Genomic DNA, 57671 nt, shown 5'->3' on the forward strand with positions numbered 1-57671 from the left:
CGTCGCCTCCTTCACCCACAGGACCACGCATCGCTTGAGGACATCACGCTCCATCCTCAATTCAGCGACCTCGGCACGCAGCCGCTTGAGCTCGGCGACATCATCGCCGCTCAACTCACCGTCGCCGTCGCGCTTGGCGCGGGCCTGGGCGACCCAGTTACCCAGCGTCCCCTCGTTGACACCCAGGTCGCGCGCGACCTGAGCGATCGGTTTCCCCGTCTCCTCGACGATCCGGACAGCCCCCTCACGGAACTCCCGGTCGTACTTCATCCGCTTCTCTGGCATCGTGCTCCTCATTGTCGATGCCTCTACGGTTTGGGGGGAACCTCATCGCGCTCGCCGACTGGCTGGCCGGTTTCGGCATTCCAGGCAGCTACGCCGGAGTCATCGCCTGCCACTATGCGCCGCCCGTCGCGGCTGAACGCGACGGCGGTGACGCCATTGGGTGGCTGGAAGGATGTCTCGATGATCTTCAAGGCCCGGTAGTTGTCTTCCAGCACGCTGCGTAACGGACCGTCATCGGGGGTTGGCGCAAGTCGCTGCGCCGTGACCAGTCCTTGAAAGGCGGTGATGTCCGTCCCTGGACGGCTACGGGCCAGGATCGACTGAGCTTCGCCGACCAGGCGAAGGCTGGTCGCCTGGCGAGAATTGCGATTCGCCTCTCGCTTTGCCTGGAACGCCATGACGAAGCCGACCACCGCGGCGACCAGAACGATGACGACGGTCACCGCGAGTCCGGCAATGAGCGCCCGCGGACGCTTAGGCTCAGCGACCGCACTCGGGTGTTCAGCGGCGTGCTGCTCTTCACCGGCGACCTGGCGTTCGGTCGTGTCTTCCACCGAGATCTCCTTTGCAGCAACACCTTTGCAGTGTCGAAGACATCATCCCGGGCCGGCTCCTGCCCTGTGATCCTCCGACGCTATCGGCCGGGATCGGAAGCCGATGCCAACGTTCCGATCCCGACTACTCAGTGTCAGCGGTCGAAGAGTTCTCCAAACAGAGCCTTTTGATTCTCCAAACAGAGCCTTTTGACCTCTTATCGGCCCAATTCGGATGCCGGCTGCGTCGCCACGCGAGCTGTTCGTCACGGCGGCCAGAGTCCCCAATGCACCGCGGTTCAGACGGGCAATACCGAACTGGACCACCATTGCCACAGTCCGTCGACGCCGGGCCCTGGCAGGTTATTGGTCTCGGATCCCCCTTGGGCCAAGGCGAACAGCGGACCGGAGTCATTCGTCCACATCACGGCGGCGATGTCGCCTTCAACTTCGCCGCAAGCGATCGAGCCACCGGGCTTGCCGTCCGGTCGAGTCCAAGAAGCCGGCGTGGAGCCCGATCCAGGGCAGGCGGCGGCCTTGAAGTGGTGTGAGTGGATAGCCTTGAAGAGGTTTTCCAGCGTGCCGGTATCGCGGAACAGGGTGTAGCGCGCGCCTGTTGGGCCGCCCGGCAGCGAATTTGCCAAACATTCCACCATGGCAATCGCTCCCGGGTCGGCCAACGGCCCGTCGAGCGAATGGCACGAACTCTCGCTGTACCCCGGCGGCAGCCGGCCCATCAGATCGACAACTGGGTCGGCCCCGGCTGCGGGAGGCGCGGCGATGGCGGCCGCTGCGCTGGCGGCCACGACGAGCACTGCGCGAATCCCAGGAGTTATTGTTCGACGCCCAGACGGGACCCATACAGGGTATTTTGGCCCCGATTGACGCAGCTTCGCTTGCTGAGCTTCCTCATTGAGAAAGTGTGCGGCCGCCACCGTTCGTTGCGCGCCACCCGGCTGGCGCTGAATGCAAGTCTTTATCCTGCAAGGAGTTTCGCTGAGCGCTCGCCAACGCATCCGACGTTTCGTTGGTAGATCCGTTCGCGCTCAGTCGATGTGGTCAGCAAGGCAACGTCACGCGCCACGGCTGGCGGCAGCCGCACGCAAACCAGCGGTGTTCAAAAGGCGCTGATCAATGTTCGAATCCGCGCGGCTGTCAGATCACCACGCGCTGCAGGAGTTCGACGCGATCGACACATCGCGGCGGGGGCACGGTTACGGCGAGCAGCTGCTGCTCGACGCGCTGGGCAAAGCCGTCGCCGCATCGGAAATCGGCGGCGCCCGGCTCATCGTCGTTGATGCCATCGACCGCGAAGCGCAATCCTTCTACGAGCACTACCACTTCGCGCCCGTCAGGAATCGCGAACGTCGACCGGTAATGAAGGTGTCCACAGCGGCGAAAGCGCTCAGCGAGCGCTGGCAGGAGTGAGTGCGGCGGAAGTACGCCCGCCGACATTACAAGCATTGACAATTCCTCGTCATCTCGGCGGACATCTGAAGGACTGAGCGCCACGCTGATGGCCGCTACCCGAACAGTGACCAGTCACTCAGCGGTTGTGAACGGGTTAACTATCCGTACCCCGGCGTAGTCCTCGTCGGCGCTCAAGTCCTCGGAGAGGACGACATCGCAGCCAAGACAGCGAGCGGCTTCCAGGATTGCGGCGTCCCAATACGAGAGGCGGAATCGCCTGCACGTCGCAAAAGCTGCGAGTATGAGCTCAGCTGTGATCGGGGCGACGGGAAACCGCATAAACGAATCCACCAGCCCGACGGCCTGCTCGTGGGTAATTGGATCCGCCCTGCTGCTGCGCGTTGCCTGAACGTAGAACTCCTGAAGAACCTGAACAGAAACCGCGAGGTCGCGGCCAGCCAGGATTTCGTTCGCGCGCCTGCCCTTCTCCCGCTCTTGGCGATCGCGCGAGATCGCATACAGCAGGACATTGGTGTCAATGAACCGCACGAGAGTGGACTTCGTCGCGGCTCAGACGATCAGCGGCGCGAAACCGGCGGATCTCATTCTGGATCTTTCGCTGCTGTTCCTCGAGCCGCGAGAACGCAGCGTCGCGTTCAGCAAGTGCAGTGAGGTATCCGGCCACCAGGGTGCTTACCGACTGGCCAAGTTCTGCCGCCCGAATCCGTGCCGCCCGGTAGACCTCGTCGGGAACAGCGACGGTAATATTCTTCACAGTTCCACATTATCACAGTAACTGTGGGACATACCGATGGCTTTCGGCAATGCGTCGTCGCTACCGGGTCAGGGTGCACGTCCCCGGCGTCGCGCGTGACGCCGGTGCGCGAGGTACCAGACGCAGGTACGGGCGCTCGCTGATGCCGCCCGCCCGAGAGTTGCCGCCGAGTCAGACCCGGCATCATGTCGATATGTCACTATCTGAGACCGCGCTGCTCACTGCGGCCGGCGATCGCGTCTACGGCCGGGGCGAGGACTATGTCCGCTATGTCCGAGGCCTCCGGATCACCGCCGACAAGGCCTACGCCTCGGTCCAGGCCAAGCAGGTCTACTCCGTGGAACTCGACTGGTCCGGTCCGCAACCTGATGGTTTCTGCACGTGCCCGCACGCCGCCGACGGTCACTTCTGCAAGCACCTGGTCGCGGTCGGACTCGCCGTGATCGACGGCGGAGCCGTCGGCGACGCCACTCAGGTGGCATCGGCACTGGAAGCGACCGTGCAAGCGATGAAGGTCGACGAGCTTCGCGAACTCGTCATGACCCTGGCCCGCCGCGACGGAGAAGTGCGCCGAATGCTGGAGGTTCGTGCCTCGGCCGCATCCGGTGACCACACGATCGCGAAAGCCGATTTCGAAGCGTATGTGCGAAACGCCCTGGAATTCCGCGGGTTTGTCGATTACCGGGAATCCTTCGGAGTCGCGGAGGCGGCCAGTCGAATGCTCGACGAGCTTGAGAACCATCTGAAGGCAGGGGCTGCCGAAATCGTGCGCCCGGCCCTGCTGTGCGCGGTGACCCTGCTGCGCACGATCACCGAGCATGCTGACGACTCGTCGGGGGCGATCAGCGGTGAATGCGAGCGGGCCGCCGACCTGTACGCGCAGGCATGTCGCCTGGGTAATCCAGACCCGGCCGAACTCGCACGGTGGCTGGCGACTTTCCGTGCCACCTCTCCGGGATGGCCGACGCTGCTGCTCGCGGATTTCGTCGACGCGTTCGACGAAAATGCGCTCGCGATCTACCGCGCGACGGTCGCGGATTTGGACCGTCAATGCGCAGGTCGCGACCACTGGAGCCGGTTTGAAGTCGACGCCATGTTGCTGGAGCTCGCCGATCACGACAGCGATGTCGATCGAGCTGTCGACCTGCTGACCCAACGGGAGCACCCGCAGTATGGGGCGATCGTCGCTCGCTTGCGGGAAGCCGGCCGTGACGATGAGGTAGTGAACTGGATCGATCGGGCGGTTGCCGAAGGGCGAAGCAGCAGTCGAGGCAGCGGTAATGGCTATTGGCTGAGCCCGTGCGACGTCGCCGACACGTACCGGGAAATCGGCCGCATTGACGATGCGATCGCCGTTCTGCGTGCCGATTTCGTCCGGCAACCTTCCGTCCACGCCTATCGGTCGCTGCTGGACTTTGCCGCCACGATCGATCGCGCCGACACCGAACGCGCCTGGGCAATCGACCACGCGCGAGAACTGGCTGGTGGCCCCGGCGCGGGAGCGGTCCTGGTCCAGCTCTCGCTGAGTGAGGGAGACGTTGACGCCGCCTGGCAGGCCGCCGACCGCTACGGTCCCGGATGGGCATGGCAGGAACTCGCTACCCAAGGCGCCGAGGCTCGGCCGGTAGCCGCCGCAGATCTATACCGGCCGCAGCTCGAGAACGACCTGCGGCATCCCAACGCCAAGCTCTACCCGGGCATTGCTGCGACGCTGGCAACGATGGCCAAGCTGTATGAAAGAGGCGGCCGCAGTGCTGATTTCGCGTTGTACATCGCCAAGGTCCGGCAAGAGTACGCCAGGCGCCCCTCGCTGATGAAGGCGCTCCAGGCGAAGGGGCTCTGAGCGACCTCACTGGCTGGACCAGCGTGTGAGAAGTACTGGCTGCGTCGACCCCGCCTGGGTAGGGGCGCGTTTCGATCCAGCGAAGTTGCGCCCGGGTGCGCGCGAGTTGCGGAGTGGCAACAGGAGGCGCTCCGCATCGTAATGGGTGCCATCCAGGAGGGACCGGTTCTGGTAGAGGCGTGTCCAGGTGCCGGTAAGACGCGCTTTGCCCTGGAAGTCGCGTACCAGCTGGTTTGTGCCTTCAGGGAAAAGGACCGCAACTTCGTAGACGCCCTCATCGCCCAACGGCCTGGTTGACCCGGAGGTGATTGCCGCCCGCGTCGCCACCGTTCCAGGGCGCTATGCCTCAAGCATCGAGGGCGAGCGTGCGACCTCATGGCTCGCGCACCGGACGCAGTCCTATCAACGACGGTCACGTCGGCAGCGGAGACGGCTGAAGAAACGGTCGGGATGACAACAGTAATGACGGAGCACAAAGACGATCTCGCCTGCGTGGTGGGATGCCTGGCCAGCCATGAGCGGCGTCGGCATTGGGGTTTCGCTTCCGAATACCATGTGAGGAGGGCCGGCCAATAGCGCCACCGAACAATGTCCTGGTGAACTAGATACGTTGCGCGCGGACAACGTGCGGTTGCGGCGTTTGTTGAGATTGAGCGAGGAGCAGGCGCGCGCAGCTGCCCGTGATCAGGCGACGCTGACCGGTGCGCCACAATCTCCGGTGAGCATGGCCTCGAGTCCCGCCGATAAGGTGCGGTTCTTCTTGGGTCTGTTTCGTTGTCGCAGTGATGTTTACGCGCTGCGCCGGGAGAATCGGCGGGATGGCCGATCGGGATGGATGCCCGCGATCAAAGGCTACTGGCGTAAGGGCATGAACCGGGCTGACGCGCCGCACCTGCCGCTGACCCCAGATACCGTCGACGCCCACCTACGAGGCGAAGTCCACATCGGTTTGTATCCACTCGCCGATGACGATGCATGTTGGTGGGTGGCGGCCAACTTCGACAAAGAAGCGGCGATGCTCGACGCGCGCGGCTTTCCGCCAAAGACGTGACGGCGCTGGCCCGCCAGCAGCCCGATCCGCAGTTCGGCCACAACGTGCGCCGATTGCAGCTGCCGACCTCATCGAAAATTGTTCCTCGCCCGGCGGCGATCGTCCGCGCGACGTTTGCGTCTCGCATCACCCTGACTGCCAATGACCTTGGCCGAGCCATGATCTCAGCCGTCAAGCATGGCGCGTCCATTCGCAACCCGGAATTCGATGCGCGCCAACGCGTTCGACGAAGCACCTGGGACACCCCGCGTCCCAGTGCGGCGCTCTGCGTCGACTCCCGGGAATCAGCTTTAGCTGATATCAGCTAAGGCTGATCGTATCTCGTTGTGCGGAAATGGGAGGTCGATCTGACCCTCATTGAAGCGTGGATCGACAGCCTCGATGACGAGCAATACGACAACGTGATTGCGGCTCTTGAGCAATTGGAGGAACACGGACCGGTCACGCGCCGACCGTTCGTGGACACCCTCGAAGGATCAGAGCACCCGAACATGAAGGAGCTTCGGCCTCGCGCCACGAAAGGCGGAGCTCACATACGAGTGCTCTTCGCCTTCGACATCCAGTAGCGAGCGATCTTGCTGGCCGCTGGAGACAAGGCAGGAAATTGGACGAAGTGGCATGCGACGAACATCCCCATCGCCGATCGCCTGTTCACCGAACACCAAGAGAGGCTACTGAAGGAGGCTGAAGCGGCCAACGCCGCCAAGCTTAAGACAAGAAAGGGGAAGAAACGATGACCACGCTCGATGATCTTCGACGTCGCCGTCCAGGCAACCGCGCCCGCATTGACGCAATCAAGGACGAGATGGATCGCGAGGTTGCGCAGTACCGTCTCCGTGAGCTGCGCGAAGACGCTGGTTACACCCAAACCTCCCTCGCAGCAGCCATCGGTGTGGGACAGAACCGCGTTTCCCAGATGGAGCACGGCAATCTGGGCACCAGCCGCATCGATACCCTCCGCAAGTACGTCGAGGCCACAGGCGGCGAGTTGGAGGTCGCGGTGAAGCGTCCCGACGGGTCTCGCGTCTTGCTGAGCCTCTAGCATCCGCCAACGCGGACACAGAGCGACGACGGGGCCACGCCGCGGTAGACGGCCTCTCATCGCGGTGCGGCCTATGAACATGTACGAAACGGCGGCTAACGCTGGCCGGTTGGGGTACGGGTACCGGCCCTCTTTGTGTACCGACAGAGAGGTAATAACCACCTCTGACCTGCGTCGGGCTGACAGGATTTGAACCTGCGACCACTTGACCCCCAGTAAATAGCGGGAAGGCATTTTCGCAGGTCAACGCCTGCGGTCGGTCGCTGCGGCCGCGTGCATCACGTGCACAGACGCGCAGGTCGTTGAGCATCGCGCATGTCGTGTGGTCCCAGAATGGTCCCCGGTGAAGGCGCGGTCCTGCCGCCTCTGGGGGTGCCGGGAGCTCAGTGCCGGCGACGATGCACCCCCTTTTGCGGTATTATTCGAACGTTCCGAATGTTCTTTCGGATAGTGCAGATAGGAGCGGACGTGAGCGCCGAAGCCGCAGAGGCAGCCACCTTCATCCCGGAGGACCCCGACGAGTTGGCGTCGGTTGTCGGGTTTCTCGCTACCCATGAACGCCTCCGCGGAACGGCGGCATCGCCCAGTTACGCCCTCGTGGGGATCGGTGAACATGACCGCATCGAGTTGCCTCGTTCAGTGCACCAAGCATTGACCAAGGTTGTCGCGGCGTTACATGCCGGCAAGGCCGTCACCATTGCGCCGCAGACGATGAAGTTGACCACCCAGCAAGCTGCAGACCTGTTGGGCGTCAGCCGCCCGACGGTGGTCCGCCTGATCAGCGACGGTACGTTACCGGCTGAGCGGATCGGCAATCGCCACCGACTGTTGCTCGACGACGTTCTGGCTTATCGCGAACAGCGCCGCAATCGCCAGTACGAGGCGCTGACGGCCACAGTGGTCGACATCGACGCTGAGGACGACCCGGAAGTCGTTCGCCAGCGGCTTCGCGAAGCGCGCCGAGCCGTCGCCGAACGGCGCCGGGCCAAGGCCGCCACGCGCTGACAACGTTCGAGAATGTTTGCCGCGCTGTTGGATACCTCAGTGCTGTGGCCCAGCCTGCAGCGCGACTTCCTGCTCTCGTTGGCGGTCGAGAGGTTGTATCGGCCGTTGTGGTCAACGGCGATTCTCGATGAATTGTGTTACCAAGAAGCGCGAAAGCTCATCGATCGCGGTCATGACCCCGCTCTAGCGTCGCAGCGGGCGCAACGCCTGGTCGATCGAATGAGAACCGCATTCGATGACGCCATCGTGGTGAGCTGGGAAAGCCTGGAAGGCACGTTTGGCCTGCCCGACATCGACGACGAACACGTTGTTGCGGCGGCCCTGGTTGGAGGAGCGGACGTGCTCGTCACCAGCAACTTGAAAGACTTTCCACCGCAACAGATCCCCAAGCCACTTACGGTGATCTCACCTGCGCAGTTCGCTACTGACACCGTCGCGGCGTCCCCCGACATCGCCTATCGCGCAGTGATTGGCCTGGCTTCTAGATTCGTTCGGCCCTCGTCCACGGTCGATGAGATTCTCGACCACCTCGTGGCACGCTACACGATGATCGAAGCCGTCGAACTCATCCGCAGCGTCATATACTAAGCCGCGCATAAATAAGGCGACACACGGTGTACGGTGCACCGTCTTTCCGGGGCGGTCGTGTTGACTTATTACTATGCGGGACAACGATGGTCGTAAGCTCGACCATGCCACCGACTTCAAAGGCGAGTCAATACGATCCGCGGATTCTTCGCCGACCCTCACCTCGCTTACATCACCGCCTAAGTCGCCTTACTAACGCTCGGCTTAGTAGCTGCCGTTCGAGGAGAAGTGACCGTTAACGGCATCGAGGACTTCCCTGGCGAGTTGGACACTCTGCGTGCTGATAATCTGCGTCTGCGCCGTATTCTTCGGTTGAGCGAGGAACAGGCACGCGCAGCCGCCAGCGACCAGGCGACGCTGACGGGAGCGCCGGCCTCACCGGTGACCATGGGCTCCAGCTCCGCTGATAAGGTGCGGTTCTTCTTCGAGTTGTTCCGTTCTCGCACCGATGTTTACGCGCTTCGCTGGGAGAATCGTCGAGATGGTCGTTCGGGTTGGATGCCGGCGATCAAGGGCTATTGGCGCAAGGGCATGAATCGGGCCGACGCACCTTACCTTCCGTTGACTCCAGAGGTAATTGACGCCCACCTGCGGGGCGAGGCACACATCGGCCTGTATCCGCTCACCGATAACGACACTTGCTGGTGGATAGCGGCCGATTTCGACAAAGAAGCCGCGATGCTCGACGCACTCGCGTACATGAAAGCGGCTCGCTCCTATGGAATTCCGGCTGCGCTAGAGGTGTCACAATCCGGACGAGGAGCTCACGTCTGGATCTTCTTCGCTCATGCGATCTCGGCATCGGTCGCCCGCAGCATCGCTACGAGTCTGCTGGGTGAGGCATTTCGGCTTCGTGGCAGCATGCATCTGAGTAGCTATGACCGCTTGTTCCCGTCTCAGGATGTGCACACCGGGCGTGGGGTTGGCAATCTGATCGCGGCGCCGATGAACGGCAAGCATCGTCAACACGGCACCACCGTCTTCCTCGATCCCGCTACCCTTGAGCCATACGAGGATCAGTGGGCATACCTGTCAAGCATCGCCAGAATGTCCACCAAAGACGTGATCGCGTTGGCGCGTCAACTTCCCGCCCCGCAGATCGGCCACAACGTCCGGCGTCTCCAGCTGCCGACGTCATCACGCATCATTCCGCGGCCTGCGGCAATCATCCGCGCCGAGTTCACATCCCGACTCACCCTGACCGCCAACGATCTTGGCCCAGCCATGATCTCGGCGGTCAAACACGCCGCTTCGATACGCAACCCCGAGTTCGATGCGCGCCAACGCGCCCGCCGCAGCACGTGGGACACACCGCGGTTCCTCTACAGCTACGACGAAACAGCTGAAGGTGATCTCGTCCTGCCCCGCGGACTTCATCCGCTGCTGACCGAACTCGTCGAATCGGCCGGCAGCACACTACGCGTAGATGACAAGCGCATCACCGGCGAACACCACGAGTTCAGCTGCACGACGCCGTTGCGCACCGCGCAGACCAGCGCACTGCGCCAACTCCTTGAACAAGACACCAGCGTCCTTGTCGCGCCACCGGGTACCGGAAAGACGGTGATCGCCTGCGCGGCAATCGAATCACGGTCCACATCCACTCTGGTCCTTGTCGATCGCAAAGCCCTCGCCGACCAATGGCGCGACCGGATCGGCAGCCACCTCGGTTTCAAGTGCGGTCAAATCGGGGGTGGGCGAGCGAAAACCACGGGCATTCTCGACATCGCGTTACTGCCAACACTTGCCCGCCGCGACAACGTTGAAGACATCACCGCCAACTACGGATTCGTCATCGTGGACGAATGCCACCACGTCGCCGCCAGCGCATTCTTCGGCGTCCTGAGCCGCATAGCCGCGCGCTACTGGCTCGGCCTGACCGCGACTCCGGAACGCCGCGACGGGCTCGAAGACCTGATCCATCACCAACTCGGATCACACCACGTAGCGATCGACCAGCCGAGTACCGGACAACTCCCGGTCGACAGTTCCGACCAACTGACGCCCCATCTGGTTCTGCACCTGCACCCGACTGAATTCCAATACCGCGGCCGCGCCGATCCCACCGCACCCGGTGGAATGGCCGAAATCTATCGAGCTCTCGTCGCCGATCAAGTACGACTCGACCAAGTTGTCGACGACGTGCTGACCGCCTCCGAAACCGGGGCCAACATCCTGGTGCTCACCACCTGGGTCGATCACCTCAACGCGATCACCGACCGGCTACGGGCCGCAGGAAAGACCGTCACCGTCCTCAGCGGCGGCATCAAGGCTCGTGAACGCCGCCAAATCGCCGACCAACTTGCCAACCACATGCCCGACTCGGATCCACTCCTGATCGTCGGCACCAGCTCGTTCATCGGGGAAGGCTTCGACTGCCCGGCCCTCGACACCCTGTTCCTGGCCGCGCCGATCACCTTCAAGAACCGGCTCGTCCAATACATCGGTCGCGTCACCCGGCCCTACCACTCAAAGGCAACCGCAACTGTGCACGACTACCACGACGAGCGCACCCCTGTCATCGCCTCGTCACTGAAGAAACGAGCGCCCGGCTACATCAAGATGGGCTTCCCCGACCCGCGCAAGATGATCCGATAGAACTGCGCGCCATCCCACTTGACCAGCGGTCAATTTCGACGCAAGGACAGCGCTGGGCCGAGCCGAATAACGTGCACAGGCGCGCATGGCGTGCATGGCGTCTGGTCAAACTCGCAAAAACTCCCCTGCACGACTCCATCGAGCGCGCCGCCGACACCGCCTGTGGTCCCCAAAGCGATTGGCATACCGACGCAACTGTCACGGCAAATATCGATACCACCGCAGGTCAAGACCTACTTCTGAAGTCGGGCTGACAGGATTTGAACCTGCGACCACTTGACCCCCAGTCAAGTGCGCTACCAAACTGCGCCACAGCCCGGTGCCACCGAAACGACGCGGCGGCAGGTCGAAAGCCTACCGCAGACCAACGCCAAGCGCGGCCACCGCCTAGGCAACCTGCGAGCCTGCCTGCTCGGCTCGCGTCCACACCAAAGACGAGTACACCCTCCGCCCGTCGGGCAAGGTCAATTCCGACGACAGGGTCAGCTTGTCGCCGTCGAGGTCGCTGTGCCGCAGATGAAACTGGCCCAGGTAGTTGGGCACCAGCGACAGCTTCGCCTCATGACGAATATCGCCCGTGGACTCGTCGACGAAGTACCCGTCCGCTGTAGGCGAGGTACCCCGGCGCCGCGGCGGCCGCCTGCTCGGTGGTGCCGCCGCTGGCCACCGGCCGGTCGTAGTCGGGCCGCCCGGACGACTGGATCTGCGCCGACATGTACCCGTCCGGGGTGTAGATGATCAAACCGTTGCGCATCCGCACCGTGGGGGTATCGCACCGGGCCGTCGGGACTGTCCCGCTCGACGTAGGATACCAGCTCCCAGGCTCCAACCAGCTTGTCACGCAATGCTTTTGCCATTTCCAATGCTCCTCACGATGCTTCGAACCAGCTGTTCACTTTCGCCACCCAGGCCCGTAATGCCTGGGCCAGCTCTTCCTCGCGGCCGTAGAACCGCTGCGCCGGCACCGGCACGCTGACGGCCACCGGCTGATCGGTCACGCCATGCAGCACCGTCCCGACCGCACAAATACCGTCGGTCTGCTCCTCCCGGTCGTAGGCGATGCCGTCGCGGCTGATCTGGGCAAGCTCCTCGCGCAGCGCGGCCCGATCGGTGATGGTGTTGGCGGTCAACGGCATCAGCCGACTGGGCAGCGCCTGTGCCTGCCGTTCCGGCGGCAGCGACGCCAGCAGCGCTTTGCCGTTGGCGCAGCAGTACAGCGGAAAGAAATCTCCCACCGCGTTCACCGCGCGCAACCGCCGCGGCGGAACCACCTGGTCGATGAAATCGGCGCGATCCCCGTCCAGGATCGACAAGTCCACCGTCTCGTCGAGTTCTCGCGACAACTGCGTCAGGAACGGGTGCAGGTCGGCCACCACGCTGAGCCGCACGGTGCTGGCCATGCGCGCGATCTCCGGCCCCAGCCGGTAGGGTCCCCGCGCCCCGCGCGAGGCCACCAGACCCTCGTCCTCCAAAGCGTTGAGGATCCGGCTCACGGTGGACCGGGCCATGCCGACCCGCTCCCCGATCTCGACTTGGCTGAGCCCGCCGGGGTGAGCTTGCAGCACCCGCAAGATCTCGGCCGCGCGAGCGATCACCTGGATGCCGCCACTGCGGGCGTCGCTGTCTTCGGCCTTGGCGCTCATCGCCGAACTCCGGGCAGCCGCAGCAACGCCTCGGCTTCCTCGATGGAGGCGACGGGCAAATCCAGGGCCTGGACCAGGCGCATGGTCCGCGACACCAGCGCCAGGTTGCTCGGCGCCAGCTCACCCTTACGCACGTACAAGGTGTCCTCCAGGCCCACTCGCGCATTACCGCCCAGGGCCAGGCCCATCGCGGTCAATTCCAGGTTGGCCCGGCCGATCGCGATGACTTGCCAGATCGCATCGGGAGGAAGCCGGCGCACCATCGTCAGCAGGTTATCGGCGGTGGCGGTCATTCCGCCGCGCACCCCGAGGACGATGCTGAACTGCAAGGGTTCGGCCAGCAGGCCTTCCTCCCGCAATCGCAGGCACGCCTCCAGATGTCCGGTGTCATAGATTTCCAGTTCCGGCTTGATGTCCAGCTCGCGCATCCGTGCCGCCAGTCGCCGCACGGCATCCGGCGGGTTGCGGAATTCGCCGGCACCGAAACTCATCGAGCACGGGTTAAGTGTGGCCATCCGCGGCCGCAGTTCGACCAGCTTTTCGCGCTCCTCGAACGGCACCGACAAGCCCACGCCGGTCGACAGCTGGATCAGGATCGGGCAACGCTCGGCGATGAGATCCATTGCCCGCCGCGCGATGTTGAGATCTGCTGTGGGCCTTTCGTTTTCGTCACGCAGATGGATGTGTGCCACCGCGGCTCCAGTGGCATAGGCCTGTTCGACCGCGGTCGCGATTTCCTCCGGCATCGTAGGCAACGCCGGGTTGTCGGCCTTGGTCGCGATCGGCCCGGTGGGTGCGACGGTGATGACGACGCTCACGCCCTGGCCTCCCGCCGATGAGCGATGGCCACCACCAGCACCGCCGCACGCCCGGAACGGTTTTCCAGCGACCGCACCTCGCCCTTGGCGAAATGCACACTGTCGAGCCGGCCCAAGACCGTTTCGGTTCCCTCGGCGGTGACGACCAGCTCGCCGTCGATCACCACATAGACGGTTTCCTCTCGGGCCGCGGCCTTTTCGGCGATCCCGCCCGGCTGGTAGGTGGACAGCCCCACCCAGAACCGTTCGGTGTGTCCGGCTTCGTGGCCCTGCAGCCGCACCGTGAGCACGTCACGGTGCAGCGCGGCAACATATTCCGGCGCCTCCGACACCCTGGTCACGTTCATCAGGCACCCGTCTCGATGCGATAAGAACCGGTAGGGTCAACAATCGCCACCAGCCGAACGATGCAGCCGTCGCCACCCACCCAGCGCCAGGGGAAGGCGGCAAACGTGACCCGCTTGCCGGTGACCTTGTCCAGGTCGCCGCCCACGTTTTCGAAACCGTAGATGCCCTTCGACAGGATCGCCCGGTGGCAGGGCTCCCACTCCGGGAAGTCGTCGAGCACCTTACGGCCCGTCTGTTGCTCGTATTCGCTTACCGCCCAGGGCAATAGGCCGCCCTGAGCTGCCGCGGGGCCATGTGGTGCGATCGCGGTGGCCAGCGGGTGGTCGAGCGCCTGGGTGTCGGTGCCGACCGCCTTGACGCCCTTGGCCGCAAACCACTCCCCCGCTTCCTTGTAGAAGCCCGGCGAGTAGGCGTAGTACTCGGCGCTGTCGGCATATTTGTGGTGCCAGCCGGTGTTGACCACGACGATGTCGCCGGGCCGGATTTCGGGACTGGCCTGCTCCAGGTCCTCGGCGGTAACCACACCCCATTTCTTCTTCGGGATAGACACCACCACCCCGGTGCCGAAGAAGGCGCTCAGCGGGATCTCGTCGAGGAACGGCGTTCCCTCCACAACATGCGCGGGCGCGTCGATGTGGGTGCCGGAATGCATGACGGTGGTGATCTTTTGGGTCAGCACCCGGCTTTTCGCCATGCCGTGCAGCCGTTCGATCTTGACGTCTTCGAAATACGGCCAGGCCGGCACTCCGTGTCCCCACGGGTGCGACAGGTCGTAGAACTCCAGCTTGGACTCGGCATCACCGAGGGGCCACGTGAAAGTCATGGCGAATTGCTTCCTTTCCTATTGGGGTCTTGGTCGAGTTGTGCACTGATGTGCCGGGAAAGCCGTGCCGCCGTGCGCTCGCGGGCGCCCGCGGGCCAGTCGAGGAAACCGTGTCCGGTGCGCGCCCCGAGTTGCCCCTCGGCAACCAGTCGGCGCAGCAGCGGGCTGGGATGTGGGTCGCTGTTGAGGCTGGGGATCACCGCATCGTGGATGGCCAAGGTGAGGTCGAGCCCGATGTAGTCGGCGTTTTCCAGCGGTCCCAGGGTGGCCAGCCGTAGCCCAATGGTGTTGCGTACCACCAGATCCACCGTCTCGGCGTCACACACGCCTTCGGCGACCAGCGCCATCGCCTCACGCCACAGCGCATGTTGAAGCCGGTTGCCGATGAATCCGGGGACATCGCGCCCAACCCGCACCGGCATTTTGCCGGCCTCGGTCAGCAGCGCCACGATGCGTTCCACCGTGTCCGGGGCGGTTCGATCGCTGGGCACCACCTCGACCACGGGAATAAGGTCGGGCGGATTCCAGAAGTGCGTGCCGATCACGCGGCTGCCGTCGTCGACGCGCTCGGCGACGGCGCCGATCGGCAGGACGGACGTGTTGGTCGCCAGCACCGCTTGGGGGGCCAGGGCGGCCAGGCGTTCGAAGAGTTCCTGTTTGACGGCCAGGTTTTCGACGATCGCCTCGATCACCAGGTCGATGTTGTGCACGGCCGCCGCCAGATCACCGGTGGCGCTGACCGATCCGTGTTCTGCGCCGCTCACTTGAGCGGCTTCCGCCGCTGCGGCGTCGAGGATTTCGGCGTTGGTGTCGGTGATGACGACCTCGAGCCCCGCCGATGCCAGCACGCCGGCGATGCGCCGCCCCATCAAACCGGCGCCGGCGACGGCGGCGCGAGAAAACCCGTGGGACGTCAGCATGCGGTATATCCCCCGTCCAGATACATCACCTGGCCGGTGTAGAAGCTTGACGCATCGCTGAGCAGATAGATCAGTGCGCCGACGAAGTCTTCCGGCTGGGCGAAACGGCGCAACGGGATCCGGGCGAACATCGCCTCGCGGGTGGCGCGTCCCTTCTCGTCGTCGGCATACATCCACTCGGTCAGCTCGGACCGGAAAACCGTTGGGGCAAGAGCATTTACCCGGATTCCGTTACAACCCCATTCGGCCGCCAGGGACTTGGCCAGCAGGTCGGTGCCCGCTTTCGACGGGCAGTAGGCGCTGTAGCCGGCGGGGTGGCCGAGCGCTCCGCGGACCGATGAGACCAGCACGATGCTGCCGCCGCCGCGCTGCTCGAGCAGAACCCGCCCGGCCGCTTGGCAGACCAACCAGGCGCCGCGCAGATTGGCATCCATCACCTTGTCGAAGTCCTCGACGGCCATCTCGGTGATGGGCGCGACGTGGTTCATGCCCGAAGCCACCAGCACCCCGTCGAGGCGGCCGTGGCGGGCGACGGCCGCATCCACCATGGCCTGAGCGTCGGCCGGACTCTCGGCCCGACGCTCGACCACTACCGCGTTGTCGATGCCGGCGCCGTCGACCAGCTCGGCCAGTCCGGCAGCGTTGCCGCCGGTCAGAGTCAGCCGAGCACCCGCGTCCGCTAATGCCCGGGCGGCGACGCTGCCCAGCGAACCGGTGGCGCCGGTGATCAGTATGGACTTGTCCTGCACGCTGAACCGCGTCAAGCCCGGGTTTGGCGCTTGCTGTGTCATCGTCACCGTCTCTCACCTGTTCCTGCAATGTGGGTTTATTCGCTCGTTATGCGAGAGATCGTATTGGCGCGGCAGCCCCGTCGTCAACCCGCTACTCCTGTGATGTAGGTCGACCATTCCACATTGCGGGATTTAAGCCGGAATGCTGACCGGATGGATCGCGGAGGTCAATCGACCGCACGGTGCCCCAGCGGCGGCCTTGACGAAGACGTCGATTAGCCGACTCGGCTTCCAGAACGGGGATACGCTGGTTGTTTCGGCGGTCGATGATGACCGAGTGGGAGTACTCCGATGTCCTACCTGGTGGCCGTCCCAGAAATATTGGCTTCGTCGGCGGGGGATGTGGCGAATCTCGGCGCGGCGCTGAGCACGGCAAACGCCGCGGCCGCGACACCCACGACAACGATGCTGGCGGCGGTGGGGCCGGTGGCGACGGCGGATGGCTCCGAGGCAACGGAGGCGCCGGCGGGTCCGGCGGGTCCGGCTAAGGAGCCGGCAACGGCGGTAACGGGGGCGCCGGGGACTGTTGTTCCGCACCGACGGCCCGGCCGGGTAGCCAGTCAGGCCGCCGCGCCAGTCGAGTGTGCATCGGCCACGTAAATCCGCCAGGAGCCCAACCGACACGTCAGCGGCGCTTGGCGCCCCGCTTTTCGCGCACCCGTACGTTGATCCGGATCGGACTGCCCTCGAAACCGAATGTCTCGCGCAGCCGCCGCTCCAAGAACCGCCGGTAGCCGGCCTCCAGAAAACCGGTGGTGAACAGCACGAACGTCGGCGGCCGCGCGGTCGCCTGGGTGGCGAACAGGATGCGGGGTTGTCGGCCGCCGCGCACCGGGGGCGGCGTCGCGGCCACCACTTCCTTCAGCCAGGCGTTCAGCGGGCCGGTCGCAATCCTCGTGTCCCACGACGCCAGCGCGCTCTCCATCGCCGGCACCAGCTTCTGCACCGCCCGACCCGTCTTGGCCGAGATGTTGACTCGTTGCGCCCAGCGCACCTGCACCAGTTCGCGGTCGATCTCCCGCTCCAGCAGCTCGCGCCGGTCCTCGTTGACCAGATCCCATTTGTTGAAGGCCAACACCAGCGCCCGTCCGGCCTCGATGACCATCGACAACACCCGCTGATCCTGTTCGGTCAGCGGCTGTGACGCGTCGATCAGCACGATCGCCACCTCGGCGGAATCGATGGCCGCGTGGGTGCGCACCGACGCGTAGAACTCGTGTCCGCTGGCCTGGCCGACCTTGCGCCGCAGGCCCGCGGTGTCGACGAAACGCCACACCTTGCCGCCCATTTCGATGAGCGAATCCACCGGGTCGACCGTCGTCCCCGCGACCTCGTGCACCACCGACCGCTGATCGCCGGCGAGCTTGTTCAGCAACGAACTCTTGCCGACATTGGGTTTGCCGACGAGGGCCACCCGCCGCGGACCGCCGCCGGCCGAGGCCGACTCCCCCACCTCGGGCAGCTCGGCCAATACGTCGTCGAGCAGGTCGGCCACGCCGCGACCGTGCATTGCGCTGATCGCATGCGGCCGGCCAAGTCCCAGCGACCACAATGCGGCCGCGTCGGCTTCGCCCTTCTCGTTGTCAACCTTGTTGGCGGCCAAGAAGACTGGCTTACCCGAACGGAGCAGGATGCGCGCGGCGGCCTCGTCGGCGGCGGTGGCGCCGACAGCCGCGTCCACCACCAGAACCACCGCATCGGCGGTGCGCATCGCCACCGACGCCTGCTCGGCCACCAGTTGCTGCAGACCTTTGGCGTCCGGCTCCCATCCCCCGGTATCCTGCACGACGAACCGGCGTCCGCTCCACAGGGCGTCGTAGGACACGCGGTCACGCGTCACGCCCGGAACGTCTTGCACCACCGCCTCACGCCGGCCCAGGATCCGATTGACCAGAGTCGATTTACCGACATTGGGCCGGCCCACGATCGCCACGACCGGCGCGGGCGCCGACTCCGACAGCTCGGCTAGCTCGGAATCGTCGACCTCCCAGTCGCTTTCGTCGGACCAGGTGCCGTCGTAGATCATCGCAGGGCTCCGCTACGCTGCGTCACCAACTCCAGTAGGTGATCGACGACTTGGGCCTCGGTCATGTCGCTGGTGTCGACGACGATCGCGTCGGCGGCCGCTCGCAACGGCGACACCGCGCGGGTGGAATCCAGATGGTCGCGCCGGCGCACGTCGGCCAGCACCGCGTCATAGTCGTCGGCCAGCCCGGACGCGACATTTTGATCGTTGCGGCGTCGGGCCCGGGTTTCGGCCGACGCGGTCAGAAAGATTTTCACCGGGGCATCGGGAAAAACCACGGTCCCGATGTCGCGGCCCTCCACGACGATGCGGCCCGGCCCCTGGGCCATGGCGCGTTGCAGCTCGACCAGCCGCTCACGCACGACAGGCACCGCGGACACCGCCGACACCGCCCGGGTGACGTCATCTCCTCGGATTTGCGCCGAAACATCTTCTCCGGAAAGGCAAAAGCTGCTCGTGTCCGGGCTGTAGCCGACCGACAACTGCGCGGTCGATGCGCAGTCCCCTACCGCCCGTGCGTCCGACGGATCGATTCCGGAGCGCAGTACCGCCAGCGTCACCATCCGGTACATCGCCCCGGTATCCAGAAATCGAGCTCCCAGCCTGCGAGCCAATCGCCTTGAGACAGACGACTTTCCGGTCCCGGCCGGACCGTCGATGGCGATGACCGCGGCCGCCACAGGCTGACGACCCGCGTGGGTTGCGTCACTCACAGGCCCACCGCTTTGTACAGTTGGCCGATCTCGTCGCGGCCGAGCGCCCGCACACTGCCCGGGCGCTGCTTGCCCAACGTCACCGGGCCGATATCAGTGCGCACCAATGCCTCCACCGGAAATCCCGCCGCCGCCAGCAGCCGGCGCACGATTCGGTTACGTCCTTCGTGCAGCGTCACCCGCACCAACGTCTTGCCCGGGATCGCGTCCAGCACCGCAAAACCGTCGACCCGGGCCAGCCCGTCGTCCAATTCGATTCCCGCCCTGAGCTTTTTGCCCAGCCCCCGCGGCACCGTCCCGGCCACCGTGGCCAGATAGGTCTTGGGCACCTGGTGCGAGGGATGCATCAACCGGTGCGCGAGTTCGCCGTCGTTGGTCAGCAGGATCAGTCCTTCGGTGTCCGCGTCCAGCCGACCGACATGGAAAAGATTCTTGTTGCCCCGGACTTTCCGCTCGATCAGGTCGCCGATACACGGCCGGCCGCGGTCGTCGGACATGGTCGAGTGCATGCCGCGCGGCTTGTTCAGCGCCAGGTAGACCAGCGACTCGTCGAGCACCACCCGGGCCCCGTCGACCCGGATCACCGAGACATCCGGGTCCACCCGGGTGCCTAGCTCGGTCACCAGCTTTCCGTCGACTTCGACCCGGCCGTCGATGATCATCTTCTCCGCAGCCCGCCGGGACGCAATTCCGGCCTGGGACAACACTTTCTGCAAACGGATACCCGGCGACTGCTCAAGCTCGACCATCAGTCATTGTCCACGTCGAACGTCAATGTCTGGTCGGGTGGCTGGCCGCCGGAGAGCTTGATGAAACGCGGCTCGCTATCCAGCGACGCGCTCAAGTCGTCGATCGTGTCGACGTCGGGAAGCAGCGGCGCGAGATCGGGCAGCTCGGACAATGACGTCAAACCCAAACGCTCCAAGAACAAGTCGGTGGTGGCGAATGTCACCGCGCCGGTGTCCTCGTCGGTACCGACCTCGGTGATCAGGCCGCGCGCCAACAAGGTACGCATCACGGCGTCCACATTGACCCCGCGAACCGCACTCACCCGCGCACGCGTCACCGGTTGACGGTAAGCCACGACCGCAAGGGTTTCCAGCGCGGCCCGGGTGAGCTTGGTTCGCGCTCCGTCCAGAAGCAGCTTCTCGACGTAGGGCGCGAATCGGGCGCGGGTATACAACCGCCAGCCTTCGCTGCTGTGCCGCAAATCGATGCCGCTGTCGCGTTCGGTGAGTTCGTCGGCCATCAACCGCAGTTTCGCGGCGACCCGGTAGACCGGTTGTTCGGTGGCCGTGGCCAGCGCCTCGGCGGTCACCGGGGTGTCGACGACCAGCAGCAGTGCCTCTAACACTCGTCCGAGCTCGTCGGGATCCAGCTCGGTGGGCTCAGCGCTATCCGGGATGCCCGATGAAATGGAATAGCCGAGATCTTGGTCGGCGGCATCGTCACTGGCGCGGGTCATCATTGGTCTTGCACTTCCACCAAAGCTTCGTTGGTCGGCCGTTCCCCGGTCCACGAAATCTGGAGCACCCCAAGGGGCTCTGACTGGTCGAATGCTACCGCCCGCGATCGATACAGTTCGAGCAGCGCCAGGAAGCGCCCGACCACCTCGATCGGCGCCTGACAGTCGGCGACCAGCTCAGAAAATGTGGCCCATTGGCCACCGCCCCGCGTTTGCAGCATCGCGAGTAGCTGTTTGGCCTGCTCGGCGACCGAGACGGTCTGTTCGTGCAGGTGTGCGGTCGCCACCTTGGGTGCCGGCCGCGGAGTCAGGGCGACCGCGGCAATCTCGGCGAAGCGCTCGGCGTCTACGCCCAGCATCACCTCGGGCAACAGACCGGCGAACCGGTCTTCTAGTGACACCGCGCGCGGATAACTGCGCAACGCGGTGGCCTCCAGCTCGGCGAACATCTCCGCGACATGCTTGAACGCCCGATATTGCAGCAGTCGGGCGAACAGCAGATCACGCACCTCGAGCAGGGCAAGATCCTCGTCGTCGTCGACCTGCCCGGCCGGCAACAGCCGGGCCGCTTTGAGGTCGAGCAAGGTCGCGGCGACCACCAGAAACGCCGTGGTCTCGTCCAGGTCCAGCTGGGCGCCAATGGCTTTGGTGTAGGCGATGAAGTCGTCGGTGACCTGATGCAAGGCCACTTCGGTGACATCGAGCCGGTGAGCGAAAATCAGCTGCAGCAGCAGATCGAACGGCCCCTCGAAGTTGGTCAGCCGGACCTGAAAGCCGTTCTGGGGTGCGGTGTCTGGGTTCGCGGTGTCGTTCACACGCCGAATCGGTCGATGAACTCGCGGGCCAGGGCACGGTAGGCCACGGCACCGCCGGACTTGGGCGCCCAGGTCGTGATGGGTTCGCCCGCGACGGTGGTCTCGGGGAAACGCACCGTACGGGTGATCACGGTATCGAACACTAGGTCACCGAACCGCTCGACGACGCGGGCCATCACCTCGCGGGCGTTGACGGTGCGCGGGTCATAACGGGTCAGCAGGATGCCGCTGATCTCCAGCTTGGGGTTCAGCCGGTCGCGCACCTTGTCGACCGTGTCGGTCAGCAACGCCAGGCCGCGCAGCGAGAAGAACTCGCACTCGGTCGGGATGACCACACCGTCTGCGCAGGCCAGCCCGTTGACAGTGAGCAGACCCAACGACGGCTGGCAGTCGATGAGCACATAGTCGTAGCGGTCCAGCACCGGGTACAGCGCCCGGCCCAGGGTCTGCTCCCGGCCAACCTCATTGACCAGCTGGATCTCCGCGGCCGACAGGTCGATATTGCTGGGCACCAGATCCATGTCCTTGATCCGAGTGTGAATCAGCACGTCGCCGATCGACACGCGCGGCTCCACCAGCACGTTGTGGATAGTCTTTTCCAGCTCGTAGTGCGGGACACCCAGGCCCGCGGACAACGCCCCCTGCGGGTCCATGTCCACCAGCAGGACCCGCCGGCCGTACTCGGCCAACGCGGCACCCAGGTTGATGGTCGACGTGGTTTTCCCGACGCCGCCCTTCTGGTTGCACATCGCCACCACCTTGGCCGGCCCGTGTGCGGTCCGCGGCACCGGGTCAGGAACCGCCCGCGGCGGTCGTCCGGTCAGGCTGACTTGGATGCCGCTGTCGGGGTGGTCGGTCATACCCGGTCGCGGCTGAGGGTGACGGGCGTCAGGGTGGACATCGCAGAAAAGTCTAACGGCTCCGTCCGCCTGCGCCGGGAGACCCGCGGGCAACTATGGGAGCTATGCCGTCGTCGGCAGCCCCGGAGACGGCGGCGCTGTGACATGCTTCTCCGGCAAGGCACATTTCTTGGGAGTTGCCATGGACGACACGACGACCGGCCGGCGAAGCAATTCCGATCAGCTCGATGCCGGGCTGCTGCGGATCGCCGGGGTGTGTGTCCTGGGTTCAATGATGTCGATCGTGGACACGACGGTGGTCACCGTCGCGCAGCGCACCTTCGTCGCCACGTTCCACACCACTCAAGCCATGGTCGCCTGGACCATGACCGGCTACACACTTGCTTTGGCGGCGGTGATCCCGCTGGCCGGTTGGGTAGCCGACCGGTTCGGTACCAAGCGGCCCTTCATGGGTTCGCTGCTCGCGTTCACCGTCGGCTCACTGCTGTGCGCGATGGCGCCGAACATCACCATGCTGGTCGTGTTTCGGGTGGTGCAGGGCCTCGGCGGCGGCATGCTGATGCCGCTGGTTCTCACCATCCTCACCCGACAGGCGGGCCCCCGGCGGCTCGGGCGGGTGCTGGCCATCTTGGGCATTCCGATGCTGCTCGGCCCGGTCTTCGGCCCGGTTCTGGGCGGCTGGCTGATCGACAGCTACGGATGGCAATGGATCTTCTGGATCAACCTCCCGATCGGGCTGGTCACACTGCTGCTTGCGGCAATCGTCTTCCCGGGGGATCGGCCGACACCGTCAGAGTCATTCGACGTCCTCGGCATGCTGCTGCTCTCCCCCGGCCTAGCCACATTCCTGTACGGGGTGTCCGTCGTTCCCGCGCGCGGAACGGTGACCGACCGCCATGTGTGGATACCGGCCGCGCTCGGTCTGGCGTTGATCGTCGGGTTCGTCTTACATGCCGGCTACCGCGCCGAGCATCCGCTGATCGATCTGCGGTTGTTCACCAACCGCATGGTCGCACTTGCCAACTCGGCGATGTTTCTGTTCGCCGTCTCCTTTTTTGGCGCCGGGCTGCTATTCCCGAGCTACTTCCAGGAGTTGCTGCACCAGACACCGTTGGGGGCCGGGATGAGCATGGTCCCGAGGGGAATCGGCGCCATGGTGACCATGCCGCTGGCCGGATCCATGATGGACAAACGCGGACCCGGCAAGATCCTGCTTGCCGGTGTGACGCTGATCGGCGCGGGCATGGGCATCTTCGCCTACGGCGTCGCCAGCCAAGCGGCTTACCTGCCGACACTGCTCATCGGATTGACGATCATGGGCCTGGGCATGGGATTGACGATGATGCCGCTTTCCGCCGCCGCGGTGCAGACCCTGGCCCCGCATCACATCGCGCGGGGTTCGACGCTGGTCAGTGTCAATCAGCAGGTGGGCGCATCGGTGGGAACCGCCTTGATGTCGATGATCCTGACCAGCCAGTTCAATCGCAGCGAAAACGTCTCCGCCGCCCGCAAGATCGCCGACCTGCAAGAGGACGCGGCGCGGCGCGGGGTACCGGTCGACCCGTCGTCGATACCGCCGCAGGCACTCAACCCTGACTTCAAAGGCAATGTGCTGCATGATCTTTCGCATGCATACAGCGTGGTGTTCGCGGCAGCGGTGGTGCTGGTGGCGTTGACACTTGTCCCGGTGGCGTTTCTGCCGCGCAAGCCCGCGGGCCAGCTGCCAACGAGTGTGAAATAACCTGCCGCTCGTTCAACGCCGCCAACACCCGGGCGGGTTCACCCGGGCCAGGCGCCAGCGCCTCAACACGGTGCTTGGTGGATATGCTTGCACGATGACATCGCGGGAAGGACCGTCGCACATAGCCAGCGAAAATCCGCAACGGTTGCCGACGAAACGCGACGTGGAAACCAGCATGGCCGCACTGGCGAGTGTTGCCAAGTCCGACGGTCTCTCAGCAGTCGATGAGAGCCTCCTGAAAGCCGCAAGCAGGTATCTGGCTGACGACGACATCGACTGGAGGAAGGTTGCCGAGCGACCGGCCGACGTAATAACGACGGCCACACTCGAATCCGATGTTGCCAAACGCTGCGTGTTGTTCCTGATGACCGCCGCAATTTTCGCGCACGGCAGCATTCAGCTGCCGAGAGTCGAGGCGAGCCTGAAGATCGCGAGGACGCTCGGTTGTTATGAGGGGTTCCTCGATGACCTACTCGACATTGCCCGCGGACGCGAATTCATCGGGGCCATGCGAATCAGGGCAAAGCTCATGAGCAGCCACGGCACGTCCCGTATTCAGGTGCTGAAGGGCTTCTGGGACAACATGTCCGGTTATCTCGGGCTTTCGACCGACCCGGTGCTGGCTGCGTCCTATCACAAGCTGGGCCTGCTCGAACCGGGGTTGCTCGGACGCGAACTCTGGGCCCACTATGTTCGGAACAACCTGAGGTTTCCCGGTGAAAAAGGCACCATGGGCGAATTCATTGTTTCGCATGACGTGGCTCATGTCTTGTCCGCCTATTCGACGGAACCTGCCGGTGAAATTCTTGCCGGAGCGTTCACCGTCGGATACAAGGCCCGCAATCCATTTGCACCGCTGCTGCTGGTGCTCCTGCAGTTTCAGGCCGGCATAAAAATTGACTTTCGGTCCGAGGCGCTGACCGGATCACTCGATCCCGCCGGCTATATGGATGCTTTTCGGCGCGGCCTCGAATGCAATGCTGACCTTACCTACGGGAGTTGGGACTGGCGACGCTACGCCGAGGTGCCGGTGGCGGAGCTTCGCGAGCAGTTGGCGATTCCACCACAAGCCGCGCCGGCCGTTGCGGGCGGCACGTATCAAGAAGTCCTGTGAAGCACCAGGCGTCGCTATTGAACGCACGCCGCTAATTGCCGGAACCGACACCCGGGCCAGACATTAGACGAGCGATGATTTTACCTTCGTTAAAATAACTACTCCTACCGGGGGGTTTAACAAATCGGTAATTTCAGTTCGGCCTCCGCGCCGCAGGGACGGCGGATACAAACTAATGCACTGATTGCCGACATCTTGCCGACATCGATGTCGCGACCGGCCGCGTCAGTCCCCAGCGCAAGGTGGTACCGATGACCGTCAATTCCTCTGCCAACGACGTTGATTGGTCTCGTCACGTCGCTTCCCCACGCTCAGCCCGGGTCGGCGGCGGGCCATCGGCCATCGCGATCGGCCGGTAGGCCTTGCCCGGCGTACACATTTCCCCTGCTGCCGGGAGTCGCCTCATGGCCGGCAGCATCGGCCCCGGCCTGCTGTCCGACTTCGCGGCGTTGCCGCCCGAGATCAATTCCGGGCGGATGTACAGCGGCCCCGGATCGGGGCCCCTGATGGCCGCCGCGGCGGCGTGGGACCGCCTGGCGGATGACCTGGAGACTGCCGCGGCTTCCTACGGTTCGCTGATCCTTGAGCTGACCGGCCTGCAGTGGCGCGGTCCGGCAGCCGATGCGATGGTGGCTTCCGTTCTGCCATTTGTCAGTTGGCTGAATACCACGGCGGCACTTGCCGAGCAGGCCGCAATGCAGGCGCCAACAGGGCTTTATTGATGGCACTCGTCGCGACCAATTGGTTCGGGCAAAACACCCCGGTGATCGCGCCCGCCGAAGCCCACTACGCCGACATGTGGGTACAAGACGCCACCGCCATGCACGAATACGCCGCCGCTGCGGCGCTCGCCTCGGTATTGACGCCGTTCACGACGCCACCGAAGGTCACCAACCTCTATCCGGCGTCGATTCCGTGGGACACCCTGCTCAAGTACTGGGCGACGGTTCTGGACGCCTTGGCCATCTCCGAGGCGTTCATTACGACGGCGGCGGCCTGACCCTCAATGGCCTGCCGTTCGCCGGAGCGATGTTGTGGTCCAACGCCGAAGTGCCGGCCACCGCGGCCGAGGTGGCGGCCGGCGTGCCCGGCGCCGCCGCGGCGTGGGGCTTGTCGCAAGTGGGCGCCGGGCCGGTGGCGATCAGTGCGGGTCTGGCCGTCAAGGTCGGGCCGATGTCGGTGCCACCGGGGTGGAGCCCGCTGCCCTCGGCCGCAGACGCCAAGGTGGCGACGATAATCGGCTCGTGGCGTCCGGGGCCGCCGTCCGGGCCGGTGAATGGTCGGGCCTGCTGCCGGGCGTATCACCTGCACGGTCGAGAGCGGCTGAGGCCGGCGGAAACTTCGGCCGCCGATATGGATCACGGATCCGGGTGACGTGTCGCCCACCCAACGCCGGATAACCGGTTTGGTGATCGACGTGGCGAGCCGCCACAAGGTAAGGAGCTCATAGCGATGGATTTCGGGGCGCTGCCACCGGAGGTCAACTCCGGACGCTTGTATGCCGGACCGGGATCAGCCCCGCTGGTTGCGGCGGCGTCGGCCTGGAGCGGGCTGGCTTCCGAGCTGAGTTTGGCCGCCGACGGCTACGAGCGGGTGGTGACGACGCTGCATGCCGAAGAATGGCTGGGGCCGGCGTCGACGCTGATGATCGAGGCGGTCGCACCGTACCTGGGATGGATGCGAACCGCCGCCGCGCAGGCCGAGCAGACCGCAAATCAGGCGCGGGCAGCCGCGGCCGCCTTCGAGACGGCGTTTGCCGCCGTGGTGCCCCCACCGCTGATCGCGGCCAATCGCGCTCAGCTGGCATCGCTCATCGCGAAAAACGTGTATGGACAATACGGCGCCGCCATCGCGGCCCTGGAAGCTCAATACGCCGAGATGTGGGCGCAGGACGCCAGGGCGATGTACAGCTATGCGGGTTCCTCGGCGAGCGCGGCGCAGCTGACCCCGTACGCTCCGCCGCCGCACATCACCAGCCCCGCCGCGGCCGCCCAAGCCGTCGCGACCTCGGCCGGGGCAGCGCAGAACACGTTGTCGGGCCTCATTTCCGAGCTGCCGAGCATGCTGCTGGGACTCGCATCGCCCATCTCGTCGGTCCTGACCGCCGCGGGTGTGACCTCGAATCCGGGATGGCTGCAGTGGCTCATCGACTGGTATATGCCGATATCACAGTTCATCTACAACACCGTGGGTCTGCCCTATTTCGCCATTGGTATCGGTAACAGCCTGATCACGTCGTGGCGGGCGCTGGGCTGGATCGGCCCGGAGGCCGCGAACGCGGCCGCGGAAGTGGGCTCAGCTGCGGCAGGGGCCGCCGCGCCGGCGGCTCTCGGCGGCGCCGGACCGATCGCGGCCGGTATGGGCAATGCCTCCGCGCTCGGCAAGTTATCGGTGCCTCCCAGCTGGTCTGCCAATCCCGGCCCGGGTACGGTCGTCAGACCCGACGCTGCACCCTTAGCCAGCGACATCGTCAACCCGCCGGAGGTCGGTGCGCCGGGAAGCCTGCTGGGCGGAATGCCACTGGCCGGCGCCGGCGCTGCCGCGGGCGCGGGCCCCAAGTATGGGTTTCGGGTCACCGTGATGTCCCGGCCGCCATTTGCGGGGTGACCGCCGCTGCTGTGGTGCACAATTCAATCCACCCCGTGATGAGGACCCGACATGCCGCACCTGCAGCGCAGGCTTTCCAACCGTCACATCCAGTTGATCGCGATCGGGGGTGCGATCGGCACCGGCCTGTTCATGGGGTCCGGACGCACGATCTCCCTTGCCGGCCCCGCCGTGCTGGTGGTGTACGCAATCATCGGGTTCTTCGTGTTTTTCGTCCTGCGGGCGATGGGTGAATTGCTGCTGTCGAACCTGAACTACAAGTCGTTCGTCGATTTCACGGCCGATCTGTTGGGGCCCGCCGCGGCGTTTTATCTGGGGTGGTCGTACTGGTTCGCGTGGGTCGTCACCGGCATCGCAGACCTCGTCGCGATCACCGGCTACGCCCGGTTCTGGTGGCCCGCCTCGCCGGTGTGGTTACCGGCTCTGATCACCGTCGGCCTCATCCTGACGGTCAACTTGTTCAGCGTCGGCCATTTCGGAGAGATGGAATTCTGGCTGGCGTTGATCAAGGTCGTGGCGATACTGAGCCTCATCCTCTTGGGCGCATTCCTGGTGGTGACCAACTTCGTCTCCCCGCAAGGTGATCGGGCGACGATCGAAAACCTTTGGAACGACGGCGGTTTGTTCCCCCGGGGCTTCATGGGCTTGGCCAGTGGCTTCCAGATCGCGTTCTTCGCCTACATCGGTGTGGAACTCGTCGGCACCGCCGCCGGCGAAACGGCAAACCCGAGCCGCACCATTCCCCGCGCGATCAATGCCGTTCCGGTGCGGGTGGCGATCTTCTACGTCGGTGCGCTGCTGGCAATCCTGGCTGTTGTGCCCTGGCGGCGCTTCGCCAGCGGCCAATCCCCGTTCGTGACAATGTTCTCGCTGGCGGGTCTGGCCGCGGCGGCATCAGTGGTCAACTTCGTGGTGACCACCGCGGCCGCCTCCTCGGCGAACTCCGGGGTGTTTTCCACCGGCCGGATGCTGTTCGGCCTGGCCGACGAGGGCAGTGCGCCGGCAGTGTTCCAACGGCTCAACCGCGGGGGCGTGCCCGCGTCGGCCATCGTGTTCACGGCTCCGCTGCTGCTGACCTCCATCCCGCTGCTCTACGCGGGCGGTTCGGTGATCGGCGCCTTTACGCTGATCACCACCGTCGCGTCGCTGCTCTTCATGTTCGTGTGGACGACGATTGTCGTCAGCTACCTCGTGTACCGTCGCCGGCACCCACAGCGTCACGCCGGCTCCATCTACAAGATGCCCGGCGGTGTCAGCATGTGTTGGGCGGTGCTGGCCTTCTTTGCCTTCGTGATCTGGACCCTCACCACCAAGACGGAAACCGCAGTCGCGTTGGCGTTGGTCCCCCTGTGGTTCGTGATCCTCACCGGGGGTTGGCTCATGGTCCGGCGGCGAGCCGTGAGCATGCACGGCATCGCCGACGGCTCGATCAGCGGCGAACGCTCAGTCTTGCCGTGAGCCGTGAGCGTCGAGAACCACGTCACGCACCGCGGTGACCGGCATGGGCACAGCCTGGTCAGGCAACAGGTCTGGTGACGAGGCGATGATCAGCGGCGTGTCCTCGTCGCCGTCCGGCAGCCTGCCGTGGGTGCCGCCGACATGCTTGCCGTTGAGAGCGATGACCCCCATGGTGTATCGCAGGCCCAGCGCCTTCTTGGCCAGTGCCGCGACGGCTTTGGCCTTGACGGTCCGATCATCGGGGTTCATCAGCAACTCGGCCGGGTCATATCCCGGCTTGCGATGAATGTCCACACACGGCGCGAACTCCGGAGCCCGCGCGTCGTCGAGCCAGTAGTAGTAGGTGAACCAGGCGCCCGGTTCGGCGATCGCCACCAGCTCACCTGCCCGCGGATGATCAATGGCCAAGCGCTGCTGCGCGTTTCGGTTCATGACCTGGTCCACCCCGTCGACCGCTTCGAGTAGGGCCGCCACCCGGGCGATATCGGACTCGTCGCGCACGTAGATATGGGCGGCCTGATGGTCGGCGACGGCGAACGCCCGAGATGTCCACGGGTCCAAGTACTCCCGGCCCTGCTGAGTGTAGACATTCAGATACCCTTCCCGCCGGAGTTGACGGTTAATATCCACCGGACGGTCAGCCGGTGCGATCCCGTACTCGGAGACGACGATGGTCGTCATGTCGCGCTCGGCCGCCGCCGCCAGCAAAGGGGCCAGCGCCGCGTCGACGTCGGCGGCGGCGGTGGTGGCCTGCGGTGACCCGGGACCGTAGCGCTGAAAGTCGTAGTCCAGGTGCGGGATATACGCGGTGAGCAGGGTGGGCGAATAACGTTGCAGGATCTCTATCGACGCGTCCACCAGCCAGCGCGACGACGTGATGTCGGCCGTCGGGCCCCAGTATTGGAACAGCGGGAACACGCCCAGCTTGTCGGTCAGGATGTCGTGCAGATCCGACGGCACGACGTAGCAGTCCGGCGATTTGCGTCCGTCTTGGTGATACACCGGCCGCGGCGTGACGATCACGTCGTTGCTCGCGTTCATCGCATACCACCAGCCGACGTTCGCCGAGGTGTACCCATCGAAGCGCCCGGCAGCGGTCTCCCAAACCTTCTCCCCCGCAACCAGCTTGTTACTCTGCCGCCACAGCAGCACCTCGCCCAGATCGCGGAAATACCAGCCGTTGCTGACGATTCCGTGCTGGTTGGGCATTAGGCCGGTGACCATCGACGACTGCACCGAGCAGGTGACCGCCGGGAACACCGGCGCCAGTTGCCGCATCGCGCCCTGGGCGGCAAGCGCGGCAAGATTCGGCATGTGCCGCAGCAGCGGTTGGGTGAGCCCGACGACGTTGACCAGTAGAACTCGTCGGGTCATGCCGCGTCCTGTTCGCACAAAAGATCTTTCAGCCAACGGATTTCGGCCGCGATGTCATCGGCCAGACCGCCCATCCGCAGCGACGACGGCAGGACCTCCCACGTGTAGGTTTCGATTTCAATGTCGACGGGCTCGGGTAGCGCCCCCGCCCCCAGCATCGCCATCACGTCGGCCAGCACGTGCGACGTGTTGCTCAACGGTGCCGGCGGAGCCAGGTGCAACGGGACGTGATAGTGCACGCGGGCGCTGCCGGATCGGGGTGTCGACGGGTCCGCGAAGGAAAAGTCGTCGCGGAACCACTGGCGACCGTCGGCGTCGACGCCGTTGACCTGATGCAGATACGGGGAGCCCGCGAACTCGGCGAAGGCTTCGGCCACCCCGTCGGCGGCCAGGTCGTCGATCGCAATTGCGTTGGAGGCCTGGATCTTCACCATGTCGATTCCGATGTCAGCCAGGCCGGCCACCACTTCGGCCGGGTTCTCACCCATCACGGCCAGGTGGCAGGCGTCCAGACACAAACCTATGTAGCGGGTATCGACGTTGCCGCGGCCGAACCAACCGATGGCGTCGCGGCATGATCCGATGACGCAGCCGGGCTCGGGCTCGATGGCCATCCTGATCCGATGCCCGGACTCCTGTTCGATGCGCCGCAGAGCGTCGCTGAGCGCGGCCAGCGTCTGCCGGGCCTTGACATCAGCCGCGTCGTCCCATGGGTCGCTCCAGCCCAGCGGCAGCGTCGAGATGGTGCCGTGTTCGGTGCCGGCCAGCAGGTCACTGAGCACCTCGGCGCAGTGCCGGGTGTATTCCAGCCGGTCCGGTGTTGTCCAATCCGGGTGGTATACTTTATGTTTCACCGAGTCGCCGTGAAAGACCCCGTAGGGGAAAGCGTTCATGGTCACCACGGCAAGCCCGTTGTCGGCCAGAATCGCGGCCAGCCGGCTGCGCGCCGCTCGATCAGCGGCCAACCGGGCCATGGTGGCGGCCGGCAACCACAACCCGACGCCGAGGCGTTCCAGGCCGGCGCGCTGCCGAGCCGGCGCGAACACCGACAGCAGTTGGTGCTCCAGCGCCAGCAGACTGTCGGCAGCGACGACATTGCTGCAGTAGGACAGCATCAGCGCTTTTCTCCGCGGTTGATGGTGTTGCCGGCAAAGGCCGCCTGCTCTTCGCTCAACAGGCGAAGTCGCCCGCTTTGGCCGTAGAACTCGACCGGGTTGCGCCACATCACCCGGTCGACGTCGTCTTCGCTGAACGAGGCCGCCAGCATCGCCTTCGCGGTCTTGACGGTCTTGAGCGGATCGGATCGTCCCCAATCGGCAGCCGAGTTGACGATGATCCGTTCGAGGCCGAAACGCTGCATCAACACGACCATCCGCGCTTCGTCCATCTTGGTGTCCGGATAGATGGAGAAGCCCATCCAGCATCCGCTGTCTCGGGCGGGCTCGATGGTCACCTCGTTGAGGTGGTCCAGCAGCACCATTCCCGGATCGATTCCGACGCGCTTCACCAGTTCGATGCTGGCCAGCGTGCCCCCGAGCTTGTCCCGGTGCGGGGTGTGCACCAGCGCGGGAAGCCCATATTCGGCGGCCATCTCCAATTGCGTTTGGAACACCGAGGTTTCCTCCGGTGTCATGGAGTCGTAGCCGATCTCACCGACGGCGACCACACCGCTCTTCGACAGATACCGCGGCACCTGCTCCAGCACCGCCCGGCAGCGGCTGTCGTTGGCCTCCTTGGGATTCAGCGCAATCGTACAGTTGTGGGCGATACCGAACTGGGATGCGCGGTAACGCTCCCAACCGATGAGGCTGTCGAAGTAGTCGATGAACGATCCTGCGCTGGTGCGGGGCTGGCCCATCCAGAAGGCCGGTTCGACGATGGCACGCACACCTGCGGCATACATCGCCTGGTAATCGTCGGTGGTCCGTGACGTCATGTGAATGTGCGGGTCGAATATCCTCACTCCGGCACCTCCGTCATCGTGGCGGTCAGCTGCTGCAGCATCCGCACGTCGGCCGACACCGGGCGCCCGGCCGCAGTGCGTTCGCTGATGTAATCGGTTGCCATCCGGCTTAATTCCGCATCAGCGCGGATACTAAGGCCATATACGGCGCTCAACGGCACGTCCATGAAAATCAGCTTCATCACCCCATGGCGCCAGGTGTGCTGGGCCAGAAAACGGCCACCGAATCCGCCGAGCGCCGCGCCGACCAGCCGCGGATCGTTGCACCGCAACGCATCCTCGGCCAGCGTCACGCCGGCCGCTGTGGTAACCGGTCCCAGGTTGCCGTCCAGCGCCGCCGTCTCCAGGCCGCGCAGCACCGCCAGACGTTCGTCGCTGTCCCCCCACTGGTACAACTTTTCGACGAGCGGACCCGCTGTGTCGTCAGGAATTTCGGCCACCAGCATCGCCAGCAGGTGCACTCGGGCCATCAGCGGCGCATCACCGGAAACCTGGGACATCCAGCGCTCAGCCTTGGGGAAGATTTCCAGGATCTTGTCCGGGCCGCTACGGATCTCGGCCGCAGCATCGGTTATCCACGAGCGTGCCGCGATCGGCAACCTGGCGCGATTGATTGCGGACATGCTGCGCCGCAGCACATTCGGCGCGTCGTGGGAATGACGTGGCAACTCGACCGAGGCGACACCGGCGAAGCCGCTGCCCTGCAGGGCATCCATCACCGCCCCGAGATCGAGGTCGCCATGGCCGAACTCGAGGTGTTCGTGTCTGAGCGGTGTCATGTCGTCGAGGTGGACGTTGACCAGCTTGTCGCCCAGGTCGGCGATCGCCGCCCGCACACCGCCGGGCTCCGTCATCACGCAGTGACCGACGTCGAGCGTGATGCCCAGCCGCGGCGGATCACCCAATGCCCGGCACACCTCGCGGGCTTGTGCCACCGTCTCCACGACCATCCCGGGTTCAGGCTCGAATCCGAGCGTGACCGCCTTGCGGTCCGCATAGTCGACCAGCTGCGCCAGCCTGCTGACCAGCAACTCCCGGGTGATGTCGGGGTCGCCGTAGTCGACGGCATAGCCTGACCACAGCGACACGCAGGTGGCCTCGAGATCGGCGGCGATATCGATTGCCCGCCTCAGGAATTCGACGCGGGGTTCGGCAGCGATATCGACCAGCGCGGGTTTGTGCTTGACCCGTGGATCCAGCAGATAACGCGCTCCCGTTTCGATCGCCACCTGCAATCCGTGGGTGTCCAGCAGCGCGCGCAACGCGCCGAGCTGCGCACCGAGATCGGAGTCGAACGGTCGAACATGCGGGTAGCCGATGGTCAGCGCGACGGCCGTATACCCCTGATCGGCGATCAACGCGAGCGCGTCGGCAAGCTGGTGATCGGTCAAGCCATTCGTGTTGTAGCCAACGTGCATCAGGTCACCTCAGTGGGTTGGGGCGCGGAAACTTTGAGCCGCAAGCCAATTGCCAACCCACACAACGCCAGCATGGTGCGCGGCGCCCGGGCGGCCAACATGGCCTGGACCGCGATCGTCGACGCGATGCCACTGCGCACCGCACTGCGAAGGACCTCGGCGGTCGGTTGCTGCCAGGCCTTCCACAAACCGGGGCCAAACGACCACGTGTACACGGCCGCAGCCGGTGCGGCGCGAACCCCCGGCGTGCTCACCATCGCCGAGCCGGCCACCGCTGCCGCCATACCGCCGACAATCGCCGGCAATCTCGGTTCGGAACCCGTGACCTCACTGCGGGACAGCACCGTGATTGCCGTGGTGTGCCAGCCGATCACCGACGCCGGAACCAGTGCACGCCGATAATTCGGGCCGGCGCCGAGCATCACGTCGAGGAACCGGCAGCCCGCCATCACCAACGGCCCCGCGGCGGTGTCCTTGGCAACCAGGTCATAAGCCGCGACGCACAACGTAATTCGGCCCGCGGCGGCTAGGCCGTGGCGGCCGCTGACCGCCGTTGCGGTCGCCAGCCCCGCCCCGGCCAGGCCGGCTGCGAACGACAGCGCCGTGCCGGCCGACACCTCACCCGACGGGATCGGCCGCTCGGGGCGTTCGACGGCGTCGCGCTCGCGGTCGGCCCAGTCGTTGAGCACCATGCCGCTCCAATACAGCAGCGCCGACGCCAGCGGTAGCGCGAGCCGGCGGCCGGTCAGCGGATACCCCGCCCAAATGGCGCCTACCGCAGTGTCACCCAGCACGGTGAGCGCAGCAGGTGTCCGCATCAGGTCCAGGTACGCCTTGACCTTCACTGCCCGGCCGAAACCGGCGTCGCAAAAGACTTGGCCCACTGCACCAGCGCCTCGTATTGCGCCGCAAGTGAATGCGTCGACGAGCCCCACGGTTCTTTGAAGAAAAAGCCGAGCTGCCCGACGACACCGTGGGCACCGCGCATTCGGGCCATCGCGAGCAGGCGCGCCACGTCGAGAACCAAGGGCGCGGCCAATGCGGAATCCGGTGCGGACCAGATGGTTTGCAGGGTGATCTGACCGCCGAGAAATCCGGTGGCGTGGATGTGGTCCCACGCAACCTTGGTTTCCCCGAGGTCGGGCACATAGTCGATATGCAATGGAGCACTGACGCCACCACCGAGCATCTGCTGGATGCCACGCTGCTTGCTGGCGAGCTTGGACTTCACCGCGACCGGGTCGGCGAGCGTGGCGCCGTCGCCGCCGCCCAACAGATTCGTTCCCGCCCAGGAATGTACGGTCATCGCCCGGCTGGCGAACATGGGCGCCAGCACGGTGCGCAGCAAAGTCTGGCCGGTCTTGGCGTCCTGGCCGGCGTAGAGAATGTCGGCATCGTCGGCCAAGCTACGCAACGCGGGAACCGCCATGCTGGGCGACGGGGTGAAGCAGGAGTAGGCCGCGCCATTGCGGATCGCCGCCAGGGCGGTCAGCGCGCTCGCCGGCAGCACCATGCGGTCCTTTTCGCACAGCGCGGCCCTCAACAGCTCAGGATCGTGGTACTCGGGGCGGTCCGGCACCGGCGGCTGCGTCGATGCCACGTCGATGGCCACGAAAACGTCAAGTGCGTTGCGCGAGATGAACGAGCCCATCGCGTCGCTGAGCCGGTCGATCAGTTCGGCTTGGGTGCTGGCACCGACGGTGGACGGATCCGGCGTGGCCACGCAGGAGGGGCCGACGATCTCATCTTCGGTGGCTACCAGGCGATCTGACACCGCCGCGACCACTCGGTGCGGCAGCAGTCCCGCCTCGACCAGAGCCTCGGCGCGCTTGACTAGCGGGGCGGTCGAAAGGTCGCGTCCGGCCACCACGAAATCGGCATATTTCGGCAATGGGACGCCGGCGAAGTCCGCAGTCGCCGTCACGCAGCCGGTTTCGGGGATCAGCCCGGCGCTGAGCGCATACAGACCCACGATCGACGTGGTCGCCACCGACCCCCGCGCACCACTGAGCCACAGGCCGCAGCGCGGGCCCGCGGCCACCCGGGATGTGGTGTCGTAGGGGTCCATCGCGCCGTCCTCGATTGCCCAACGTGGTGAAAATTTGGTGTATGCAGCGGGTAAATCTGGTTTTTCTAAGCAGAGGATGCTAACACCGCGCATTGGTCTCGGCTGGTCAATGGCTGTACGTATGCTGGCAACAATGAGCTTCAGAGCGCGCATTGCCCCGTTGCGGTGGTCGGTCTGGCGCATGGCGCCCGGAATCCGCAACATCACCCGAACGGGTCAGATCGGTGACGGTCGCGAAGCAGCCGCCGTCGACTACGTACTCCGGCACGCCCGTGCCGGCGACATCGACGACGTGCTGTCCACCATCGACAAGTTCGCCTACGAAAAGTCGATGCTGATCAACATCGGTGACGAGAAGGGGCTGATACTCGACGCCGCGGTGCGGCGCGCCAGCCCGGCGCTGGCACTCGAGTTGGGCACCTACTGTGGCTACGGCGCGCTGCGAATCGCCCGGGCGGCGCCGACGGCCCGGGTGTACTCGGTCGAGCTGGCCGAAGCCAACGCCGCCAATGCCCGCCAGATCTGGGCTCATGCCGGCGTCGCCGACCGGGTGACCTGTGTGGTCGGCACCATCGGCGACGGCGGCCGCACCCTGGACGCGCTGGCAAGTGCACACGGATTCGCTTCTGGCACTCTGGACTTCGTGTTCATCGACCACGACAAGAAGGTCTACCTGGACGACCTGCAGAGCATCCTGGCCCGGGACTGGCTGCATCCGGGCTCGATCGTGGTAGCCGACAATGTCAAGGTGCCGGGCGCGCCGAAGTACCGCGCCTACATGCGGCGTGAGCAGGGCAGGCTGTGGAACACCGTAGAGCACAAGGCCCACCTGGAATACCAGACGCTGATAGCCGACCTGGTGCTGGAATCGGAGTACCTGGGTTAGTCGCAATGCCCGGTAGTTAAGGGATCGGCTCGGCGGTCAAGGTGACACGCGGGACATGTGTGATGAATGTTGTGTGTGTTGCCCGTGATATAGGTGCGACTCCTGGTAGAAGAACGGTCGACCAAAACCCAAGTTCTGCCACCGAGGAGTCGCGGTGTCGAATTCTGTCACGACAGCGCCGCCGGATGCATCTGGCAGCGCGGTGTTCGCGCCCGGTCATCTGGGCGAGCTGACCGGGCAGATCCCGGTCGAGCTGGTCGATGCGGTGCTGGCCGAGACCAAGATCACCCAGCGGCGGCTGCGTGTGCTGCCGTCGCGGGTGGGGGTGTACTTCGTGCTGGCCTGTTGCCTGTTCCCCGCGTTGGGCTACCACAAGGTGTGGGCCAAACTCACCGCCACCCTGCGCGGTCGAAAGACGCCGTCGGAGAAATCCTTTCGCGATCTGCGTCGCCGGATCGGAGCCGTGCCGATGCGGGCGTTGTTCGAGGTGCTGGCCGGCCCGGTCGCCGCGCCGCACACCCCCGGGGTGCGGTTTGGCCGCTATCGCACCGTGGCCTTCGACGGGTGCGTGTCATTGAAGGTTCCCGACACCGTGCGCAACCGGTGCTGGCTGGGCAAGCTCAAGGCCTCGCTCGGGGTCACCGGCTACCCGGTGATCAGGTTGATGACCGTGGTCGAGACCGGCACCCGCGCGCTGCTGGGCGCGGTGTTCGAGTCGCCGGCCACCGGTGAAATCGAGTACGCGCGCAGGCTGTTGGGACTGCTGGGCGCCGACATGCTGGTGCTGGCCGACCGCGGGTTTGACGCCGAGGCTTTCCTGACCGAGCTGGCTGGCACCGGCGCGCAGTTCTTGGTCCGGCTGCGCAACAACCGCCAGCTCGCGGTGCTGGCCCGCCTCGATGACGGCTCGCACCTGTCGCGCATCGGCGCGCTCACGGTGCGCATCATCACCGCCGAGGTCACCGTCACCTGCGCCGACGGCACCCGCTACAGCGCCACCTACCGGCTGGCCACCACCCTGGGCGACGCGCGCCGCCACCCCGCGCGCCAGCTCATCGCCCTCTATCACGAACGCTGGGAACACGAGATCGCCTACCTGGCGCTGCGGCACACCCTCGCCGACGGGCGCGTCCTGCGCTCGACCGACCCGACCGGACTCGAACAGGAACTGTGGGCGCTGCTGACCGTCTACCAGGCACTGCGGCGGGCCATCGTCACCGCCATCGAATCCCGCCCCGGCATCGATCCGGACCGGGCCAGCTTCACCACCGCGCTCGAAACCGCCAAAGACCTGCTGATCAACGCCGCCCGCACGACCGATCCCGACGATCTCGTCGGCCGCATCGGCCAAGCCGTCCTTGCCGATCTCCTCCCGCCGCGCCGACCGCGCACCAGCGTCCGCAAGGTCAAATCCCCACTATCGCGCTACAACAAGAAAGACCCCCACCGGCCCGAACCCAGCACCCCGATCACCAACATCACCGCCACCATCGCCGACCCCAAACCGAAATACACGACACACGAGCCGAAATCATTGACAACAGCCCTCGGGCCTTAACTACCCGGCATTGGGGTTAGTCGCCGTGACGCCCGGGTCGTCACACCCGAATCCTGAGCCTCACCTGCACCATTTTGCGTCTAGCGCAGGCGTGGCTCCGGGGTTCTGTCGGACCGGGTCGTTACGGTGCGGGCATGCAATCGCTGATGTATCCCTCGATCGACCTCGACGACGCCGAATCGCATCTGGGCACAGACACGTATCGGCGCGGCCTGGACTACGCGCGCGAAGGCCGCGTCATGCGGTGTTCATGGAACCCGAACGACGACAGTCTGGTCGGCAGCGTTCGCGGTAACCGGGGCCGCACCTACACCGCCACCGCGCAACTGTCGATGGATTACGCCGACTCCTGGAACCTCGAGGTCGGGTTGTGCACCTGCCCCATGCAAGTGGACTGCAAACATGTGGCCGCAATCCTCATCGCGGCCAGCGGGACCACCAAGACACGGTCGCAACGCGCGCCCGTATCGTCCGCTCCAGCGGCATGGCGCAAGTCACTGGACTCGTTATTCCCCGCATCTTCGCCTGGCAGCGTCGTCGGCACGCCACTGGCTATCGAGCTGAACCTGTCGCCGAGCGGCTTGGACGCGCGGGTGGTGCGCCCGGGTAAGCGCGGTGGCTGGGTCGCCGCCGACCTGAGCTGGAGCCGCTTGCCCGCGCTGCGGCACTACGGTTATCCCGAGGCCCACATTCACGTGCTGCAAGAGTTGTATGCCGCCTACCGTGCGGGGACGCCGAATCCGACTGGCTACCACAGCTATTCATATACCCCGTATGGGGACGTGAAGACGATCTCGCTGCTGAAGTTCGAGTCACCCCAGTTATGGCCGCTGCTGGACGAGGTGCGCCGAGTCGGCGTGCGGTTGGTGCAGGCGCAGGACCGCCACGACCTGCTGCCGCATGCCACGGCCCGCCTATCTCTCGACGTCACCGCCGACCCGTCGGGCAACCTCACGGTCATGCCCTTGGTTGAAGTCGACGGAGCGGCCGCACGGGCCGTCGCGTTCATCGGTTCCTCGGGCCATGGTGTTGTCTGTACCGATGGCGGGTTGCGGCTGGCGCGGCTGGACCAGCCGGTCTCGGTGACGTTGCAGCGGATGGCGCTTGGCGATCAGATCCTGACCATCCCTGCGGATGAGGCGGCGCAGTTCGCAGCCGAGTACTACCCGAAGCTGCGGCGCATCGCGGCCATCACATCGTCGGACACCTCGTTCACGCCGCCGGCGATCACCGGGCCGACGTTAGTGCTGCGCGCCGACTACCGGGATGGGCACGAGACGGACGTGACATTGAAGTGGGCATATCGGGTGGGCGACAGCGATTTCCACATCAGTGTCGATACCTCCGGCGATGCCGGCTACCGCAACCTGGACGCGGAAAATGGGTTAGCGCGGGGCATTGACGCCCCGCTGGAGCGGTTCGGGCTGCGCGCCGCCGACGGCACGCTCATCGCCCGCACGCGGTTGTCCGGCCTGGACACCATGCGGTTCGCCACCGAACTCCAGCCACTGCTGACCGGGCTGCCCGAGGTGGTGCTGGAGATGACCGGCGACCCGGTCGACTATCGGGAGGCGGGCGGTTCCCTGGTCATCGGAGTAACCACGGACGTGGCTCCCGGTGAGACGGACTGGTTCGACCTCGGCATCACGATCAGCGTTGAGGGCAAACAGATTCCGTTCGTCACCGTGTTCACTGCCCTGGCGTCCGGACAGTCGCACCTCCTACTTGCCGACGGCGCCTACTTCGCGCTGGACAAGCCGGAGCTGGTGAAGCTGCGTCGGCTGATCGAAGAGGCCCGCGCGCTCACCGATGCTGAAGAGGGCCCACCCCGGATCAGCCGGTTCCAGGTCGGGTTATTCGACGAACTCGCGGAGCTGGGCGTGGTCACCCGGCAGGCCGAAGACTGGCGGCGACAGGTCCATGGACTGCGCGCGCTGCACGGTGTGGAACCAGTGGCGGTGCCGAGCGGCCTGCACGCCGATCTGCGGCCCTATCAGGCCGACGGGTTCTCGTGGCTGGCGACACTCCACGCCCACGGGCTGGGCGGGATCCTCGCCGACGACATGGGCCTCGGCAAGACGGTCCAGTCGCTTGCATTGATCTGCCATGTCCAGCAAGAGGATCCAAGTCCGGCCCCGTTTTTGGTGGTGGCGCCCTCGAGTGTGGTTGCGAACTGGGCCGCAGAGGCCGCGCGGTTCGCTCCAGAACTGTCGGTGGTTGCGATCAGCGATACCCTGCGCCGTGCCGGCAGCGACCTTGACGAGCTGGTTGCGTCCGCCAACGTCGTCGTTACCTCGTATACCTTGTTCCGCCTCGACTTCGACGCCTACGCCGCCCAAACCTGGTCCGGCTTAATTCTGGACGAAGCCCAGTACGTGAAGAACCGGCACGCCAAGACCTACCAGTATGCGCGCCGGTTACCTGCCCCTATCAAGGTGGCAATCACGGGTACGCCGATGGAAAACAACGTGATGGAGCTGTGGTCGCTGCTATCCATCACTGCCCCGGGATTGTTTCCCAGCCCGACCAAGTTCGCCGACTACTACGCAAAACCCATCGAGAAGACCGGCGACCCTGAGTTGCTGGCTCTGTTTCGCCGACGGATCAAACCGCTCGTCAAGCGTCGTACCAAGGAGCTTGTGGCCGCCGAGCTGCCCGCCAAGCAAGAGCAATTCCTCGATATCGAGCTGCCGCCCAGACACCGCTCGCTCTACGACAAGCGGCTGCAACGCGAACGCCAGAAGGTGCTCGGCCTTCTCGATGACATGCAACGCAACCGATTCACGATCCTGAAATCCCTAACCGTGCTGCGGCAGATGGCTCTGCATCCCGGGCTTGTCGACGCGGCGCATAACACGCTGGCCTGCGCGAAGATTGATGCACTCGCCGAGCACCTGCGCGATGTCGCCGACGGCGGCCACCGCGCGCTGGTCTTCAGTCAATTCACCCGCTTTCTTGGCCGGGTGCGGGATCGCCTCGATTCCGAGGGCATCGAATACTGCTACCTTGATGGGCGAACCCGCAACCGTCCCAAGGTGATTCAGCAGTTCAAGGAAGGGGCTGCGCCGGTTTTCCTGATCAGTCTCAAGGCCGGCGGCTTCGGGTTGAACCTCACCGAGGCCGACTACTGCTTCCTGCTCGACCCGTGGTGGAATCCGGCCACCGAAACCCAGGCCATCGACCGCGCACACCGCATCGGCCAGAACCGCAATGTCATGGTGTACCGGCTCATTGCCCGCGACACCATCGAGGACAAGGTCATCGCGCTCAATGCGCGCAAAGCCAAGCTCTTTGCCAGCGTGATCGATGACGGCAACGCCTTCGGCTCCGCGCTGACCGCCGACGACATCCGCGGCCTACTCGCTTGAGGCCTGGGAACGTTCGGTTATCCACAGCGTGACTGCGAGCGCGGAGCTTGTCGGTCGGGTGCGCCATGATCGAATGTATGTGGCCTGTTGACCGGCATTCAGGATGAGCATGATGGCGGCGTTGGTGGTGAGGATGTGCGGCTATGAAATGACCCCGCCGGCGGGTGTCCGGCGGGGTCGGTGGCACTTGCTCGAGGGCGGCGCCGACGTCCGGGTGGTGCAGGAATTGCTGGGCCACGCCTCGGTGACGACGAACCCCCACCCCGCTAACGTCGTTAGTTTGCCCGGGGATGCGCTCCGGCCCACACCTCCCGCAACGCATGAACGGTCACCAACGTGTAGATCTGGGTCGTCGTCACCGAGGCGTGGCCCAGCAATTCCTGCACCACCCGGACGTCGGCGCCGCCCTCGAGCAAGTGGGTGGCAAACGAATGCCGCAGCATGTGCGGCGACACACCCGAGGTGATGCCGGCACGCTCGGCGGCATCCTGCAGCACCTGCCATGCGCTTTGCCGTGACAATCTGCCACCACGGGCGTTGAGAAAGATGGCCGCCGTGCCGCGGCCCCGGCGGGCCAAATCAGGACGCCCGCGCACCACGTAGGCGTCCAGCGCGTGCACGGCCGGACGGCCCACCGGCACCAGCCGCTGCTTACCGCCCTTGCCGCGCAACAACACCGACCTGGCCTGGGTGTCGATGTCGTCGACGTCGAGGCCCACGGCTTCGGAGATGCGCGACCCGGTGGAATACAGCAGCTCCAACAGTGCCCGGTTGCGCAGGGTCAACGGGCCGTCGGCCGGGTTGTCGCCGCCGGCCCCGTCCAGCAGGGCCAGCACCTGGTCGACCGTAAGGCTCTTGGGCAGCCGCCGGCCCGGTGTCGGCGGGCGCACCGCGCGCGCCACGTCCAGGTCCGCCAGGCCTTCGGCGGCGGCGAACCGATGCAGCCCGCGCACCGCGATCAGCGCCCGGGCCGCCGACACCGCGGACAGCGCCGACGCCCCGGATTCGGGATCGCCGCGCCGCAGTGCCACCAGAAAGTCGCTGACGTCGTCCTCGCCGACGCCGGCCAGGTCGGTGATTCCCCGGTCTTCGAGGTGCTTGGTGTAGCGGCGCAGGTCGCGCCGGTACGAGCTCAACGTGTTGGGCGCCACGCCCCGTTCGATCGCCAGATGGTCAAGATAGCCCTGCAGTTGTGTGTCCAGGGTCAGCGTCGTCACCGCGCGGTCTTTCGCGCCATGAAGGCCGTCGGCTTGTCGATCCAAGGGCTGTCCACCGGACGCGGCTGGGCCACCCCGCCGATGACCGCGTGGGCGGCCAAAATACCGGCCACCGCAATGGCATTGACGATTTCGCCGCTGAACACCTTCCGCGCGGCCTCCTCGAGGGGAAACCACTGCACCGTCATGTCGGCCTCTTCGTGGTGCGCCTCGGGTTGCTCCACCTCGCTGAGGCCGGTGGCCAGATAGACCCGCACCGATTCGTCGCTGAAGCCCGGCGTGGAGTCGAGGTCGACGAGCACCTGCCAGGTAGCGGCCTGCAAACCGGCCTCCTCCTGCAGCTCGCGGGCGGCGGTGAGATGCGCCGGCTCCCCCGACGCGTCCAGCAATCCGGCCGGCAGCTCCCACAGCCGCCGGCCGAACGGGTGGCGGTACTGATAGACCAACGGGATGTTGCCGTCGTCGTCGACCGCGACGACACCGACGGCACCGTAATGCTCGACGACCTCTCGGACGGCGATGGTGTCACCCGGCATTCGCACCCGGTCCCGGCGCAGCGCGAAAATCGCTCCGGTATGCAAGATTTCGGACGATATCGTCTCGAAGTCGTGCTCAGCCACGAGTCGCGGGCTCAGGTAGTGGCTGCGCGACGCCGTCTCGATGCTCGTTTCGCCGCTCGTTTCCGTTCGACACGGGCTCGGCCATCTCGGGGATGTCGACGGGCAGCAGTTCGCCTCCCTTGTAGTCGATGGCCGCTCGGACGAATGCGACGAACAGCGGATGCGGGCGGGTGGGCCGGCTCTTCAACTCGGGGTGAGCCTGGGTGCCGACCAGGAACGGGTGCTGGTCACGCGGGTACTCGACGAACTCGACCAACCGGCCGTCGGGTGAGGTCCCGGAAAACCGCAGGCCGCTTCGGGCGATCTGATCCCGGTAGGCATTGTTGACCTCGTAGCGGTGCCGATGCCGCTCGGACACCTTCGTCGATTGATATGCCTGCGCCACAATCGAATCCGTCTCCAGCACCGCGGGGTAGGCACCCAGGCGCATGGTGCCGCCCAGATCCGCCTCGCCGGCCACGATGCGCTGCTGGTCGGCCATCGTGGAGATGACCGGATCGGGGGTGTCCGGTTCGAATTCGGCCGAATTGGCCTGGCTCAGACCGACCGAGCGGGCGGCCTCGATCACGATGCACTGCAGGCCCAGACACAGTCCCAGCACCGGCAGGCCCCTAGCCCGGGCATACGAGATGGCAGCGATCTTGCCCTCGATGCCGCGGATGCCGAACCCGCCTGGGATCAGCACCCCGTGGACATCGCCCAGCGCCGCCGCAACACCGCCGTCGGTCTGGCAATCGTCGGAACCCACCCAGAGGATCTCGACCTTGGCCCGGTGCTTGAACCCGCCGGCGCGCAACGCCTCGATCACCGACAGGTACGCGTCGGACAGCTCAACGTACTTGCCCACCAAGGCGATTCGGACTGATTCGTGCGGTTCGTGCACTCTGCGCAACAAGTCGTCCCATTCGGTCCAGTCGACGTCGCGGAAAGGCAGGTTGAGTCGGCGGACCACGAACGCGTCCAGTTCCTCGCGGTGCAATACCTTGGGGATGTCGTAGATCGAGGGCGCGTCCGGAGTGGAGATCACGCCGTCGATGTCGACGTCACACATCAGGGCGATCTTGTTCTTCAGCGCTTCGGGGACGTTGCGGTCGCTGCGCAGGATCAGCGCGTCCGGGGTGATACCGATGCTGCGCAGTGCGGCCACCGAGTGCTGCGTCGGCTTGGTCTTGAGCTCACCCGACGGGGCCAGGTAGGGCACCAGCGACACGTGCAGAAAGAAGACATTCTCCCGGCCCAGATCGTGGCGCACCTGGCGCGCCGCCTCCAGAAAGGGCTGTGACTCGATATCGCCCACGGTGCCGCCGATTTCGGTGATGACGACATCGGGGCGGTGTCCGTCCGGGTTGGGTTGGGCCATCGCCATGATGCGACGTTTGATCTCGTCGGTGATATGCGGGATCACCTGGACGGTGTCACCGAGGTATTCGCCACGGCGCTCTTTGGCGATCACCGTCGAATATACTTGTCCGGTCGTCACATTCGCCGAGCCGGACAAGTCGCGGTCAAGGAATCGCTCGTAGTGGCCGACGTCGAGGTCGGTCTCGGCGCCGTCCTCGGTGACAAAAACCTCGCCATGCTGGAACGGGTTCATGGTGCCCGGGTCGACGTTGAGGTACGGATCGAGCTTCTGCATCGTGACCTGCAACCCGCGCGCGGTTAGCAGCTGGCCGAGGCTACTTGCCGTCAATCCCTTGCCGAGGGAGGATGCGACCCCGCCGCTGACGAAGAGGTGCTTGGTGACAGTTTGCGGATGCTTGCGCAACTGGGCGACCTCCGTGAAGACGGGCAGGGCTTGCTGTTCTAGCCTTACCTGGCTGGGCCTGCCGACCCACGGAATCCCACCCTAACACCCGCGGCGCCGGCTCGCGGCGAACACGCCCGACCGGTCGTAGCCGGTGACTATCGGGGACCTATTGAGGAACCGTCACCGAGGTGGCCCCGTGACCGGTGCCGTAGTGGGCCGGGTGACCGCCATTGATCAGGTCGTGCAGGGCCAGGATCGCTGTGATGCGGCCGGGCGCGAGATCAACGTCGTCGACGGTGCTGATGGTAGCGGCCATGCCGGCATCGGCGCGGGTAACGGCGACTGCGGCGCTGCCGGTCGACGAGCCATCCCGGCCGGCGAGCACCGTACCGGAACCATGCGGGGCCAGCGCAGCGGCGAACCGCGCCACACTGGCCCCCTGGTTGCCGGCGTCTGCGGGCAGGCCCCCGCCGGTGATGACGATGGCGGCGTTTGCCACGTCGAAGTGATCCGCGGGCTGATAGGTGATGAAGCCGGTCTCGCGCAGCGCGGCCAGCACGGTGCCCCGCTGGGCGTCGTCGACGGGCGGGGCCGGCGGGTTGGTCGGGTTGACAGGGCTCAGCGTGGCAATTCCCAGCAGGTCACCGGCCTGCGAACCCTGGTCGACGAGCTTGGTGCTCAACTGCGTACCGGCGGGCAGGATCGACGAATTCACCACCGACCGCAGCTTTTCCGCCGAGTTGGCTTCGACGAACTCCTGGGTCAACGACACCGTTCCGGTGACCGAACCTCCGGCCTGCCCGACGATTTTCGACACCATGGCGACGTCGTCGTCTTTGGCATCAGGGGTCCGAAAGATTACCACCGCCTTGCCGGCCAACGCGTCGTGCACAATCCGCCCGAGCACCTGGTTGTCGAAAGTATTTGCTGCGCTGAGCTTTTCGTTGAGCGCGTTGCGCTGGTCGTTGAGTCCGCTGATCTGGGCGGCCAGGTCCCGCTTCTCGTTACGCAGGCTGGACAGCAGCGTATCGGAGAAGAAGCCCGAACCGAGCACGACTCCGATCGCCAGCGCAAGGAAGACGGCGGCCAGCGAAATCGCATGTTGGCGTAACGAGATCATGAAGGCACCGTCCTCGAAGGGGTCAGGTCACCAGGTTCTGCACCCAGAGGGAGAAGCGGTTCCAGTAGTCGATGATCCAGTGCAGCACCACACCATCGGTGCGTGACACCCACAAGACGACGATGATGGCGATCAGCATCGTCAACGCCAACAGCGCAATCGCTCCAGCCGAAATGTGGTTGCGGTACAACGTCGCGACCGCCTTGGCGTCCACCAGCTTCTCCCCCACCCGCAGCCTGGTGAGGAAGGTCGACGGGTTGCTTTGCGCCCGCGTCCGGTCGAAGAAGGTCTCGATGTTGGCGGTGTGGCCGGCGGTGACCAGCAGCGCGGCGCCGTGGTGATCGGCCAGCAGCAACGCCAGGTCGATCGCCGAGCCGGCGGCCGGGAACGTCATCGCCCCGACACCGAGATCCTGGATGCGCTCCAGCCCGGGCGCGTGGCCGTCAGCGTCGGCGGGCAACACCACCTGGGCGCCGCACTTGAGCACCTCGGTGCTGATCTGGTCGGGGTCGCCGACGATCAGCTGCGGGCGGTACCCGGCCTTGCGCAACACGTCCGCGCCGGTCCCGACACCCACCAGCACCGGCTGGTATTCCTTGATGAACGGTTTGAGGGCTTTCACGTCGTCGGCGGCCCTTGGCTCTTCACCGACGATCACCACGTGCCGGCGGCGCATGTCGACGTCGATGTCGGGGATGCCGATTCCGTCGATCAACAGCGGGCTTTCGCTCTTGATGAACTCAATCGTGTTGCCGGCGAACGCCTCCAGGTGTGCGGCCAGCCCGCTCTTGGCCTCCCGCATCAGGTCGGCGATGTCGTGGTCGCTGCGCTCGGTACCGCGAACCAGCCGGCGGTCGCCGGAATACACGCCGCCTTCGTACAAGCGAATCTTCGAGCCGTCTTTGACCTTCTTGAAGATCTCCGGCCCGGTCTCGTCGATCAGGGTGACGCCGTTGTTGACCAGCACCTCTGGCCCCAGGTTCGGGTAGCGGCCGGAAACCGACGGCGATGCATTGACGACGGCGGCGACGTCAGCTTCCACCAGTGCATCCGCGGTGATGCGGTCCAGATCCAAGATGTCGAGGACCACGATGTCACCAGGACAGACCCTGCGCAGCAGGCGGTCGATGTTCCGGTCGACGCGGGCAGTGCCGACCAGGCCCGGCCGGGCAGTGTTACGAGACAGCAACGCGGACATCTTCATGGGGGCGATTCTGTCGGGGAAGCACGGCCGGAGCCGGGAGGCGCGCCGTAACATCAGCCCCATAAGTTATATGGAGTCACAACTGTCACACAGCGAGCTAGATCTCATCGTTCTGCGCGGCGTCGAGCAATTCACGGGCATGGGCGCGGCCGCTGTCCGACTCACCCAGCCCGGCCAGCATCCTGGCCAGCTCGGCCACCCGCTCCTCGTCGTTCAGCCGACGTACCCCGCTGGCGCCGTCGCGTCCGGTGCTGTGCACCGTCAAATGCACGTCGGCATAGGCAGCCACTTGGGGCAGGTGCGTGACCACGATCACCTGGTGGGTGCGCGCCAGCTTCGCCAGGCGTCGCCCGATCTGCACCGCCGCCCTGCCGCCGACCCCGGCGTCGACCTCGTCGAACACCATCGTGGTGCCGACTGCTTGTTTCCGCGATGTCGCCAGCACCACTTCCAGCGCCAGCATCACCCGGGACAACTCACCGCCGGACGCACTCTTGGCCAGCGGCAACACGGTCATGCCGCGGTGTGCGGCGAAGCCGAACTCGACATGGTCGATGCCGTCGGCACCGGCGCGGGCCGGCTCGCCCGACGGCAGCGTCAACACGACGGGATCGTCATACTCGGCCAGGTCGATGGTCACGCCGATGGTGAACTCGGCATCTGCCATCGCCAGAGCCGACAGCTCCGCCGTGACCTCGGTGGCCAACTTCTTGGCCGCTTTGCGCCGAATCTTGCTCAGATCGACTGCTGCTTGGGCTAATTCGCGCTCCAGCTGCTCGGCGCGGCGTTCCAGCGCCGCCAGGCCCTCTTCAGAGACGTCGAGTTGGCCCAGGCGGTCCCGGGAGTCCCGCGCCCACCGCAGCACCCCGTCGATATCGGCGGCGTACTTGCGCGTCAGGGTGCGCAGTTGGGCTTGGCGGCCCAGTTTGGCGTCCAGAGCGCTGGCATCGGCCGGCAGCTCGTCGACATAGTTGCCGAGCTCCCCGGCCGCATCGACAATCACCGTCAGCGCCTCGCCGACTTGTCCGGCCAGCGCCCGCAGCGTGGCATCATCGGTCGATTCCAGAGCCGCCCGGGCACGCCCGAGGCATTCGGTGGCACCGACGCCGAGCGTGTCGTCGGGCGCGCCGGCCAACGCCGCGCGCGCCACCGACGCGGCCTCGCGCAGGGTGTCCAGCTCGGAGAGCCGCACGATGTCGGCGACCAGCGCCTCGTCCTCGCCCGGCTGCGGGTCGACCGCGTCGATCTCGTTGAGGGCAAACTGCAACCGGTCCGCCTCCTGGGCCAGCTCGCGCGCCCGGTTACGCCGGTCAGACAGGTCTCGCCGCGCGGACAGCCACGCGTCGCGCAGCTTGCGATAGCGCTCGCACGCGGGGCCGCTGGCCGCGAAGCGATCCAGCGCGCCACGTTGTTCTTCCGGTCGCAGCAACCGCAACTGGTCGTTTTGGCCATGCAGGGCCAGTAGCTCGTTGGTGAAACCGCTGAGCGACTTGGCGGGCACGCTGCGACCGCCGAGGTAAGCACGCGACGGCCCGTTACCGCTGACCGAACGCAACGCGATCACGCTGTCGTCCTCGTCGCGCTGCGCCCCGGAGGCGTCCAGGATCTCGTCGAGCCTGGCGATCGTGGCCTCGTCGAGATCGGTTGTGACGAAACGGCCTTCGACAACGGCACGATCGGCTCCGGACCGCACCCGGGCCGGGTCGGCCCGGGCACCGCCCAGCAACTGCAACCCGGTGACCACCATGGTCTTGCCGGTACCGGTCTCGCCGGTGAGCACGGTTAGCCCGCGATCGAACTCGGCGGTGGCGGTGCTGATGGCGCCCAGCGACTCGATTCGTATCTCCGTGAGCACCGGTTACTTCCCGCGCCAACCGGTCACCGGCAACTGGAACTTGGTCACCAGACGGTCGGTGAACGGCGCGCTATCCAACCGGGCCCATCTCACCGGTGTGTCACAGCGGGTCACCTCGAGCCGCCCGCCGGCGGGTATCAGCATTTCGCGGCGGCCGTCGCAGAACACCAGGGCGTCGTGACCATCAGCCTCTATCTCGATCGCGATGCGGGCATCCGGACTGGTGACCATCGGCCGGCCGAACAACGCGTGAGCGTTGTTGGGCACCACCAAGATCGCCTCGAGATCCGGCCACAACACCGGGCCGCCCGCCGAGAACGCATAGGCGGTGGACCCGGTCGGCGTCGACACCAGCACCCCGTCGCAGCCGAAAGCCGACACCGGACGGCCGTCGATTTCGATCACCACCCCCAGCACGCCCAGCCGGGGACCCTTCTCCAGGCTCGCCTCGTTGAGCGCCCAGCCCTGGTCGATGACGCGGCCACCGTGGCGCACCGCGACATCGAGCGTCAGCCGGTCTTCCACCCGGTAGTCCCGGGCCACCACATGCTCGAGCACCAGGTCGATAGCCTCGGCCTCGGCTTCGGCCAGGAATCCGATCCGGCCCAGGTTGACACCCAACACCGGAATGCTGGCGTTGCGGGCCAGCTCGGCTGCCCGCAGGAAGGTGCCGTCACCGCCGAGCACCAGCACCAACTCGCAGCCGTCGGCAGCGTGCGGGTCGGCATTGACCACCTCGATCTGGACGCCCCGGGCCCGCATGTCGTCGGGAGCCAGCCGCAGCGATCCGCGGTTGACCGCCTCGGCGGACAGTACTCGAAGCCCAATGTTGTTGTCGCCCAACACTTTCTCGACCCGGCGCGCGGTTTCGGTCGCCTCGTCGCGTCCGGTGTGGACCACCAGCAGAACGGTGCGTTCGGTGCTTGCCTGCGAAGTCACTGCGGACCCATGCTCATCGCCCGGCGCACCGCGTCCACCAGTTCGTCGCCGGCCAACCACCTATCGGCCTGTGCGCGCAACCACAGGAAGTATTCGACGTTGCCCGCCGGACCCGGAAGCGGGCTAGCCGCGACACCGACGGTGTGCCAACCCAGCTCGTCCGCACGCCGCGACACAGCCAGCACCGCGTCCGCGCGCAACTGCGGGTCCTGCACCACCCCGCCCGGACCGACCTGCCCCTTGCCCACCTCGAACTGTGGCTTCACCATGGGAACAATATCTGCGCCCGGCGACGCACAGTCGATCAGCGCGGGCAACACCGTGCCCAGCGAGATGAACGAGAGGTCGGCCACGATGAGGTCGACGCAGCCGCCGATCGCCTCGGGCGACACGTCGCGCACATTGGTCCGCTCGACGACCACCACTCGCGGATCGTTGCGCAGCGACCAGGCCAGCTGGCCGTAGCCGACATCGACGGCAACCACTTCGGCGGCACCGCGGTCCAGCAGCACCTCGGTGAACCCGCCGGTCGACGCGCCCGCATCCAGGCAGCGCCGGCCTTGAACGGGAACCGCGAAGGCATCCAGCGCACCGATGAGTTTGTGGGCTCCCCGCGACACCCAGCCACGGGCGCCGTCCGCCGCGACGGTCAACGCCGCGCTGACGGCCACCGCGGTGGCCGGCTTGACCACCGGCAGGCCGTCGATGCGCACCTTGCCGGCTTCGATCAATTCCGCAGCCTGGTGACGAGACCGCGCCAGGCCGCGCCGCACCAGCTCGACGTCAACGCGGGCACGCCGTGCCACCGTTGCCCTCAGCCCTTCTCCGCCGACTCCAGCGCCCGCAACAACACGTCGTGAGCCTCTGACAGACGGCGCGCGATGTCCTCGAGCTCGGCAAGGGACGGCCCGTTCTCGGCGTCGGCGACATCGGGCAGCTGGGCTACCAGGGCTTCGATTTCCGAGCGAATCTGATCAGGGTCAATAGTCATTGCGCTCCCTACGCTAGTTGCCGCCTAGTCGCCGTGCTCCAGGGACCAGCGCCGCAATGCGTCGCCGGCCGCCTGGTCGCCGGCCCCGATACTGACTGGCCGTCCGTCCGGATGTGCGTCCCAGACCGCGTGCGCGACGGCACGTACCACCGACAGGTCGTCCCCGTGCTGGTCGCCGGTGGCGCTGACCGTAACCGTCGTGTCGACGACGTCGACTCGCCAGCCCGGCTGCGACCCTATCGCCAACAGCTCGCCATCGTGGTGCAGGCAGCGCAGATCGTGGCCGAGATAGGTGGGACGCTGCCCCGGTGGAGCGAACACCGCGTCTCGCGCGCTGTTGACCCCACTGAGCACCATCAGGCTCGGCAGCCCGGCGGCGTGGGCGCCTTCGATGTCGGTGTCGAGCCGATCGCCGATCACCAACGGCGCGCGGCAATCGCCGCGGGCCACGGCGTCCGCCATCAATTGCGGACCCGGCTTGCCCGCCACTTGCGGCTCGGCACCGGTGGCCGCTCGCAGCGCCGCGACCAGTGACCCGTTGCCCGGCAGCAGGCCGCGTTCGGTGGGCAAGGTGGGGTCGACGTTGGCCGCCACCCACAGGGCACCGGCCCGGATGGCCAGTGCGGCCTCGGCAAGCTCCGGCCAGCCGGTGGTCATCGAAAGGCCCTGAACCACGGCAACCGGTCCGTCGTCCCAGCGACGCACCGGACGCAGCCCCACCGTGGCGACCTCGGCGGCCAGTGCGTCGGTGCCCACGATCAGCACCGGCGAGCCCGGCGGCAGCTTTACGGCAAGCACCCGGGCGGCGCTCTGCGCGCTGGTGACGACGTCGGTGCCGGTGGCGTCGAAGCCGAGCTCACGCAGATGCGCCGCGACTTCGTCGGCGCTGCGCGACGCGTTGTTGGTGACGAACAGTTTGCGGCTGGTCACTTCCGCCAGCGATTGGACCGCGCCTTCGGTGGCTCGCCGGCCGCGAAATACCGTCCCGTCCAGGTCGATCAGCAGGCAATCATACTGCTGCGCAAGACTTTTCACCTGATGCTCAACCCAGCTCGGCGACCCGGTCTTCGGCGTCGGTGACGCCTTCGAGGTCCGCTTCCGCCGCGCGCAAGAACCATCGCAGCGCCTCCTCGCGACGCCCGAGCGCCAGCAGCGTCTCGGCATAGGCGTAAAACAGTCGCGCCGCCGTCGAGCCGGTGCGGGCGGGGTCGAGCTGGGGCGTCGACAACACGGTCAATGCCTGCTCCAGCTGCCCGAGGTCAGCGCGCGCGCCGGCGGCGACAATCCGCAACTCGTCGGCGTCGTCGCCGCTGAGCTGGGCCGCCTCGGGTCCGCGCGCAAGTTCGATGGCCCGCAGCGGGCGGCCGAGACCGCGTTCGCAATCGGCGATCAAGGCCAGCAGCGGGGACCGGCTGCCCATCCGCCGCGCCGCACGCAATTCGGCCAGCGCCTGAGCCCAGTCGCCGCAGCGGTAGGCGGCGATCCCGACGGCCTCGCGAACGACGGCGATCCTGCCGGAGCGGGCCCGGGCCGCACGCGCGTGGCTCAGGGCGGCTTCGGGATCCTCGTCGAGCAGCTCCCCGGCGGCCACCAGGTGCCGCGCCACGGCGTCGGCGGTGGCCCGGTCCAGGGTGCTCAGCTCGCGCCGGATCTCCGGCGCCAGCTGCTTGGCATCCACTCCCGGCGGGATCGCCGGCACGTCGCGGGAGTCGCGGGTTACCTCGGGAGGTGCCGACCGCGGTTGAGCCGGGCGAGCCCGGCCCGGACCCGACCAGGGAACGTCACGCTTTTTCTGTGGACCACGCCGCGGTACACCACCCGATGCCGGTCGCGGCCTGCGCTCGCCGCTGCGGTCATGCCTGTCGTCGACCACTCGCTAGAGGGTACGGGCACATCCGTTCAGCTCACAATCGGTCCTGACAACGGTCCTCACAATCGATCTATGCCTGTAGCCGATTGGGCAACAGCGGGTAGAGCACCGCCGGGCAGTACGTCGCGATGGCGACAATCGTGAACGCGGCCGCCACGTCGTGAGACATCCCGTTGTCTTCAGCCATTTTCGCGACGACGGAGTCGAAGGTCCCGTCCGGTTGGACTGCCATCGGACATACCGATCGGCCGATCGCCATCGCCGCCGCCGGCTGCCCATATGAGATGCCGGCGTTGTTCAAGGCCGTCAGGAATGCATTACCCATCATGTCGGCGTGCGTGGGTGCCGCCATGGTCGCGGACATGCCAAGCACCCCGGCAGCCAAGGCCAAGAGTCGAAGGGCCATCACCGAAGCCGTCATCTGCGCCTTCTCATCTGTCGGTTCTTGGACACGTGCCACATAAATCGCTGAATACACTGCTGGGCGGCGGTCACATTCACAACACGGTGCGGTAAAACTTTGCCCACTAACCGGTTTCGCAACCGATCTGCGTAGCCACGAACGCCTAGAGACGACGATTTCATGCGCACGTGCGCGTCGAGCGGCCTGTCCCCCAATCGGGGGACACGCGAACCCTGCCACTGGGGGACCCGAATTTTCCCCCGGTTATTAGCCAGTTGTGGGATAGCAGCGGGCTGCAAAGCCTCGGAAGATTGGTCTCGAAGCGGGAACCGAGACATCACGAACCCGCTCCATGGCCAAGGAAGTGAGGAGTTCTCCCAGATGTCCCACGAACTCCTGTACTGCGAGACCGAGGCCGCCAACCACTAGAACTTCGGCGGGGGCCCCATCGCCTCCCACCCCCCAAGTCTGGGACCCCCGCCGAATCTGTCTCTTATACACATCTCCGAGCCCCCCAAGACAGTCGGCAGCGTCAGATGTGTATAAGAGACAGTCGCTGCCCCCCTCCCCCTCCGCGATGAGATCCCGCTGGGATTTTCTTCTGCACCCGTCGCAATGCCCCGCCGGAAACCCGGCAACTAAGTAGCGTGAAAAGCCATGTCGGAACTGTCCGGGCTCGGCACCCAGCAACTGATGAAAGCCGGCCCCGACTGGTCACATTGGCCGCCACGCGTGCTGGGTCACGCCGACCCCACCACAATCGGATATCGGGCGGGCACTCACCGGATCATCTCGCCCGATCAAACCTGGCAGGCGGTTCAGCCTGTGCTGGAACGGGCCGGGATCACCCGCGTCGCCGACCTGACCTGGCTGGATGATCTCGGAATCCCCACCGTCCAGGCCGTCCGGCCCGCCTCGCTGACCTTGTCGGTCAGCCAGGGCAAGGCCACCACCTACCGCGCCGCCCAGGTCTCGGCCGTCATGGAATCGCTGGAGAACTGGCACGTGGAGACCATCACTCCCGACCTTTTATCCAGGAGCACAACCGATCTCGCTCGCGAACTGACCTATGACCCGGCCAAGCTCAACCGGCCCGCCGGAAGCTTCTACCATCCCGGCGCCAAACTCGACTGGATGATCGCGACGACATTGCTGACCGGCCGGCGAACCTTGGTGCCGTGGCTGGCCACCGTGGTCAACGTGGCGGTCAGTGACTCCTGGGGACCGCCGATGTTCGGGATGGACACCACGGGATTGGCCTCCGGCAACAGCTACCACGAAGCCACCCTGCACGGGCTCTACGAGATCATGGAGCGCCACGGCATGGCCGCCGCGCAGCCGGGATCGACCTTGTTCGAGGTACCGCTGGACGACGTCGCCCGCTCGGAGTGCGCCGAACTGGTCGAGATGATTCACCGGGCCGGAAGCGAACTGAGCGTTGCCCGGATCGACAGCTGGGACGGGTTCTACTGCTTCGCCGCCGAGATCACCTCGCCTATGGCCGAGATTCCGTTCAGCGGCAGCGGACTTCACCACGACCCCAACGTGGCGCTGTCCCGGGCGATCACCGAGGCCGCGCAATCGCGCCTGACGGCCATCAGCGGGGCTCGCGAAGATCTCCCTTCGGCGATTTACCACAGGTTCGCCCGGGTGCACACGTATGCACCGGCTCGTCGATCGATGCAGTCGCTGCCCGCCGCGCCCGCCACGCCGTGGCACATCGACTACAGCAACTCGCTGACCGAGCCGCTCGCCGCGGCGGCGACCGCCGTGACCGTCCGGTCGGGCGTCGAGCCGCTTGCGGTCGTCTGCGACTTCGACGACGCGTGCGTCCCCGTGGTCAAGGTCGTCGCCCCCGGACTGTCGGCTTCTATACATTCGCCGCTGCGAACCCCGTTACAGGAGCACGGATGACAACTCACGGCCGGGTCGTCGTGACCGCGGGACCAACGATCGGCGCCGACGATATCCATGCCGTGGTACCCAATGCCGAAGTGGTGACGCCGATCGCGTTCGGTCAGGCTCTCGGATACGGATTGCGGCCCGGCGACACCCTGCTCATCGTCGACGGACTCTTCTTCCAGCAGGCGTCGGTGCGGCACAAGGAGCTGCTAACCCTCATCGACGACGGGGTGCGGGTGGTCGGTTCGTCGAGCATGGGAGCGTTGCGCGCCGCAGAGCTGCACCCGTTCGGCATGGAAGGCTACGGCTGGGTCTTCGAGGGCTACCGCGACGGGCTGCTCGAGGCCGATGACGAAGTCGGGATGGTGCACGGCGACCCCGAAGACGGATATCCGGTCTTTGTCGATGCCCTGGTCAACGTTCGCCATACCGTCGCGCGAGCTGTCGGATCTGGTTTGATATCAGCACCTTTGGCTGATCAGTTGATCGAAACCGCGCGTAGCAGCCCGTTCACCCAGCGCACCTGGAATCGATTGCTCGAGGCTGTTGGCGCTCCTGAAAGCCGCAGCCTGGCAACACAATTGAGGTCGCTGCGGGTTGACATCAAACACGCCGACGCGGTCCTGGCGCTGCGCGAAGTGGTCCGCGGCACGGGCGGCAGTGCCGTGCGGCCCGGCCCACCCCCGACGGTATGGTCGGAGCGCTGGCGGCAGCGGTGGGCGCCTGCGACACTCGTTCCCGTCACCACCGACAGCGGAGCCCAGTCGGCCTTCGACGTCGGTGACCTTGACGTTCTTTCGTTGCTGAGCGTGTGCGCCAGCGATCGATGGGCATACGTCCCGGCGCTGGAGCAGGTCGCCGCCTGGTACTGGAGTCTGAAGCACCCCGATGAGGGCGGCACGGTGTGCGAGCGGGCCGCTCGGGCCGCCGCGGAGGTAGCAACCGACAGCTACGCACGCTCGCTGGAGACCGTCGCCCACCGCTATGCGCAGGCCACCGGCATCATCGACGAGTCCGGCTTTCCCGAGAACGTCAAGGCACACTGGCTCACCGCGGAGGAGAACGAGAGCCTGCGGGACGATCCGATTGCGGTCTCGGCGCGCCTGATCACCCGCACCCTCTTTTTCGCCCGGTCGCTCCCGGCGATCCAGCACTTCCTCGAACTGCTGCGGGCAGACCCTCGGCTGCCCGAATGGCGCGCCATTGCCGCCCGCGCCCTCGCGCGGCGGGACGAATTAGCCAGGCAGAAGCCGCATTTGAACGTGCGCCGCCCAGATCCCGGGCAACTCAAGCGCCTTTTCGGCAACCGATGGGGCACCGAGGTGAACCGCATCGAGCTGGCGCAGCGAGGACTGATGACCGAGGACGCGTTCCATACCGCCGCCATCCCCTTCGCGGTGGCGGCCGCCGACGACCAGTTGCCGTCCATCGAGGTCGGCAGGCTGGGTTCTGGCCCGATCATGGGCACCGCGTAACGTATTGCCGTCGAAGGCCGTCGAACGTCCTGGTATGCAGCGGCTTTGAGCAGCCTTCACCGGCTTCCACGATCTGCAGCCCACACTCTCGATGAGCAGACGGCGCTGTCCTACACGGCGCAGGTGCCGATACCGCTGCTCGCAGAGCAGTACCTCACCGGGATTCCCGATCAGGTGATCGGCCAGGCTTAGCCCTTGACGTAGCCCGTGGCTACGAAGCTACTCCGGCTCTCCGTCGTCTTCGTCGTGGAGGAGTTTTTCGGGGTGATGAAAGGTGTTGGTGCGACTGCCAAACAACTGATTTCGCGCTTTCGCTCACAGCGAACACCGCACCGGATCTGCCCCGCCATCACACCAGTCACAAAGACGGACCCGGTACCCAAAATGCCCACCCATCCGCGACAACCGCCACAACGCAACG

55 protein-coding genes, 1 tRNA gene and 5 pseudogenes are annotated in these 57671 nt (G+C 65.7%); 23 read left to right on the forward strand and 38 right to left on the reverse strand.

The window, feature by feature from the left end:
* The 3 genes from CDN38_RS00300 to CDN38_RS00310 all read right to left on the reverse strand — a co-directional run.
* On the reverse strand, positions 1-285 hold a 285-nt coding region (locus CDN38_RS00300), incomplete at its 3' end, for a transposase (protein ID WP_099319297.1).
* Positions 286-308: 23 nt separating this feature from the next.
* Positions 309-839, reverse strand: a complete 531-nt coding sequence (locus CDN38_RS00305; protein ID WP_075509195.1) for a WD40 repeat domain-containing protein — start codon at positions 837-839, stop codon at positions 309-311.
* Between the two features lie 278 nt (positions 840-1117).
* Complete coding sequence (locus CDN38_RS00310) at positions 1118-1633, reverse strand: hypothetical protein (RefSeq protein ID WP_075509196.1); 516 nt, start codon at positions 1631-1633, stop codon at positions 1118-1120.
* Between the two features lie 319 nt (positions 1634-1952).
* Here CDN38_RS00310 and CDN38_RS00315 point away from each other — a divergent pair, with 319 nt between their 5' ends.
* Complete coding sequence (locus CDN38_RS00315; RefSeq protein WP_233027068.1) at positions 1953-2246, forward strand: GNAT family N-acetyltransferase; 294 nt, start codon at positions 1953-1955, stop codon at positions 2244-2246.
* Positions 2247-2360: 114 nt separating this feature from the next.
* Here CDN38_RS00315 and CDN38_RS00320 read toward each other — a convergent pair whose 3' ends face one another.
* Positions 2361-2777 carry a PIN domain-containing protein gene (locus CDN38_RS00320; RefSeq protein WP_075509197.1) on the reverse strand — a complete coding sequence of 139 codons (417 nt, stop codon included), beginning with the start codon at positions 2775-2777 and terminating at the stop codon, positions 2361-2363.
* Positions 2764-3003, reverse strand: coding sequence for a hypothetical protein (locus tag CDN38_RS28770; RefSeq protein WP_142361224.1), 240 nt, complete (start codon positions 3001-3003; stop codon positions 2764-2766). Before CDN38_RS28770 ends, CDN38_RS00320 begins: the two co-directional genes overlap by 14 nt.
* A 193-nt stretch (positions 3004-3196) precedes the next feature.
* Between CDN38_RS28770 and CDN38_RS00330 the strand changes: the two genes are divergently transcribed.
* The 8 genes and pseudogenes from CDN38_RS00330 to CDN38_RS00360 all read left to right on the forward strand — a co-directional run bounded on the left by CDN38_RS00330 (position 3197) and on the right by CDN38_RS00360 (position 11130).
* Positions 3197-4846 (forward strand): SWIM zinc finger family protein, encoded by a 1650-nt coding sequence (locus CDN38_RS00330; RefSeq protein WP_075509199.1) that lies wholly within the window; start codon positions 3197-3199, stop codon positions 4844-4846.
* A gap of 724 nt (positions 4847-5570) precedes the next feature.
* Positions 5571-5897, forward strand: a complete 327-nt coding sequence (locus CDN38_RS30185) for a TOTE conflict system archaeo-eukaryotic primase domain-containing protein (protein ID WP_408633051.1) — start codon at positions 5571-5573, stop codon at positions 5895-5897.
* On the forward strand, positions 5894-6205 hold the full coding sequence (locus CDN38_RS30190; protein WP_075509201.1) for a hypothetical protein: 312 nt from the start codon (positions 5894-5896) through the stop codon (positions 6203-6205). The genes CDN38_RS30185 and CDN38_RS30190 overlap by 4 nt, the downstream gene beginning before the upstream one ends.
* 18 nt (positions 6206-6223) lie before the next feature.
* Positions 6224-6634, forward strand: a pseudogene (locus CDN38_RS32075) (type II toxin-antitoxin system RelE/ParE family toxin).
* Positions 6631-6939 carry a helix-turn-helix domain-containing protein gene (locus CDN38_RS00345; RefSeq protein WP_075509202.1) on the forward strand — a complete coding sequence of 103 codons (309 nt, stop codon included), beginning with the start codon at positions 6631-6633 and terminating at the stop codon, positions 6937-6939. The pseudogene CDN38_RS32075 and the gene CDN38_RS00345 overlap by 4 nt, the downstream one beginning before the upstream one ends.
* 468 nt (positions 6940-7407) lie before the next feature.
* Positions 7408-7944, forward strand: a complete 537-nt coding sequence (locus CDN38_RS00350; RefSeq protein WP_075509204.1) for a helix-turn-helix domain-containing protein — start codon at positions 7408-7410, stop codon at positions 7942-7944.
* A gap of 12 nt (positions 7945-7956) precedes the next feature.
* A complete protein-coding gene (locus CDN38_RS00355) occupies positions 7957-8532 on the forward strand; it encodes a PIN domain-containing protein (RefSeq protein ID WP_075509203.1) in 576 nt (191 codons plus the stop codon).
* Between the two features lie 228 nt (positions 8533-8760).
* Positions 8761-11130 carry a DEAD/DEAH box helicase gene (locus CDN38_RS00360; protein ID WP_075512715.1) on the forward strand — a complete coding sequence of 790 codons (2370 nt, stop codon included), beginning with the start codon at positions 8761-8763 and terminating at the stop codon, positions 11128-11130.
* Between the two features lie 245 nt (positions 11131-11375).
* Here CDN38_RS00360 and CDN38_RS00365 read toward each other — a convergent pair.
* From CDN38_RS00365 to CDN38_RS00400, 9 genes are all read right to left on the reverse strand, one after another.
* Positions 11376-11449 (reverse strand) — tRNA-Pro (locus CDN38_RS00365).
* A gap of 68 nt (positions 11450-11517) precedes the next feature.
* On the reverse strand, positions 11518-11673 hold the full coding sequence (locus CDN38_RS29155) for a hypothetical protein (protein ID WP_233027070.1): 156 nt from the start codon (positions 11671-11673) through the stop codon (positions 11518-11520).
* A 16-nt stretch (positions 11674-11689) separates the two neighbouring features.
* The gene (locus CDN38_RS00370) at positions 11690-11971 is read right to left on the reverse strand and encodes a lipocalin-like domain-containing protein (protein WP_267888308.1); all 282 of its coding nucleotides are present in this window, start codon (positions 11969-11971) and stop codon (positions 11690-11692) included.
* 28 nt (positions 11972-11999) lie between these two features.
* On the reverse strand, positions 12000-12773 hold the full coding sequence (locus CDN38_RS00375) for an IclR family transcriptional regulator (protein WP_075512716.1): 774 nt from the start codon (positions 12771-12773) through the stop codon (positions 12000-12002).
* Positions 12770-13591 (reverse strand): beta-keto acid cleavage family enzyme, encoded by an 822-nt coding sequence (locus CDN38_RS00380; RefSeq protein ID WP_075512717.1) that lies wholly within the window; start codon positions 13589-13591, stop codon positions 12770-12772. The genes CDN38_RS00375 and CDN38_RS00380 overlap by 4 nt, the downstream gene beginning before the upstream one ends.
* Positions 13588-13938 carry a beta-D-galactosidase gene (locus CDN38_RS00385; RefSeq protein WP_075512718.1) on the reverse strand — a complete coding sequence of 117 codons (351 nt, stop codon included), beginning with the start codon at positions 13936-13938 and terminating at the stop codon, positions 13588-13590. The genes CDN38_RS00380 and CDN38_RS00385 overlap by 4 nt, the downstream gene beginning before the upstream one ends.
* Entirely contained in the window at positions 13938-14762 is an 825-nt protein-coding gene (locus tag CDN38_RS00390) for a cyclase family protein (protein ID WP_075512719.1), read from the reverse strand. The genes CDN38_RS00385 and CDN38_RS00390 overlap by 1 nt, the downstream gene beginning before the upstream one ends.
* On the reverse strand, positions 14759-15682 hold the full coding sequence (locus CDN38_RS00395) for a 3-hydroxyacyl-CoA dehydrogenase family protein (protein WP_075512720.1): 924 nt from the start codon (positions 15680-15682) through the stop codon (positions 14759-14761). Before CDN38_RS00395 ends, CDN38_RS00390 begins: the two co-directional genes overlap by 4 nt.
* Positions 15676-16473 (reverse strand): SDR family NAD(P)-dependent oxidoreductase, encoded by a 798-nt coding sequence (locus CDN38_RS00400; protein ID WP_075512721.1) that lies wholly within the window; start codon positions 16471-16473, stop codon positions 15676-15678. The genes CDN38_RS00395 and CDN38_RS00400 overlap by 7 nt, the downstream gene beginning before the upstream one ends.
* Positions 16474-16764: 291 nt before the next feature.
* On the opposite strand from CDN38_RS00400, the pseudogene CDN38_RS32790 reads away from it, so the two are divergent.
* A pseudogene (locus CDN38_RS32790) lies at positions 16765-16958 on the forward strand (PE domain-containing protein); the annotation flags it as partial.
* A gap of 140 nt (positions 16959-17098) precedes the next feature.
* On the opposite strand, the gene der reads toward CDN38_RS32790, so the two are convergent.
* Genes der through CDN38_RS00435 form a run of 6 tightly spaced genes read right to left on the reverse strand, consistent with a single transcriptional unit; the run spans position 17099 to position 22352 of the window.
* Positions 17099-18499, reverse strand: coding sequence for a ribosome biogenesis GTPase Der (gene der, locus CDN38_RS00410; RefSeq protein WP_075512723.1), 1401 nt, complete (start codon positions 18497-18499; stop codon positions 17099-17101).
* The gene (gene cmk, locus CDN38_RS00415) at positions 18496-19179 is read right to left on the reverse strand and encodes a (d)CMP kinase (protein ID WP_075512724.1); all 684 of its coding nucleotides are present in this window, start codon (positions 19177-19179) and stop codon (positions 18496-18498) included. The genes der and cmk overlap by 4 nt, the downstream gene beginning before the upstream one ends.
* A gap of 29 nt (positions 19180-19208) precedes the next feature.
* Positions 19209-19964 carry a pseudouridine synthase gene (locus CDN38_RS00420; RefSeq protein ID WP_099318719.1) on the reverse strand — a complete coding sequence of 252 codons (756 nt, stop codon included), beginning with the start codon at positions 19962-19964 and terminating at the stop codon, positions 19209-19211.
* Positions 19961-20677: an SMC-Scp complex subunit ScpB gene (gene scpB / locus CDN38_RS00425; protein WP_075512726.1), complete on the reverse strand. Its 717-nt coding sequence runs from the start codon at positions 20675-20677 to the stop codon at positions 19961-19963. Before scpB ends, CDN38_RS00420 begins: the two co-directional genes overlap by 4 nt.
* Positions 20677-21492: a segregation/condensation protein A gene (locus CDN38_RS00430; RefSeq protein ID WP_075512727.1), complete on the reverse strand. Its 816-nt coding sequence runs from the start codon at positions 21490-21492 to the stop codon at positions 20677-20679. The genes scpB and CDN38_RS00430 overlap by 1 nt, the downstream gene beginning before the upstream one ends.
* Positions 21489-22352: a ParA family protein gene (locus CDN38_RS00435; protein WP_075512728.1), complete on the reverse strand. Its 864-nt coding sequence runs from the start codon at positions 22350-22352 to the stop codon at positions 21489-21491. Before CDN38_RS00435 ends, CDN38_RS00430 begins: the two co-directional genes overlap by 4 nt.
* 181 nt (positions 22353-22533) lie before the next feature.
* Here CDN38_RS00435 and CDN38_RS00440 point away from each other — a divergent pair, with 181 nt between their 5' ends.
* The 6 genes and pseudogenes from CDN38_RS00440 to CDN38_RS00465 form a co-directional block, all read left to right on the forward strand.
* The gene (locus tag CDN38_RS00440) at positions 22534-24093 is read left to right on the forward strand and encodes a DHA2 family efflux MFS transporter permease subunit (RefSeq protein WP_075512729.1); all 1560 of its coding nucleotides are present in this window, start codon (positions 22534-22536) and stop codon (positions 24091-24093) included.
* Between the two features lie 94 nt (positions 24094-24187).
* On the forward strand, positions 24188-25207 hold the full coding sequence (locus CDN38_RS00445; RefSeq protein ID WP_075512730.1) for a hypothetical protein: 1020 nt from the start codon (positions 24188-24190) through the stop codon (positions 25205-25207).
* 404 nt (positions 25208-25611) lie between these two features.
* Positions 25612-26102: pseudogene (locus tag CDN38_RS00450) on the forward strand (PPE family protein); the annotation flags it as partial.
* 134 nt (positions 26103-26236) lie between these two features.
* On the forward strand, positions 26237-26581 hold the full coding sequence (locus CDN38_RS00455) for a hypothetical protein (RefSeq protein WP_075512733.1): 345 nt from the start codon (positions 26237-26239) through the stop codon (positions 26579-26581).
* A gap of 78 nt (positions 26582-26659) precedes the next feature.
* Positions 26660-27814 (forward strand): PPE family protein, encoded by a 1155-nt coding sequence (locus CDN38_RS00460; protein ID WP_075512734.1) that lies wholly within the window; start codon positions 26660-26662, stop codon positions 27812-27814.
* A 51-nt stretch (positions 27815-27865) separates the two neighbouring features.
* Positions 27866-29209, forward strand: a pseudogene (locus CDN38_RS00465) (amino acid permease); the annotation flags it as partial.
* Positions 29210-29257: 48 nt separating this feature from the next.
* Here the strand turns inward: CDN38_RS00465 and CDN38_RS00470 are convergent.
* From CDN38_RS00470 to CDN38_RS00495, 6 genes are read right to left on the reverse strand one after another with little or no spacing between them, the layout of a single operon-like run.
* Entirely contained in the window at positions 29258-30646 is a 1389-nt protein-coding gene (locus CDN38_RS00470; RefSeq protein ID WP_075512735.1) for an alkaline phosphatase family protein, read from the reverse strand.
* Complete coding sequence (gene eboE, locus CDN38_RS00475) at positions 30643-31761, reverse strand: metabolite traffic protein EboE (RefSeq protein WP_075512736.1); 1119 nt, start codon at positions 31759-31761, stop codon at positions 30643-30645. The genes CDN38_RS00470 and eboE overlap by 4 nt, the downstream gene beginning before the upstream one ends.
* Positions 31761-32609, reverse strand: a complete 849-nt coding sequence (locus CDN38_RS00480) for a TatD family hydrolase (protein ID WP_075512737.1) — start codon at positions 32607-32609, stop codon at positions 31761-31763. Before CDN38_RS00480 ends, eboE begins: the two co-directional genes overlap by 1 nt.
* Positions 32606-34027 (reverse strand): TIM barrel protein, encoded by a 1422-nt coding sequence (locus CDN38_RS00485; RefSeq protein ID WP_099318721.1) that lies wholly within the window; start codon positions 34025-34027, stop codon positions 32606-32608. Before CDN38_RS00485 ends, CDN38_RS00480 begins: the two co-directional genes overlap by 4 nt.
* Positions 34027-34911 (reverse strand): SCO3242 family prenyltransferase, encoded by an 885-nt coding sequence (locus CDN38_RS00490; protein ID WP_233428405.1) that lies wholly within the window; start codon positions 34909-34911, stop codon positions 34027-34029. The genes CDN38_RS00485 and CDN38_RS00490 overlap by 1 nt, the downstream gene beginning before the upstream one ends.
* Positions 34869-36095: an inositol-3-phosphate synthase gene (locus CDN38_RS00495; protein WP_075512739.1), complete on the reverse strand. Its 1227-nt coding sequence runs from the start codon at positions 36093-36095 to the stop codon at positions 34869-34871. Before CDN38_RS00495 ends, CDN38_RS00490 begins: the two co-directional genes overlap by 43 nt.
* 133 nt (positions 36096-36228) lie before the next feature.
* Here CDN38_RS00495 and CDN38_RS00500 point away from each other — a divergent pair, with 133 nt between their 5' ends.
* From CDN38_RS00500 to CDN38_RS30205, 4 genes and pseudogenes are all read left to right on the forward strand, one after another.
* Complete coding sequence (locus CDN38_RS00500) at positions 36229-36981, forward strand: O-methyltransferase (RefSeq protein WP_075512742.1); 753 nt, start codon at positions 36229-36231, stop codon at positions 36979-36981.
* 154 nt (positions 36982-37135) lie between these two features.
* Positions 37136-38539, forward strand: a complete 1404-nt coding sequence (locus tag CDN38_RS00505) for an IS4 family transposase (RefSeq protein ID WP_075512740.1) — start codon at positions 37136-37138, stop codon at positions 38537-38539.
* A 134-nt stretch (positions 38540-38673) separates the two neighbouring features.
* A complete protein-coding gene (locus tag CDN38_RS00510; RefSeq protein ID WP_099318722.1) occupies positions 38674-41907 on the forward strand; it encodes a DEAD/DEAH box helicase in 3234 nt (1077 codons plus the stop codon).
* A 184-nt stretch (positions 41908-42091) separates the two neighbouring features.
* Positions 42092-42160, forward strand: a pseudogene (locus CDN38_RS30205) (hypothetical protein); the annotation flags it as partial.
* A 22-nt stretch (positions 42161-42182) separates the two neighbouring features.
* Here CDN38_RS30205 and xerD read toward each other — a convergent pair.
* From xerD to CDN38_RS00580, 12 genes are all read right to left on the reverse strand, one after another.
* Positions 42183-43124 (reverse strand): site-specific tyrosine recombinase XerD, encoded by a 942-nt coding sequence (gene xerD / locus CDN38_RS00525; protein ID WP_099318723.1) that lies wholly within the window; start codon positions 43122-43124, stop codon positions 42183-42185.
* Positions 43121-43744 (reverse strand): NUDIX domain-containing protein, encoded by a 624-nt coding sequence (locus tag CDN38_RS00530; protein ID WP_075509042.1) that lies wholly within the window; start codon positions 43742-43744, stop codon positions 43121-43123. Before CDN38_RS00530 ends, xerD begins: the two co-directional genes overlap by 4 nt.
* Entirely contained in the window at positions 43737-45509 is a 1773-nt protein-coding gene (gene pyrG / locus CDN38_RS00535; RefSeq protein ID WP_075509041.1) for a CTP synthase, read from the reverse strand. Before pyrG ends, CDN38_RS00530 begins: the two co-directional genes overlap by 8 nt.
* Positions 45510-45657: 148 nt before the next feature.
* Positions 45658-46611, reverse strand: coding sequence for a copper transporter (locus CDN38_RS00540; RefSeq protein ID WP_075509040.1), 954 nt, complete (start codon positions 46609-46611; stop codon positions 45658-45660).
* Between the two features lie 22 nt (positions 46612-46633).
* A complete protein-coding gene (gene steA / locus CDN38_RS00545; RefSeq protein ID WP_075509039.1) occupies positions 46634-47815 on the reverse strand; it encodes a putative cytokinetic ring protein SteA in 1182 nt (393 codons plus the stop codon).
* Between the two features lie 97 nt (positions 47816-47912).
* Positions 47913-49670, reverse strand: coding sequence for a DNA repair protein RecN (gene recN, locus CDN38_RS00550; RefSeq protein WP_075509038.1), 1758 nt, complete (start codon positions 49668-49670; stop codon positions 47913-47915).
* Between the two features lie 3 nt (positions 49671-49673).
* Entirely contained in the window at positions 49674-50609 is a 936-nt protein-coding gene (locus CDN38_RS00555; protein ID WP_075509037.1) for an NAD kinase, read from the reverse strand.
* The gene (locus tag CDN38_RS00560; RefSeq protein WP_075509036.1) at positions 50606-51415 is read right to left on the reverse strand and encodes a TlyA family RNA methyltransferase; all 810 of its coding nucleotides are present in this window, start codon (positions 51413-51415) and stop codon (positions 50606-50608) included. The genes CDN38_RS00555 and CDN38_RS00560 overlap by 4 nt, the downstream gene beginning before the upstream one ends.
* A gap of 8 nt (positions 51416-51423) precedes the next feature.
* Entirely contained in the window at positions 51424-51600 is a 177-nt protein-coding gene (locus tag CDN38_RS00565) for a hypothetical protein (protein WP_099188375.1), read from the reverse strand.
* 24 nt (positions 51601-51624) lie between these two features.
* Positions 51625-52635 carry an HAD-IIA family hydrolase gene (locus tag CDN38_RS00570; RefSeq protein ID WP_075509035.1) on the reverse strand — a complete coding sequence of 337 codons (1011 nt, stop codon included), beginning with the start codon at positions 52633-52635 and terminating at the stop codon, positions 51625-51627.
* Between the two features lie 7 nt (positions 52636-52642).
* Positions 52643-53473, reverse strand: coding sequence for a tetratricopeptide repeat protein (locus CDN38_RS00575; RefSeq protein ID WP_082276912.1), 831 nt, complete (start codon positions 53471-53473; stop codon positions 52643-52645).
* Positions 53474-53540: 67 nt separating this feature from the next.
* Positions 53541-53891, reverse strand: coding sequence for a DUF732 domain-containing protein (locus CDN38_RS00580; RefSeq protein ID WP_099318724.1), 351 nt, complete (start codon positions 53889-53891; stop codon positions 53541-53543).
* A 639-nt stretch (positions 53892-54530) separates the two neighbouring features.
* Between CDN38_RS00580 and CDN38_RS00585 the strand changes: the two genes are divergently transcribed.
* The 3 genes from CDN38_RS00585 to CDN38_RS29160 are packed head-to-tail and all read left to right on the forward strand — an operon-like array spanning position 54531 to position 57442.
* Positions 54531-55787, forward strand: a complete 1257-nt coding sequence (locus tag CDN38_RS00585) for a YcaO-like family protein (RefSeq protein ID WP_075510821.1) — start codon at positions 54531-54533, stop codon at positions 55785-55787.
* Positions 55784-57250, forward strand: coding sequence for a TfuA-like protein (locus CDN38_RS00590; RefSeq protein ID WP_075510820.1), 1467 nt, complete (start codon positions 55784-55786; stop codon positions 57248-57250). Before CDN38_RS00585 ends, CDN38_RS00590 begins: the two co-directional genes overlap by 4 nt.
* Positions 57251-57295: 45 nt before the next feature.
* Positions 57296-57442, forward strand: a complete 147-nt coding sequence (locus CDN38_RS29160) for a hypothetical protein (protein ID WP_161951633.1) — start codon at positions 57296-57298, stop codon at positions 57440-57442.
* Positions 57443-57671 lie beyond the last annotated feature (229 nt).

The sequence above is a fragment of the Mycobacterium ostraviense genome, from assembly GCF_002705925.1.
Taxonomy (GTDB): Bacteria; Actinomycetota; Actinomycetes; order Mycobacteriales; family Mycobacteriaceae; genus Mycobacterium; species Mycobacterium ostraviense.

What these genes read in the sequence shown, in the direction of transcription:
- CDN38_RS00330 (WP_075509199.1), top strand. Translation starts at nt 3,197, where the DNA reads ATGTCACTATCTGAGACCGCGCTGCTCACTGCGGCCGGCGATCGCGTC.
- CDN38_RS00435 (WP_075512728.1), bottom strand. Translation starts at nt 22,352, where the DNA reads ATGACCGACCACCCCGACAGCGGCATCCAAGTCAGCCTGACCGGACGA.
- CDN38_RS00540 (WP_075509040.1), bottom strand. Translation starts at nt 46,611, where the DNA reads ATGATCTCGTTACGCCAACATGCGATTTCGCTGGCCGCCGTCTTCCTT.
- CDN38_RS00590 (WP_075510820.1), top strand. Translation starts at nt 55,784, where the DNA reads ATGACAACTCACGGCCGGGTCGTCGTGACCGCGGGACCAACGATCGGC.
- CDN38_RS00500 (WP_075512742.1), top strand. Translation starts at nt 36,229, where the DNA reads ATGAGCTTCAGAGCGCGCATTGCCCCGTTGCGGTGGTCGGTCTGGCGC.
- CDN38_RS30185 (WP_408633051.1), top strand. Translation starts at nt 5,571, where the DNA reads ATGGCCTCGAGTCCCGCCGATAAGGTGCGGTTCTTCTTGGGTCTGTTT.
- CDN38_RS00485 (WP_099318721.1), bottom strand. Translation starts at nt 34,027, where the DNA reads ATGCACGTTGGCTACAACACGAATGGCTTGACCGATCACCAGCTTGCC.
- CDN38_RS00400 (WP_075512721.1), bottom strand. Translation starts at nt 16,473, where the DNA reads ATGACACAGCAAGCGCCAAACCCGGGCTTGACGCGGTTCAGCGTGCAG.
- CDN38_RS00580 (WP_099318724.1), bottom strand. Translation starts at nt 53,891, where the DNA reads ATGACGGCTTCGGTGATGGCCCTTCGACTCTTGGCCTTGGCTGCCGGG.
- CDN38_RS00345 (WP_075509202.1), top strand. Translation starts at nt 6,631, where the DNA reads ATGACCACGCTCGATGATCTTCGACGTCGCCGTCCAGGCAACCGCGCC.
- CDN38_RS00355 (WP_075509203.1), top strand. Translation starts at nt 7,957, where the DNA reads ATGTTTGCCGCGCTGTTGGATACCTCAGTGCTGTGGCCCAGCCTGCAG.
- CDN38_RS00315 (WP_233027068.1), top strand. Translation starts at nt 1,953, where the DNA reads ATGTTCGAATCCGCGCGGCTGTCAGATCACCACGCGCTGCAGGAGTTC.
- CDN38_RS00440 (WP_075512729.1), top strand. Translation starts at nt 22,534, where the DNA reads ATGGACGACACGACGACCGGCCGGCGAAGCAATTCCGATCAGCTCGAT.
- scpB (WP_075512726.1), bottom strand. Translation starts at nt 20,677, where the DNA reads ATGACCCGCGCCAGTGACGATGCCGCCGACCAAGATCTCGGCTATTCC.
- CDN38_RS00510 (WP_099318722.1), top strand. Translation starts at nt 38,674, where the DNA reads ATGCAATCGCTGATGTATCCCTCGATCGACCTCGACGACGCCGAATCG.
- der (WP_075512723.1), bottom strand. Translation starts at nt 18,499, where the DNA reads ATGATCTACGACGGCACCTGGTCCGACGAAAGCGACTGGGAGGTCGAC.
- CDN38_RS00495 (WP_075512739.1), bottom strand. Translation starts at nt 36,095, where the DNA reads ATGGACCCCTACGACACCACATCCCGGGTGGCCGCGGGCCCGCGCTGC.
- eboE (WP_075512736.1), bottom strand. Translation starts at nt 31,761, where the DNA reads ATGCTGTCCTACTGCAGCAATGTCGTCGCTGCCGACAGTCTGCTGGCG.
- CDN38_RS00565 (WP_099188375.1), bottom strand. Translation starts at nt 51,600, where the DNA reads ATGACTATTGACCCTGATCAGATTCGCTCGGAAATCGAAGCCCTGGTA.
- CDN38_RS00390 (WP_075512719.1), bottom strand. Translation starts at nt 14,762, where the DNA reads ATGACTTTCACGTGGCCCCTCGGTGATGCCGAGTCCAAGCTGGAGTTC.
- CDN38_RS00385 (WP_075512718.1), bottom strand. Translation starts at nt 13,938, where the DNA reads ATGAACGTGACCAGGGTGTCGGAGGCGCCGGAATATGTTGCCGCGCTG.
- CDN38_RS00375 (WP_075512716.1), bottom strand. Translation starts at nt 12,773, where the DNA reads ATGAGCGCCAAGGCCGAAGACAGCGACGCCCGCAGTGGCGGCATCCAG.
- CDN38_RS00585 (WP_075510821.1), top strand. Translation starts at nt 54,531, where the DNA reads ATGTCGGAACTGTCCGGGCTCGGCACCCAGCAACTGATGAAAGCCGGC.
- CDN38_RS00395 (WP_075512720.1), bottom strand. Translation starts at nt 15,682, where the DNA reads ATGCTGACGTCCCACGGGTTTTCTCGCGCCGCCGTCGCCGGCGCCGGT.
- CDN38_RS00470 (WP_075512735.1), bottom strand. Translation starts at nt 30,646, where the DNA reads ATGACCCGACGAGTTCTACTGGTCAACGTCGTCGGGCTCACCCAACCG.
- CDN38_RS00445 (WP_075512730.1), top strand. Translation starts at nt 24,188, where the DNA reads ATGACATCGCGGGAAGGACCGTCGCACATAGCCAGCGAAAATCCGCAA.
- CDN38_RS00460 (WP_075512734.1), top strand. Translation starts at nt 26,660, where the DNA reads ATGGATTTCGGGGCGCTGCCACCGGAGGTCAACTCCGGACGCTTGTAT.
- steA (WP_075509039.1), bottom strand. Translation starts at nt 47,815, where the DNA reads ATGAAGATGTCCGCGTTGCTGTCTCGTAACACTGCCCGGCCGGGCCTG.
- CDN38_RS00455 (WP_075512733.1), top strand. Translation starts at nt 26,237, where the DNA reads ATGTTGTGGTCCAACGCCGAAGTGCCGGCCACCGCGGCCGAGGTGGCG.